Annotated in this window: 57 protein-coding genes and 1 tRNA gene (1 of these 58 only partly in view); 28 read left to right on the top strand and 30 right to left on the bottom strand. The window is 61.8% G+C overall.

Annotated features, from left to right (window positions below):
- The first annotated feature begins 203 nt into the window (after positions 1–203).
- Complete coding sequence (gene sap1 / locus NCR40_RS13865; RefSeq protein WP_244826701.1) at positions 204–557, top strand: surface attachment protein Sap1; 354 nt, start codon at positions 204–206, stop codon at positions 555–557.
- A gap of 4 nt (positions 558–561) precedes the next feature.
- Here the strand turns inward: sap1 and NCR40_RS13860 are convergent, their stop codons facing one another.
- Complete coding sequence (locus tag NCR40_RS13860) at positions 562–801, bottom strand: hypothetical protein (protein ID WP_244826700.1); 240 nt, start codon at positions 799–801, stop codon at positions 562–564.
- On the opposite strand from NCR40_RS13860, the gene NCR40_RS13855 reads away from it, so the two are divergent.
- Positions 800–1351 carry a YaeQ family protein gene (locus NCR40_RS13855; RefSeq protein ID WP_250462431.1) on the top strand — a complete coding sequence of 184 codons (552 nt, stop codon included), beginning with the start codon at positions 800–802 and terminating at the stop codon, positions 1349–1351. The two genes, NCR40_RS13860 and NCR40_RS13855, sit on opposite strands and share 2 nt — an antisense overlap.
- Before the next feature lie 96 nt (positions 1352–1447).
- Here NCR40_RS13855 and NCR40_RS13850 read toward each other — a convergent pair.
- From NCR40_RS13850 to NCR40_RS13830, 5 genes are all read right to left on the bottom strand, one after another.
- Positions 1448–1523, bottom strand: a tRNA-Ala gene (locus tag NCR40_RS13850).
- 60 nt (positions 1524–1583) lie between these two features.
- Positions 1584–1928 (bottom strand): c-type cytochrome, encoded by a 345-nt coding sequence (locus tag NCR40_RS13845; protein ID WP_250509729.1) that lies wholly within the window; start codon positions 1926–1928, stop codon positions 1584–1586.
- Between the two features lie 2 nt (positions 1929–1930).
- Positions 1931–2734, bottom strand: a complete 804-nt coding sequence (locus tag NCR40_RS13840; protein WP_250492884.1) for a BON domain-containing protein — start codon at positions 2732–2734, stop codon at positions 1931–1933.
- Positions 2735–2756: 22 nt separating this feature from the next.
- On the bottom strand, positions 2757–3344 hold the full coding sequence (locus NCR40_RS13835; RefSeq protein ID WP_244826697.1) for a phosphoheptose isomerase: 588 nt from the start codon (positions 3342–3344) through the stop codon (positions 2757–2759).
- Positions 3345–3433: 89 nt separating this feature from the next.
- Positions 3434–3793, bottom strand: a complete 360-nt coding sequence (locus NCR40_RS13830; protein ID WP_244826696.1) for a YraN family protein — start codon at positions 3791–3793, stop codon at positions 3434–3436.
- A gap of 74 nt (positions 3794–3867) precedes the next feature.
- On the opposite strand from NCR40_RS13830, the gene rsmI reads away from it, so the two are divergent.
- A complete protein-coding gene (gene rsmI, locus NCR40_RS13825; protein WP_250509728.1) occupies positions 3868–4749 on the top strand; it encodes a 16S rRNA (cytidine(1402)-2'-O)-methyltransferase in 882 nt (293 codons plus the stop codon).
- 46 nt (positions 4750–4795) lie between these two features.
- On the opposite strand, the gene NCR40_RS13820 is transcribed toward rsmI, so the two are convergent.
- A complete protein-coding gene (locus NCR40_RS13820) occupies positions 4796–5398 on the bottom strand; it encodes a septal ring lytic transglycosylase RlpA family protein (RefSeq protein ID WP_250509712.1) in 603 nt (200 codons plus the stop codon).
- Between the two features lie 666 nt (positions 5399–6064).
- Between NCR40_RS13820 and NCR40_RS13815 the strand changes: the two genes are divergently transcribed.
- The 3 genes from NCR40_RS13815 to NCR40_RS13805 all read left to right on the top strand — a co-directional run bounded on the left by NCR40_RS13815 (position 6065) and on the right by NCR40_RS13805 (position 7894).
- Positions 6065–6709, top strand: coding sequence for an MBL fold metallo-hydrolase (locus NCR40_RS13815; RefSeq protein WP_250509711.1), 645 nt, complete (start codon positions 6065–6067; stop codon positions 6707–6709).
- Positions 6706–7341, top strand: coding sequence for a 3'-5' exonuclease family protein (locus tag NCR40_RS13810; protein WP_250466277.1), 636 nt, complete (start codon positions 6706–6708; stop codon positions 7339–7341). The genes NCR40_RS13815 and NCR40_RS13810 overlap by 4 nt, the downstream gene beginning before the upstream one ends.
- An 82-nt stretch (positions 7342–7423) precedes the next feature.
- A complete protein-coding gene (locus NCR40_RS13805) occupies positions 7424–7894 on the top strand; it encodes an Lrp/AsnC family transcriptional regulator (RefSeq protein WP_244826692.1) in 471 nt (156 codons plus the stop codon).
- Positions 7895–7897: 3 nt separating this feature from the next.
- Here the strand turns inward: NCR40_RS13805 and NCR40_RS13800 are convergent, their stop codons facing one another.
- From NCR40_RS13800 to NCR40_RS13790, 3 genes are all read right to left on the bottom strand, one after another.
- The gene (locus tag NCR40_RS13800; RefSeq protein WP_250509710.1) at positions 7898–9079 is read right to left on the bottom strand and encodes a cation diffusion facilitator family transporter; all 1182 of its coding nucleotides are present in this window, start codon (positions 9077–9079) and stop codon (positions 7898–7900) included.
- 195 nt (positions 9080–9274) lie between these two features.
- Positions 9275–9577 carry an H-NS histone family protein gene (locus NCR40_RS13795; protein ID WP_244826690.1) on the bottom strand — a complete coding sequence of 101 codons (303 nt, stop codon included), beginning with the start codon at positions 9575–9577 and terminating at the stop codon, positions 9275–9277.
- A 352-nt stretch (positions 9578–9929) separates the two neighbouring features.
- Positions 9930–10595 (bottom strand): HugZ family pyridoxamine 5'-phosphate oxidase, encoded by a 666-nt coding sequence (locus NCR40_RS13790; protein ID WP_250466273.1) that lies wholly within the window; start codon positions 10593–10595, stop codon positions 9930–9932.
- A 203-nt stretch (positions 10596–10798) separates the two neighbouring features.
- Between NCR40_RS13790 and NCR40_RS13785 the strand changes: the two genes are divergently transcribed.
- Positions 10799–11971: an MFS transporter gene (locus NCR40_RS13785; protein ID WP_250509709.1), complete on the top strand. Its 1173-nt coding sequence runs from the start codon at positions 10799–10801 to the stop codon at positions 11969–11971.
- Between the two features lie 57 nt (positions 11972–12028).
- Here the strand turns inward: NCR40_RS13785 and NCR40_RS13780 are convergent, their stop codons facing one another.
- Positions 12029–13174: a branched-chain amino acid ABC transporter substrate-binding protein gene (locus tag NCR40_RS13780; RefSeq protein ID WP_244826687.1), complete on the bottom strand. Its 1146-nt coding sequence runs from the start codon at positions 13172–13174 to the stop codon at positions 12029–12031.
- Positions 13175–13768: 594 nt separating this feature from the next.
- Here NCR40_RS13780 and NCR40_RS13775 point away from each other — a divergent pair.
- Positions 13769–14470: a dienelactone hydrolase family protein gene (locus tag NCR40_RS13775; RefSeq protein ID WP_250509727.1), complete on the top strand. Its 702-nt coding sequence runs from the start codon at positions 13769–13771 to the stop codon at positions 14468–14470.
- Positions 14471–14598: 128 nt separating this feature from the next.
- On the opposite strand, the gene NCR40_RS13770 is transcribed toward NCR40_RS13775, so the two are convergent.
- Together NCR40_RS13770 and NCR40_RS13765 are read right to left on the bottom strand one after the other, a co-directional pair.
- A complete protein-coding gene (locus NCR40_RS13770) occupies positions 14599–14784 on the bottom strand; it encodes a hypothetical protein (protein ID WP_244826686.1) in 186 nt (61 codons plus the stop codon).
- Between the two features lie 253 nt (positions 14785–15037).
- Complete coding sequence (locus NCR40_RS13765) at positions 15038–16276, bottom strand: MFS transporter (RefSeq protein WP_250509708.1); 1239 nt, start codon at positions 16274–16276, stop codon at positions 15038–15040.
- A gap of 384 nt (positions 16277–16660) precedes the next feature.
- Here NCR40_RS13765 and NCR40_RS13760 point away from each other — a divergent pair, with 384 nt between their 5' ends.
- From NCR40_RS13760 to NCR40_RS13750, 3 genes are all read left to right on the top strand, one after another.
- Positions 16661–16873, top strand: coding sequence for a hypothetical protein (locus NCR40_RS13760; protein WP_244826684.1), 213 nt, complete (start codon positions 16661–16663; stop codon positions 16871–16873).
- Positions 16874–16935: 62 nt separating this feature from the next.
- Complete coding sequence (locus NCR40_RS13755; RefSeq protein WP_250509707.1) at positions 16936–17970, top strand: serine/threonine protein kinase; 1035 nt, start codon at positions 16936–16938, stop codon at positions 17968–17970.
- Between the two features lie 186 nt (positions 17971–18156).
- The gene (locus tag NCR40_RS13750; RefSeq protein ID WP_250492874.1) at positions 18157–18879 is read left to right on the top strand and encodes a PepSY-associated TM helix domain-containing protein; all 723 of its coding nucleotides are present in this window, start codon (positions 18157–18159) and stop codon (positions 18877–18879) included.
- 127 nt (positions 18880–19006) lie between these two features.
- On the opposite strand, the gene NCR40_RS13745 is transcribed toward NCR40_RS13750, so the two are convergent.
- The 13 genes from NCR40_RS13745 to mgrA form a co-directional block, all read right to left on the bottom strand.
- Positions 19007–20218 (bottom strand): PepSY-associated TM helix domain-containing protein, encoded by a 1212-nt coding sequence (locus tag NCR40_RS13745; protein ID WP_250509706.1) that lies wholly within the window; start codon positions 20216–20218, stop codon positions 19007–19009.
- Between the two features lie 135 nt (positions 20219–20353).
- Positions 20354–21373 (bottom strand): XdhC family protein, encoded by a 1020-nt coding sequence (locus NCR40_RS13740; protein ID WP_250509705.1) that lies wholly within the window; start codon positions 21371–21373, stop codon positions 20354–20356.
- Entirely contained in the window at positions 21346–21891 is a 546-nt protein-coding gene (locus NCR40_RS13735) for an SRPBCC family protein (protein ID WP_244826679.1), read from the bottom strand. Before NCR40_RS13735 ends, NCR40_RS13740 begins: the two co-directional genes overlap by 28 nt.
- Before the next feature lie 18 nt (positions 21892–21909).
- Positions 21910–23121, bottom strand: coding sequence for a vWA domain-containing protein (locus tag NCR40_RS13730; protein WP_244826678.1), 1212 nt, complete (start codon positions 23119–23121; stop codon positions 21910–21912).
- Positions 23097–23993, bottom strand: coding sequence for an AAA family ATPase (locus NCR40_RS13725; protein ID WP_250509726.1), 897 nt, complete (start codon positions 23991–23993; stop codon positions 23097–23099). Before NCR40_RS13725 ends, NCR40_RS13730 begins: the two co-directional genes overlap by 25 nt.
- Before the next feature lie 63 nt (positions 23994–24056).
- On the bottom strand, positions 24057–24857 hold the full coding sequence (locus NCR40_RS13720) for an FAD binding domain-containing protein (protein WP_250509704.1): 801 nt from the start codon (positions 24855–24857) through the stop codon (positions 24057–24059).
- Positions 24858–24870: 13 nt separating this feature from the next.
- Positions 24871–27252: a xanthine dehydrogenase family protein molybdopterin-binding subunit gene (locus tag NCR40_RS13715; protein WP_250509703.1), complete on the bottom strand. Its 2382-nt coding sequence runs from the start codon at positions 27250–27252 to the stop codon at positions 24871–24873.
- 58 nt (positions 27253–27310) lie between these two features.
- Entirely contained in the window at positions 27311–27787 is a 477-nt protein-coding gene (locus tag NCR40_RS13710; protein ID WP_244826675.1) for a (2Fe-2S)-binding protein, read from the bottom strand.
- A gap of 399 nt (positions 27788–28186) precedes the next feature.
- The gene (bcaP, locus tag NCR40_RS13705) at positions 28187–29599 is read right to left on the bottom strand and encodes a branched-chain amino acid transporter BcaP (RefSeq protein WP_250466256.1); all 1413 of its coding nucleotides are present in this window, start codon (positions 29597–29599) and stop codon (positions 28187–28189) included.
- Positions 29600–29767: 168 nt separating this feature from the next.
- Positions 29768–30424 carry a response regulator gene (locus NCR40_RS13700; protein WP_250509702.1) on the bottom strand — a complete coding sequence of 219 codons (657 nt, stop codon included), beginning with the start codon at positions 30422–30424 and terminating at the stop codon, positions 29768–29770.
- 8 nt (positions 30425–30432) lie between these two features.
- Positions 30433–31242, bottom strand: a complete 810-nt coding sequence (locus NCR40_RS13695; RefSeq protein ID WP_250509701.1) for a sensor histidine kinase — start codon at positions 31240–31242, stop codon at positions 30433–30435.
- Positions 31243–31578: 336 nt separating this feature from the next.
- Positions 31579–32349, bottom strand: coding sequence for a ferredoxin--NADP reductase (locus tag NCR40_RS13690; RefSeq protein WP_244826671.1), 771 nt, complete (start codon positions 32347–32349; stop codon positions 31579–31581).
- A gap of 489 nt (positions 32350–32838) precedes the next feature.
- Positions 32839–33882 (bottom strand): L-glyceraldehyde 3-phosphate reductase, encoded by a 1044-nt coding sequence (gene mgrA / locus NCR40_RS13685; protein WP_244826670.1) that lies wholly within the window; start codon positions 33880–33882, stop codon positions 32839–32841.
- A 211-nt stretch (positions 33883–34093) separates the two neighbouring features.
- Between mgrA and NCR40_RS13680 the strand changes: the two genes are divergently transcribed.
- Both NCR40_RS13680 and NCR40_RS13675 read left to right on the top strand, forming a co-directional pair.
- Positions 34094–34885, top strand: coding sequence for a mechanosensitive ion channel family protein (locus NCR40_RS13680; RefSeq protein WP_244826669.1), 792 nt, complete (start codon positions 34094–34096; stop codon positions 34883–34885).
- A 71-nt stretch (positions 34886–34956) separates the two neighbouring features.
- Positions 34957–35163 carry a DUF3185 family protein gene (locus NCR40_RS13675; RefSeq protein WP_244826668.1) on the top strand — a complete coding sequence of 69 codons (207 nt, stop codon included), beginning with the start codon at positions 34957–34959 and terminating at the stop codon, positions 35161–35163.
- Positions 35164–35177: 14 nt separating this feature from the next.
- Here NCR40_RS13675 and NCR40_RS13670 read toward each other — a convergent pair whose 3' ends face one another.
- Positions 35178–35954, bottom strand: a complete 777-nt coding sequence (locus tag NCR40_RS13670) for a phytanoyl-CoA dioxygenase family protein (RefSeq protein WP_250466251.1) — start codon at positions 35952–35954, stop codon at positions 35178–35180.
- A 309-nt stretch (positions 35955–36263) separates the two neighbouring features.
- On the opposite strand from NCR40_RS13670, the gene NCR40_RS13665 reads away from it, so the two are divergent.
- On the top strand, positions 36264–36617 hold the full coding sequence (locus NCR40_RS13665) for a hypothetical protein (protein ID WP_244826666.1): 354 nt from the start codon (positions 36264–36266) through the stop codon (positions 36615–36617).
- Positions 36618–36716: 99 nt separating this feature from the next.
- Here the strand turns inward: NCR40_RS13665 and metK are convergent, their stop codons facing one another.
- Positions 36717–37904: a methionine adenosyltransferase gene (metK, locus tag NCR40_RS13660; RefSeq protein WP_244826665.1), complete on the bottom strand. Its 1188-nt coding sequence runs from the start codon at positions 37902–37904 to the stop codon at positions 36717–36719.
- Between the two features lie 279 nt (positions 37905–38183).
- Here metK and NCR40_RS13655 point away from each other — a divergent pair, with 279 nt between their 5' ends.
- The 12 genes from NCR40_RS13655 (at position 38184) to NCR40_RS13600 (ending at position 51248) form a co-directional block, all read left to right on the top strand.
- The gene (locus tag NCR40_RS13655) at positions 38184–39068 is read left to right on the top strand and encodes a lipid A biosynthesis lauroyl acyltransferase (RefSeq protein WP_244826664.1); all 885 of its coding nucleotides are present in this window, start codon (positions 38184–38186) and stop codon (positions 39066–39068) included.
- A 79-nt stretch (positions 39069–39147) separates the two neighbouring features.
- Positions 39148–40032 carry a diaminopimelate epimerase gene (gene dapF / locus NCR40_RS13650; protein WP_250466247.1) on the top strand — a complete coding sequence of 295 codons (885 nt, stop codon included), beginning with the start codon at positions 39148–39150 and terminating at the stop codon, positions 40030–40032.
- A 36-nt stretch (positions 40033–40068) separates the two neighbouring features.
- Positions 40069–40782: a DUF484 family protein gene (locus tag NCR40_RS13645; RefSeq protein WP_250509700.1), complete on the top strand. Its 714-nt coding sequence runs from the start codon at positions 40069–40071 to the stop codon at positions 40780–40782.
- Between the two features lie 7 nt (positions 40783–40789).
- Positions 40790–41713: a tyrosine recombinase XerC gene (xerC, locus tag NCR40_RS13640; protein WP_250509699.1), complete on the top strand. Its 924-nt coding sequence runs from the start codon at positions 40790–40792 to the stop codon at positions 41711–41713.
- A gap of 40 nt (positions 41714–41753) precedes the next feature.
- The gene (locus tag NCR40_RS13635) at positions 41754–42953 is read left to right on the top strand and encodes a class I SAM-dependent rRNA methyltransferase (RefSeq protein ID WP_250509698.1); all 1200 of its coding nucleotides are present in this window, start codon (positions 41754–41756) and stop codon (positions 42951–42953) included.
- Positions 42954–43086: 133 nt separating this feature from the next.
- Entirely contained in the window at positions 43087–44166 is a 1080-nt protein-coding gene (locus NCR40_RS13630) for a CobW family GTP-binding protein (protein ID WP_250509697.1), read from the top strand.
- Positions 44167–44730: 564 nt separating this feature from the next.
- Positions 44731–45147, top strand: a complete 417-nt coding sequence (gene dksA / locus NCR40_RS13625) for an RNA polymerase-binding protein DksA (RefSeq protein ID WP_035962045.1) — start codon at positions 44731–44733, stop codon at positions 45145–45147.
- A 342-nt stretch (positions 45148–45489) separates the two neighbouring features.
- Complete coding sequence (gene hslV, locus NCR40_RS13620) at positions 45490–46026, top strand: ATP-dependent protease subunit HslV (protein WP_244826658.1); 537 nt, start codon at positions 45490–45492, stop codon at positions 46024–46026.
- Between the two features lie 24 nt (positions 46027–46050).
- Entirely contained in the window at positions 46051–47397 is a 1347-nt protein-coding gene (gene hslU / locus NCR40_RS13615) for an ATP-dependent protease ATPase subunit HslU (RefSeq protein WP_250509696.1), read from the top strand.
- 352 nt (positions 47398–47749) lie between these two features.
- Complete coding sequence (gene ada, locus NCR40_RS13610; RefSeq protein WP_250509695.1) at positions 47750–48838, top strand: bifunctional DNA-binding transcriptional regulator/O6-methylguanine-DNA methyltransferase Ada; 1089 nt, start codon at positions 47750–47752, stop codon at positions 48836–48838.
- Between the two features lie 145 nt (positions 48839–48983).
- Entirely contained in the window at positions 48984–50597 is a 1614-nt protein-coding gene (gene gshA, locus NCR40_RS13605; RefSeq protein ID WP_250509694.1) for a glutamate--cysteine ligase, read from the top strand.
- A gap of 141 nt (positions 50598–50738) precedes the next feature.
- Positions 50739–51248: a hypothetical protein gene (locus NCR40_RS13600; protein WP_244826654.1), complete on the top strand. Its 510-nt coding sequence runs from the start codon at positions 50739–50741 to the stop codon at positions 51246–51248.
- A 3-nt stretch (positions 51249–51251) separates the two neighbouring features.
- Here NCR40_RS13600 and NCR40_RS13595 read toward each other — a convergent pair whose 3' ends face one another.
- Positions 51252–52811, bottom strand: coding sequence for a DHA2 family efflux MFS transporter permease subunit (locus NCR40_RS13595; RefSeq protein ID WP_250466235.1), 1560 nt, complete (start codon positions 52809–52811; stop codon positions 51252–51254).
- A gap of 96 nt (positions 52812–52907) precedes the next feature.
- Positions 52908–53408 carry a MarR family winged helix-turn-helix transcriptional regulator gene (locus NCR40_RS13590; protein ID WP_250509693.1) on the bottom strand — a complete coding sequence of 167 codons (501 nt, stop codon included), beginning with the start codon at positions 53406–53408 and terminating at the stop codon, positions 52908–52910.
- A gap of 200 nt (positions 53409–53608) precedes the next feature.
- Between NCR40_RS13590 and NCR40_RS13585 the strand changes: the two genes are divergently transcribed.
- Together NCR40_RS13585 and NCR40_RS13580 are read left to right on the top strand one after the other, a co-directional pair.
- Entirely contained in the window at positions 53609–53890 is a 282-nt protein-coding gene (locus tag NCR40_RS13585; RefSeq protein ID WP_250492857.1) for a hypothetical protein, read from the top strand.
- A gap of 190 nt (positions 53891–54080) precedes the next feature.
- On the top strand, positions 54081–55407 hold the 5' portion of the coding sequence (locus NCR40_RS13580) for an efflux transporter outer membrane subunit (protein WP_250509692.1). 272 nt of this gene lie beyond the right edge of the window; only the first 1327 of its 1599 coding nucleotides appear in the window; its start codon is at positions 54081–54083; the stop codon falls past the right edge of the window.

Raw genomic sequence — 55407 nt, 5'->3', positions numbered from 1 at the left:
CCTCCAAATAGAGGTTTTTAATGCCTTTCATATCAATACGCTGCGTTCTGACGAACTAACGCAAGCGTGCGACATTCCGGCTTGTTGCAATCGCACACAACTTGTGCTTGCAAACTTTCAAACGTCAATTAGCATGGCTTTTGCATTTAGCGGCTTTTAAATACATAGCTAATTTCGAGACGAATTCGTTTGGAGGCTACTCAATGAAGAAGCGCGCCAGTTTTCTCGTTGCAATGGTAGGGACGTTCGCTATCGCTTGCGCTGCGCAGGCCCAGGACAGCGCGGTTCAAGCCCAACAGACATTCACGTTCCGGCCTAACTCATATGGTTGCCTGTCCAAGGACAAATTCGATTCGGCCGATGAGCATGCGAAAGCTGGCGAGCATCAAAAGATGCAGCAATATTTCGAAGGCTTCGAATGCGTTTCGACGCCGGTCGATTCGCATTTTCGCGTATTGCGCGTAGTCGGACACGACATCGAATTCGTCAATGCGTCGAATAGCGATACGCAGGGAATGTGGACTGCCGACCGGTTTATCGAGCAGAAAGGGCTTTGAGTAATTACGAATGACGGTAGCCGACGCGCATCGAATGAATGCGCGTAGGTAAATCATTGCCGTTGAAAATGGTGCCATCTTCCGTGGCGGCGAACGCTCGCTGCGCGCATCTTATTCTTCCAATTTGTTCCTGAATCACCGCACAATGTCGGTCGCGTGAGCGTCGGCGTGCGGTGTCTTGGTATTTGTTCGCCGCCTCTTCTACTTTCCTTGCCGGTTTTCGACCGGCCTTTTGGTGTTGCATGGCCCTCAAATCGACAATCTACAAGGCGGACCTTCAGATCGCCGACATGGACCGCCACTATTACGGCGACCATTCCCTGACCATCGCGCGTCATCCTTCCGAGACCGACGAACGGATGATGGTGCGCGTCGCCGCTTTTGGCCTATTCGCGAGCGAACGACTGGAGTTTTGCAAAGGACTATCCGACACCGATGAACCCGATCTCTGGCAAAAGGACCTTACTGGTCAGATCGAGACGTGGATCGAGATCGGCCAACCGGACGAGCGGCGTATCGCGAAAGCGAGCGGTCGCGCGGACCGCGTGGTGGTTATCGCGTATGCGGGCAGGACGAGCGATATCTGGTGGCAAGGTGTGAAGGGCAAGGTCGAGCGTCTACAGAACGTGACGGTGTGGTCGCTTGAGGAGGGCGTCGGCGAGGCGCTTGGCAAGCTGGCCGAACGGACGATGCGGCTGCAGATGACGGTGCAGGATGGTGAGGCGTCGTTGGGGAGCGCGACGGTGGATCCGGTGATGATTCGGAAGGGGGTGTTTAAGGGGGCGGCGGTTTAATGTCGATGCGGGCGGGTTGAACGACGCGCAGTTTACGTGTGGGATATCGTCAACGCAAAAAGGCTCAGCCGAATAGCTGAGCCTTTTGACTTTTCGTGGTGGAGAGGAGGAGGATCGAACTCCCGACCTTCGCATTGCGAACGCGACGCTCTCCCAGCTGAGCTACCCCCCCAACGAAGTAAAAGTGTATCACAAGCATCTCAACGAAACGCAAGCCCGAGCCGCCACCAGCTTACTTCTGCGGCGCTCCCGCCAGCACCCACGCGACCACGGTCTTGATGTCCGCATCGCTCATCGAAGGATGCGAAGGCATCGGTATCGATCCCCACACGCCCGCGCCGCCCTTCTTCACTTTCGCTTCAAGCTTCGCGCTCGCGGATGCATCGCCCTTGTATTTGTCCGCCACTTGTTGAAACGACGGCCCAACGAGTTTGCGATCCACCGCGTGACATCCCATGCACGCATTGCTGCGCGCAATCGCCATCGCATTGGCGGCGGATATAGGCTGATCCGCCGCATGAACCAACGCCGACACACTCAAAAGCAAACCAGCCAAGACACAAGCACGCAGTCGCATCATCACTTACCCACTGGCGCCGGAGCCGCACTTCCCGGATGAACATCTGAATTCTTGACGGGCGCGGGCGTCTGCTGATCCAGCGGACGCGATGTCACCGATGAATCCGGCACCGTCCCAACCGTGGCCTCAGGCGCCGGCGCACTCGCCGCCGACACGCCGCTCGCATCCGATGCCGCCGCCGCCTCCAGCGCCTTGGCTTCTTCCGGCTTGATGTACTGGAACACCTTCACCACTTGTTCGACGCCCGGCACGCGCGCGGCGACATCCGCGCCATGCGCGCCTTCATCCGGCGTGACGAGGCCCATCAAATACACAATGCTCCGCTCGCACACGACCTTGTAGTAATTCGCGCGCAAGTCCTTCTCACCGACCATCGCGGTCTTCACGCGGCCTTCGAGGTACGAGTCGTTGGCGCGCGAGGAAATAGAACTCGCGCCCTGCACCGACAGTTCATTGACGATGCTGCCCACGTTGTTGATGTCGTGCGCGACAGACTCGGCCTTCTGCTTCGAGGCATCGTCGGGTACTTCGCCTGTCAAGAGCACGCGCCGGTTGAACACGGTGACATTGACATGCGCCGTGTCGGGCACGCTCTCGTTAATCCGCGATAGCGCCTTCACCTGGATCTCGCGATCTTCGGTCTGCGCGCCGAGCGTGCGGCGATCGGTGGCGATCAAGGTGCCGCCGCCCATCGCACCGACCACCGCGAGCGCACAGCCCTGCAGTGTCAACGCAACACCCGACAACATGCTCACCACCAACGTGGCGTTAGCCAGCGTCGCCTTCACGCGTGTCTTGTTCATCAACTCGTTTTCCCCTTTGTGTTCAGTCGTCGCCCAGCAGCATCGCGTCGATGCCGTCGCTCAGGCAGTGAATGGTCAACAGATGGACTTCCTGAATACGCGCCGTCCGCTCGGAAGGCACGCAGATATGTATGTCGGTGTCGATGAGCACTTCGGATATCACGCCGCCGCCCTTGCCCGTCAGCGCAATCACGATCATCTCGCGTTCGTGCGCTTCCTGAATCGCCGCGAGCACGTTCACCGAGTTGCCCGACGTGCTGATGGCAAGCAGGACATCGCCCGCATGTCCCAACGCACGAACCTGCTGCGAGAAGATCTGTTCGAAGGCGTAGTCGTTGCCGACTGCCGTGAGTATCGATGTATCGGTCGTCAGCGCAATGGCCGGCAATGCGGGACGCTCGCGCTCGAAGCGGCCGATGAGTTGCGCGGCAAAGCGTTGCGCGTCGGCGGCCGAACCGCCGTTGCCGCACGTGAGAATCTTGGAGCCGTTGGCGAGCGCGCTGAACAGCGTGTCGACTGCCGCCGCGATCGGGACCGCCAGCACATCGAGTGCTTCGAGCGTGAGCGCCGCGCTGTCGCGGAATTGCTGTTGAATGCGTTCGACTGACATCGACTCTCGATTATCGGCCGCGGCGGCGGCGGTTGTTGCGTGTGAATGCTGCGCAGTTTACCGCATGCATGCCGCGGCACACCTCAACATCAAGTGCCGTCGGCACGAAATGCATCCGTCACCCAGCGAATGCGTCCCGCATCGAAGGCGATCACGTCGAAGCGGCACGCGGGCAACGCGCCGCGCCACTTCGTCAGATAAAACTGCGCGGCGCGCACGATCCTTTCGCGCTTTCTGGCATCGACGCTCGCGGCGGCATCCGCGAACCGGCGGCTCGCGCGCGCCCTGACTTCGACGAACACGAGCGCGCCGCGTTCATCGGACATGACGAGATCGATCTCGCCGCCACGGCAACGCACGTTGCGCGCGACGAGCTTCATGCGCTGCCTTTGCAGGTACTCGAGCGCGCGCGCTTCGAAAACATCGCCGAGCGATTTGGACACAGGCACTCCTCAAAAGTTGTCGAGCGTTGAGCGCTTGCACGCGTGGCAAAATGGCAGTCTTTCCTTCGACGCCCGCGCTCATGCTTCAGATCTCCGAATTAGCCGACGGGCAGCACTATCCGACGGGCGCGCTCTATGTGGTCGCCACGCCGATCGGCAATACGGCGGACATCACGGTGCGCGCGCTGCACGTGCTCGGTCTCGTCGATCGCATCGCCGCCGAAGACACGCGCAACACGTCGCAACTGCTCACGCGCTACGGCATCTCGAAGCCGTCGATCGCCGTGCACGAACATAACGAACGCAGCGCCGCCGAACGCGTGATCGAGCATCTGAAGAACGGCGAGCGCATCGCGTGCGTGTCGGACGCGGGCACGCCCGGCATTTCGGACCCAGGCGCACGTCTCGTCGATGCCGTGCGCGACGCGGGCTTTCCCGTCATCCCCTTGCCGGGCGCAAGCGCGCTCACCACTGCGTTGAGCGCGGCCGGCGCGTGGGTCAGCAGCTTCTCGTTCATCGGCTTCCTGCCGTCGAAACCCAAACAACGCGCCGCGCAACTGCGCACGTTGAGCAAGCATTCAATGGCGCTCGTGTTTTACGAGGCGCCGCATCGCATCGTGGAAACAGTACGCGCGCTCGGTGAAGCGCTCGGCGGCGGGCGGCAAATGCTGATTGCACGCGAATTGACGAAGTTACACGAGAGCCTTCATCGCTGCACCCTGGCCGAAGGGCCAACGTGGCTCGAAGCAGATGCCAACCGGCAACGCGGGGAATTCGTGCTCGTGGTGCAGGGCGCACCGGAGGAAGAAGCATCGGACGATGCCAACGACGAGCTGCTCACCACGCTGCTCGAAGAGTTGTCGGTGAAGAGCGCGGCGCGCATCGCGGCAACGCTCTCGGGCGCATCGCGCAACGTCTTGTACGAGCGCGCGTTGATACTCAGCAAACGCTCGGAAGAATGAAAAAAGGCCGTCGCGATGACGGCCTTTTCATGGATCAGACGGAGGTTCAGTTCACGCCGTCATCCGCCAGCGACTGCGACTGCTCGCGCGCCGCCCGCGCTTCCTGCTGCGTCAGTCCTTCGATCTTCACCTTTTGCGTGCCGCTGCTGCTCATGTCCAGCGCCGATGCAGCCGCATACGAAAGATCGATCACGCGGCCACGCACGTAAGGTCCGCGATCGTTGATCTTAACCACCACCGTCTTGTGATTCGCTTCGTTCGTCACGCGCACCCATGATGCCAGCGGCAGCGTGCGATGAGCGGCGGTCATCGCATTCATGTTGAATTTCTCGCCGCTCGCCGTCTTGCGGCCGTGGAACAGGCGACCGTACCAGGAAGCCTTGCCCTGTTGCTCGAATTCGCCGACGTTCGGACCGCTGGTAATCGCCTGCGCGTTGGCTAGCGACTCGCCCTGTGCTTGCTTCGGAGCAGGCACGGAGCTCAGGTTGTTGTCGAAAGCGAGCGGTGCGGTGGAGCGGGCACTCGTCGTGCTGACGGTGGCTGTTGTCTGAGGATTGGACGCGATGTCGCCCGAACCCGGCGCGGCGCAGCCAGCCAGTACTGCGACGGCTAGCAAGCTACCGACATGTCGAAGATATCGAGCATTCATAGGCGTGTGTTCATTGTTTGTAGAGCGGCCGCGCCGCGCTCAAAGCGCGCGCAAGACTGCTCGAGAGGCAAGCCGCGCAAAGCAGGACGCCGTTCGAACCAGCGAACGGCGAACTGATGCTCGGATGCGGCGTACTCTTGCCGCAAAGCCCGGTTATTGTTCACGTCTGGCGCAGCCTGTCCCCGGCAGCCTGACCAGACCCCACGTGCCGCCATCGAACATGACAACGGTTCGCGCGCTATGAGACGTTGTTTCAGCGCAGGAACGGCGGCGTAGGCCCCATCCGGTGCGACGGCAGCTAAGGCCGTCTGACAGACGCGCGGCGCCTGACCGGACAAGACGTGTGCACCAAATGACGGTGCTTGAGTTGCAGTTACGAGGCTTTCAGCCCCCAACAGCGTACTGATAACAATTGTAAAAACGCACTAGCGTTCAGACTTTTGTCCATTGACGGCATGGTCAAAGCCATGCACAAGTGTCGTCATTATACAAAAAAACGGGGGTCCGGCTCCTCCGACTGCATATTTCGTCATTGATTTTCGCTATGACCGTAAGAATTGCAGCTCTGGAAGCGGCCTCCGGGCCTTTATGGAGGCTGACGCGAGCGTGATCCGGCACCGGTACAATGCACCTTTTTACACGCGACTTCGTCCCGGTGAGAGTCTTATGAAAGTCATTCTTGTGCCCGTGACGCCGTTCCAGCAAAACTGCACCATCGTAATCTGCGAGACGACGCAGCGCGCCGCCGTGGTCGACCCCGGCGGCGACATCGAGCGCATCATTGCCGAGGTCGAGCGGCAAGGCGCGAAGGTCGAAAAAGTGCTGCTGACGCATGGTCATCTAGATCACTGCGGCGGCGCGAAGGCACTCGCGGAACACTACGGCGTCACCATAGAAGGACCGCATCGGGAAGACGCGTTCTGGATCGACCAGTTACCCGCGCAATCCAAGCGCTTCGGTTTTTCGGATGCCGAAGCCTTCACGCCCGAGCGATGGCTCGAAGACGGCGACACCGTGCGGTTCGGCGAGGAAAGCATGGAAGTCTATTTTTGCCCCGGTCATACGCCCGGACACGTAGTGTTCTTCAGCCGCGAGCATCGGCTGGCGCTCGTCGGCGATGTGCTGTTTGCCGGCTCCATCGGTCGCACCGATTTTCCGCGCGGCAATCACGCCGAACTGATCCGCTCCATCCGCGAGAAGCTCTGGCCGCTCGGCGACGACGTGACCTTCGTGCCGGGCCACGGACCTGCATCGACACTTGGCGAGGAACGCCGCTCCAATCCCTATGTGGGCGACGGAGTCAGCGCATGAACGCCATTCCCGAAATCTATGTCAGCACGGATGTCGAAGCCGACGGTCCCATTCCCGGTCCGCACTCGATGCTGAGTTTCGCGTCGGCCGCGTTCACCGCGGACAAACAGCTCGTCAGCACGTTCTCGGCGAATCTGGAAACACTCGAAGGCGCGGCGCCGCATCCTGTTCAAGCGGCATGGTGGAAGACGCAGCCTGAGGCTTGGGCCGCGTGCCGTATCGATCTGCAGAAGCCCGAAGTCGCGCTCGTCAAGTACGTCGAATGGGTCGAGGCCCTGCCCGGCAAACCGGTGTTCGTGGCGTATCCGGCAGGTTTCGACTTCACCTATATGTTCTGGTACATGATGCGCTTCGCCGAACGCTGTCCTTTTTCGTGGTCCGCGCTCGACATCAAGACACTGGCTTTTGCGATAACGGGCTTGCCGTATCGGAAGGCGATCAAACCGCGTCTGCCCAAGCACTGGTTCGACGACCTGCCGCATACGCACGTCGCGCTCGATGACGCTATCGAGCAGGGCGCGCTCTTTTGCAACATGCTGGCGGAGCTTCGTGCCTCGCAGGCCGCCACACAAGCCACTGCGGGCGAAACTGAAAGCATCGTCGAAGGTAAAAACGCGCCGACAGGCCGGTGAGTTAGGGAAACTACCTCAGTGCAGCCGCTTTGCATTGCGTTTCTTTTTCTGCGCCTCTAACATTAGGTCAGATCGCGACCGAATGGAGGCGCAGTTGACTCTAGATACATTCTCACAAAAAATCCTGCGTCTCCTGCAACTCGACGCGCGGCGGTCCGTTCAGGAAATTTCGGATCAAGTCGGGCTTTCGAGTACGCCCTGCTGGCGCCGTATCAAGGACATGGAGCAGTCCGGCGTCATCCAGCGTTACACCGCTCTCCTCGACCGGGAGAAGCTCGGTCTGCACGTCTGCGCGCTCGCGCATATTCATTTGACGCGGCACACCGAAGGCGGCGTCGAACAGTTCGAGCGCGAGATCGCCACCTGTCCGGAAGTGACCGAGTGCTACAGCACCACGGGCGAATCCGACTACATTCTCAAGATCGTGGCGCCCGACATCAAGTCATACGACGCGTTCCTGCACGAGCGCATCTTCAAGATTCCGGCCGTGGCGCAGGTTCGCACGAGCGTCGTGCTGCGCGAAATCAAGTTCGATACGCAACTGCCACTCTGAATATCAAGGTCGAGCGGGCGCGTCACGCGTCGTTCGAAGCGCATGGGTTACGCGTAACTCGTGCGCGCCAAGCTTTCGCTTGAGGGCATCGATATCGATTCGGGCAAGGCGCGCCGCCGCGTCTTCGCCTAATTGATCTGGCAAATGCGCTGGCAAAACAATATCGATATCGAAGCCGCTGCTCAGGTAATGCAGATTCAATTCCTCTATTGGCAAGCTCTCTGCGCCGAAAGCGGCGCGCACGGCGTCCATTGCAGTGGACCGCAACGGGAAATTGCCGGGCAGCGGGTTGAGCGCGTCGCTTTCCGGATCGACGTGAATGAGCGCATCGATCACGCGCGGATCGGTCATTACGTGCGCACGCGCCGATTCGGCAATGAAATGCCCCTCCGAAACCGAAATACGCGGATCGACGAGAATATGCGCGTCGACGATTGCCAGGTCGCCCATTTTCCGAGTACGTAATTCGTGGACTTCACGCACACCGGGCGTGCCGAGCAAAATGGCGCGTAAATCGGCGGCGGCGGTTTGATCGAGCGCCCGGTCCGACAAATCCTGGAGCGCATCCCACGCGAAACTCCAGCCCATTTTGCCGACCATGAAACCGACCAGTGCGGCGGCAATCGGATCGAAAAATTTAAGTCCAGCGAGACTACCAATAATTCCAAGCGCCACGACGAGTGACGAAGCGGCGTCCGAACGTGCATGCCAGGCGTTGGCCACGAGTAATGCCGAACGCACGCGTTCTGCCGCGCGCAGCATATATCTGAACAAGGCTTCTTTCGATACGAGGACGATTAACGCAACCACCAGCGCGCTGGCGTGAACGGGGGGAATATCGTCCAGGTTTAGAACTCGCGTGCCGGCGCGCCATAACATTCCCGCACCGACTGCAATCAACAATCCGCCGAGGAATAACGACGCTACCGTTTCATAACGGCTATGACCGTAGTTGTGATCGTGATCCGGCGCTGCCGCCGAACGATGGTTGGCAATCAGAACGATGAAATCGGAAACCAGATCGGATAGCGAATGGACGCCGTCCGCGAGCAGCGCTTGAGAATGGGCAATAAAACCCACCGTGAGTTGCGCCGTGCTTAAAACGCAGTTGAGCGCAATGCTGGTCCAGGTAGTCGTCCGCGCAACGTCCTGCTTTTCCTTGGCACGAGCCGTCGAAAGCGACATGTAATTTGCCTTGAGCCAAACATGTATGTCGATAAATCTTAACGCCGTGCCTGGCTTCGCGCTTTCAATGCGCTCTTCGCTCGGGTAAATAGGACAGACGGCGACATTAATACGTGCCGTTACGCGTGCGAACTCGCTAGTCGGAAAAAAAGCCGCGTTCTAAGCGCGGCTCTTTTCACTGAAATCTGGCCCGACTTATCTGCCAATCAGAAAGCTATCGCGGTCCTGTCCCGCAATCCACTTCGGCGGCTTACCGCGGCCCGACCACGTGCTACCGCTTTCCGGGTCACGGTATTTCGGTGCAACGCCGTTACGGGCACGGGATGCCTTCGGAGTCTTAGCGCCTCGACCACCGGCTAGTTCCTGAAGCGTGATGCCGTAATCCGCCATTTTCTGCTTGATCTCATTGAGCACTTCGGCGTATTCACGCGACTTCGCTTCTTCAATCTGACGTTCCAGAGACTCGCGCTGCGCGAGAAGTTCCTTGTATGAAGGCATGGCAATTTCCTGAGTAGTTTGCTGAATTACGAGTCTGTCGCCCGCTTTACGTTTTCGATAAAGCCTCGGATGGCACGCAGATTAACACATATCGGATTAAGGCGGCATGTGCGCATTGCCACTTAAATTGAGTTTCAGCGGCTTTCCTCGTAACAATGGGCCGTCTGTTCGCTTCTTGCCCGAAGCACCTCTCGGGAAAGTAGTAAGGAATAGACGTCGTTAATCGTGAAAAATTGGCGCGCAATGAAATGCCGTCGACGCTCTTTGGGCAAATATTTCACCGGATGACAGTTTAGATGCAGCCGTTCCTCATAGTAAGCTGTCTTTTTGCCATCCGGTTAATGAATGCTGCCTAGCTTTGCCGCTCGATGCAATCGATTAGCGCGGTCCTCAATTCGTCCCCGTTAAGTTTCGGCTTATCGAAGGTAAAACGATTGCGTGTGCCGTCGCGCAGCAAATCGCATCCGTATCGGTCTATCCCTAATAATGCAAGATTCGCCGGCCGAGCGTTATAAGCATCGAAAATCTTGCAGAGCGCGACTTCATCGGCGGAAGAAACCGGCTCCAGATCATCCAAATCTTCTGCGCGCAGCCATCCCATTGCACCAAAACCGCCAATAAATCGCATTCGTTCCAGCGACATCAGCCAGAATGAGAAATCACCCAACTCCAGATAACGCCCCGCGTCCGGGTGATATCGCAAATAACGACGCGACAGTTCTTCATATTGCGCAAGCGGCGCGGGCGCGAATGTACCGAGCATGGTCAATCGCTGTCCTTCGAGAACGCGCCCTTCCGCCGCGTGAGTAATCAGAAAACCGGCCCGTCCGTCTGCCTGAAGATTGCGTGTATGTTCGGCGAGCTGGCTGATCAACAACATTGGCGTATGGTGAGCGGTCGGCGCGAAAGGCAACGCGGTTGGATAAGGAAAACCGCGTGGGTCTCGCGACTGCGTGGCGAGCGTGCCTTCTGGCATGCGATGCAGCAAATGCAAAGGCGCTTGCGACGGGATATGCATGAATCTCCTTTTTGATTATTCGAGTTTGATGCGACCGATGGTAAAGCACGGGCATCGAGCGTGTCTGCTAGCCGTTCGATAGAATCGAAAGCTCCCGCGAAATGAGGCAATCTGCAAGGTTGTCCTGCGTTCGCATCACTCTTTCAAACTCTTCGTTCGTGTCCGACTCGACCTCTCTTTCCGCCTCCCGCGAGTCAAATCCGATGCAAGCCTTGCATCGCAGCCTCCCGGCCGCCGCCCGCAAGCGCGCCCGCTATTCGACGATGGCCGTGTTCTTCATCGCCGGCATGATGTACGCCTCGTGGGGCGTGCATGTGCCGACCGTGCGCGACAAGTTCGCGCTCAGTCCCGGCATGCTGTCGTTCGCACTCTTCGCCGTCGCTGGCGGCTCGATCTTCGCCATGCTCACAGCCGGTCCGTGGATCGCGCGAGCCGGCACGCGCATGGCCTGCATGGCGGGCGGCCTCACCATGATGTGCTGCGGCGCGCTGATTCTAGTCGTCCCGGCTTTCTGGATGCTGCTCATCGTGCTGGCGTTTTTCGGCTTCGGCATGGCCACACTCGATGTCGCCATGAACGCCGAGGCCAGCGCCGTCGAAGAAGCGCTCGAGCGCCCGATCATGTCGTCGCTGCATGGCATGTTCAGCGTGGGCGGCATGGCGGGCGCGGCGGTCGGCGGCGCGTTGCTCGCGCACGGCCTTGCGCCTGCCGCGCACCTTGCTCTTGTCTCGGGCGTCAGTCTGATCGTCTTGCTCGTGTCGATGCCCTACGTGCTGCCGCACGTGGCGCATCACGATGAACACGCGAAATCGTCGTCGTCGAATCGCTGGCGCTCGGGCGCGCTCTGGGCGTTGGGCGGCATGGCGCTCGTTGCGTTGATCGCGGAGGGCGCCATGTACGACTGGGCCACCGTGTACATGCGCGACGTCGTGCTCGCCACGCCCTCGGTCGCAAGCGCCGCTTATGCCGCGTTCTCGGGCGGCATGGCGGCCGGTCGCTTTGGCGGCGATGCCGTGCGCGCTCGCTTCGGCGCGCCGCAATTGATCTTCGGCAGCGCGGGACTCGCGTTTCTCGGCATGGTGATGGCGCTCGTCGTGCCGAACGCGGTCGTGACCCTGGGCGGCTTCACGCTGATGGGCCTCGGCCTCGCCAACATGATGCCGGTGCTCTTCGCGGCCGCGGCGCGCGTGGAGGGCGTGACGGAAGGGCTCGCGCAGGTCGCGGGCCTCGCGTATTTCGGCTTGCTGCTCGGACCGGTGCTGATTGGCGGCGTCGCGCAAATCAGCACATTGCCCATCGGATTGTGCGTGGTCGCGGCTTGCTGCGCCTTGATCGCGCTGTTCGGACCGAAGATCCTCAAACGCCTCAAGATATAAAAAAACGCGCGGACCTTTGAAGTCCGCGCGTTTCCTGGAGCCGAAGGCCCGCCGTCATTACATCTTGACGACGTCCAGCAAGCTCTTCTTGCCCTTCTTGTAGTCGTACAGCGAGATCACGCCGTGCTTCAGGTCGCCCTTCGAATCGAAGGTCGTCTCGCCGATCACGCCCTTGTAGTCCGTGTTCGGCATGGCGGCAACGATCTTCGCCGGATCGGTCGAGTTCGCGCGCTTCATCGCGTCGACGATGATATACACCGCGTCATACGTGAACGGCGCGTAGATCTGGATAGGCTGACCGAAGCGCTTCTGGAACTTCGCCGCGAACGCCTGACCGCCTTCCATCTTTTCGAGCGCCATGCCGGCTTCCGAGCACACGATGTTGTCGGTTGCGTCGCCAGCCAGGTCGGCCAGCTTTTCCGTGCAGACGCCGTCGCCTGCGAGAACCTTCGCGCGCAGGCCGAGCTGCTTGGCTTGCTTCGCGAACGGGCCGCCGGTTGCGTCCATGCCGCCGTACATCACCGCGTCGGGGTTCTCACCCTTGATCTTCGTCAGAATCGCGCGGAAGTCGACTGCCTTGTCGTTGGTCGCATCGTGCGAAATGACCTTCAGGCCAAGTGCCTTCGCGGTCTTTTCGAACTCGTTGGCGAGACCCTGACCGTAGGCGGTCGAGTCGTCCACCACGGCGACGCTCTTCACCTTCAATTGCTTCGCGGCGTAGTTGGCGAGCGCCGGGCCTTGTTGAGCATCGGTCGCGACGACGCGATACGTCGTCTTGAAGCCTTGCTGCGTGTAGGTCGGGTTCGTGGCCGACGGCGAAATCTGAACGATGCTCGCGTCGCTGTAAATTTTCGATGCCGGGATGGACGTACCGGAGTTCAAGTGACCGACGACGCCGACAACCTTGTCGTCGACCAGCTTCTGTGCAACCTGCGTGGCGGTACGCGGGTCGGCCGCGTCATCCTGCGCGTCGAGTTCCAGCGTGACCTTCTGGCCGCCGATGGTGAGACCCTTCGCGTTGATTTCCTCGACTGCGAGCCGCGCGCCGTTTTCGTTATCCTTGCCCAGGTGAGCAATGCCGCCGGTCAGCGGAGCGACGTGACCGATCTTGACGACCTGGTCGGCTGCTGCGGATGTTGCCAACGTAGCGAACAGCACGGCTGCAGCGCTGATCGGCAACAGTTTGTGAAGCTTGGTGTTCATGTAAGTCTCCAGTTTCGGTCCCAAAAACAACGTAATCGCCCTGTGCCCCGTCTTTCATCACGATCGCTCAGTCCCGTGGACGACCACGCCGGATGCATCGTCATGCACTTGGCAAGTCCTTCTGGCTGGCCATTTTTGGCGGCCGCCATCCGCACTGCGCGCAAGTGTAGGGGTGTCAAATTAAATTAGGGAAGTTTTTTAAGATACTGGTGTGACTACCGATTAAAGGCCAGTTGAGAAGCGCGGGCGTTTGTGGTGGCGTTCCGTGAAGACGCCCTGTTCATGCGGGTTTCCAAGGGGCGGACGTGTGCCGGTTTAGCGCGCTTCAAGAGCGGCGGCCGTTTGCCGATAATCCCGCGCGCTCGCTTCATTAGCCTGTTTTTAAAGCCGCTAAGTCGCCAAGTGTTTAGACCAGCCGCTCTAAAAATCCTTTTCCCGTCAAAGGTCATGCCAGCGCGGCCCGGGCGCGCTCAGGCGTCTGAAAGGGAAAGCTGGCACACTCACTCGCCAACGCGGTCCGAGGCTGGCGAATCAACGCACACAGCCGCCTCAAACGCGCATGTTCAATCGAGCTAAAGGAGCAACGACATGACCATTTCCACCACTTCCCGCTGGATCGACATTCCCGCCGATGGCGGCAGCTTCCAGGGCTATCTCGCCCTGCCAAAGACGGGCACCGGACCCGCTGTGATCATCCTGCAGGAAATCTTCGGCGTGAACGCGCATATTCGCAGCGTCGCCGATCAATATGCGGCAGATGGCTACGTGGCGCTCGCACCGGACGTTTTCTGGCGCACGCAACCACGCGTGGAGTTGGGTTACGACGGCGCGGATCGCGAAAAGGCGATGGAGCTGCTGCAAAAGACCAATCTCGATGCAGCCGTCGGCGACGTCGGCGCGGCCGCCCAGGCATTGCGCGCGTTGCCCGAAGTGACGGGCAAGGTGGCGGCCATCGGCTTCTGCTTCGGCGGACGCCTCGCTTATCTGGCGGCGGCGCAAGAGTCGGTCGATCTCGCCGTGGCCTATTACGGTGGCGGCATTCAGAATCAGCTCGATCAGGCCGACAAAATCAAATCACCGATTCAATTCCATTACGGCGAACTAGACGCGCATATTCCTTCCGATGCAGTCGCCAGCGTGCGCGACCGTTTTGCGGGCCGTTCGGATTCGGAACTCAATCTTTATCAGGGCGCCGATCATGGCTTCAATTGCGGTGATCGCGCTTCATATAACGCGAAGGCATCGGCGCTGGCGCACGGCCGGACCTTGACGTTCCTCGGCGAATATCTGGTCTGAATATATTTCGTTCGACGGCGCGTAATGTTCGCGCCTGAAAAGACAAAACCCGGCTTGACGGCATTAAAGCCGTACCGGGTTTTGATCAGCGGCGGACGTGCTGATTAAAGCGCATCCGCCCGCCGCGCCTAAACCAGCGCCGGCAGTCCTTCCACGAGCAGGAACGCAACCAGCACGCCCAAGAGCGCGCCGAATACGCGCAAGGCGTTGTTCTTGAAATGCGTTGCGCAGGGAATGGCGCCGAGGAACAAGGCGCCAGCGAGCGCCATCGGGATAATTAGAATGAAATCGCCGATTGTGAAGTAAGTCGTCATGGTGCGTCTCCCTTCTTCCAGCTTCAAGCTCTTGTCGCGGCGCGCTCGAGATAATTCGTCGCGTCGACGCTTCGAGTATAGGCCGGTCGAATCGCCGTGTCGGCCTATATTCGTGCGCCTGAAAACTATTGCATTGCACCAAGCTAATTGAAACAAGGCTTTGCGAACGGAATTATTAAGTAGACGCGGAAAAACCCTTACTTCCCTCATATTTCAACGGGCTTTCAAAATCGCCTCAGCGGAATAATGACGATTAAGCACTCCGCTCGCGCACATTCAGATAAACCGCGCCCGCCATTCCGACCAGCAGCAAAGCGCCGATCAGCGAAGCCACGCCAAGCCATCCGAACGCCGTCCAGAAATGGCCGCCGTACGAGCCGATCAAGCTCGATCCAAGGTAATAAGCAAGCAGATAGAGCGCCGCCGCTTGTCCTTTTGCCTGCGCGGCGAGTCGTCCGACCCAGCCGCTCGCCACTGAATGCCCGGCAAAGAAGCCGAACGTCAGGCAGGCAATTCCGCCGATGATCACCGGCAAGGAACCCGAAAGCGTCATCGCGATGCCGAGCATCATCAAAAGCAAACTCGCGATCAGCACGCGCCCGCGCCCGAATACATCCGCGAGTTTGCCCGACCACGGCGATGCGACCACGCCGGTGAGATAAACCGTGAAAATCGCGCCGATTTGCGTCTGATTGAGCGAGAACGGCGCGCCGAGCAGCCGATAACCCACGTAGTTGTAGAGCGTGACGAAACTGCCCATCAGCACGAAGCCGATGAGAAACAGAAACGGCAATCCGCCGTGGCGCAAATGTCCGGCAAGCGAGCGTCGATGATGGTGGAACCCAACGCCGCGTCGCGGCTTGAAGCGCCGCGATGGCGGCAGCAACGAACGGAATGCCAGCGTCGCGACAAGCCCGAGCAGCCCGATTCCTCCAATCGCAATACGCCAGCCGAACAGATCGGCGAGGATGCCGCTGATCACGCGACCCGCCATGCCGCCTATCGCGGTGCCGCCGACGTAGAGCCCCATCGCAAGGCCCAGGCCTTCGGGGTGCACCTCTTCCGCGAGATATGCCATTGCCACCGCCGGCACACCGCCGAGCGCGAAGCCTTCCAGCGCGCGCACGATCAATAGAGCGTGCCAGTTCGGCAGCGCGGCGACGATCATGGTGAGAACGGACGATGCGAGCAGCGACATCGTCATCAAGCGGTGGCGGCTCCAACTCTCCGAAACGAATCCGGCGATGAAAATCGCCACTGCCAGCGCCGCCGTGCTCACCGAGACCGAAAGCGCACTCACCGCCGGGCTTACGCCGAACGCCTTGGTGAACTCCGGCAGCAGCGGCTGCACGCAATAGAGCAGCGAGAACGTGGCATAGCCCGCGAACAACAAGGCCAGCGCCGCGCGCCAGTAAGCGCGCGAGCCGCGCTCGAGATAGGGAATGGAATCAGCTTCAGTTTCGGTGCGCTGCGGCGCCGGCGATGCATTCACAACCAGGGTCTCCGTGTCGACCAGAGAGGATTATTCTGATCTGGTTCAAAGTTGTCGGCCCACGTTCGGCGGCCCAAAACCGCTAAAGATACGCCGATCCTTAGGGTTTTGCCCGATACAGAAATCGGTCACATGTGCCGCAGGACACAACTTAATGCCGAAAAACGTCATCCAATGGCAACAAATGATATCGGCAGGCATCGCGCTCACGCGCCGCGATGCGCTAAAGTAAGGACACAATCGTTCATGGAAGCCGTGTGTGCTGCGCGTCGCGCAACAATGACGCGGCAGGTTGTCTAGTGCACGAGCCGTGAAAAGCCTGTGCTTGGTGAAAATATTTGACCGGCGTTTTATCCTCAGCCGGCACGGAAACGGGGATTCATCATGCAAATCGGTTCGATTGTCCGCTCCGTCCATATTGCCGTGCCTCAGGGCGCACGCGGCATCGTGATGCGAATTTTGGGCGACATGGCTATGGTCGCGTGGTACGCGGGCGAGCCCGGCGTCACTCAACTGCTCAACACGGAGCCGTTCTTTCTCGAAGATCTGATCGATACGGGCGAGATCGTGCGCCCAGCGAACACGGTCGTCCACTGAAGGAACGCTGACCGGCGCGCGGCCGGCGAGCCAGTTGTCCGCGCGCGGGGCACAATGCCGGAATGAACTCAACTCATTCCGATACCCCCGGCGCGCCCGCGCCGAGCGAAGCCCCGCCTTTTGCCGGCCTCGCGCCCGAGCGTGTGCTCGACGCGCTCGACAGCGTGCTGATCCCCGCTGGCAAGCGCACTGACGGCCGCCTGCTGGCGCTCAACAGCTACGAAAACCGCGTCTATCAGGCGGGGCTCGAAGACGGGCCGCCGATCGTCGCGAAGTTTTATCGTCCCGGGCGATGGTCGGATGCCGCGATTCTCGAAGAGCACGCCTTCGTCGCCACGTTGACGGAGCGCGAGATTCCAGCGGTTCCGGCACTTTCGCTCGAAGGCGCGACGCTCCATGAATTCGAAGGCTTTCGCTTCTCCGTGTTCGAACGGCGCGGCGGCCGCGCGCCGGATCTCGACGGCCGCGACACGCTCGAATGGCTCGGGCGCTTCATCGGGCGCATTCATGCGGTGGGCGGCATCGAACCGTATCGCGAACGGCCCACACTCGATATCCAAACCTTTGGGTACGAGCCGCGCGAGTTTCTGCTCACGCATCGCTTCGTGCCCGACGATGTCCGCGAGGCCTACGAGCGCGTCGTGGACATGGCGCTCGAAGGCGTCGCGCAATGTTTCGAGCGCGCGGGCGGCGTGCGCCATCTGCGACTGCACGGCGATTGCCATCCGAGCAACGTGCTCTGGACCGATGCCGGTCCGCATTTCGTCGATTTCGACGACAGCCGCATGGGCCCGGCCGTTCAGGACCTCTGGCTGCTGCTGCCGGGCGACCGCGCGGAGGCATCGCGCGCGCTTGCCGATCTGCTCGCCGGATACGAAGACTTCTGCGATTTCGACTCGCGCGAGCTGCATCTGATCGAAGCGCTGCGCACCTTGCGGCTGATTCACTACGCGGCCTGGCTCGCGCGCCGCTGGAACGATCCCGCGTTCCCCGCCGCCTTCCCGTGGTTCAACACGCAGCGTTATTGGGAAGAACGCATCCTCGAATTGCGGGAGCAAGTCGGCGCGATGCAGGAAGGACCGCTCTGGCCGGTCTGAAATATTTCGTTAGAAATGATCGTGTTAGTTAGTCGAAAAACGTTGAGTTAGGTTTTTCGACATGTAATGATAACGATTCTCATCTGATTGCCTCTTCGTTGCCTCTCGCCGACGCCGCATTTGAACGCGTGTCTAGCCGACTACGGCGAGGCTTTGCCCGAACCAGACCCACTTCCGGAGAGACGCGTGAACGCGCCCGATACACTGAATCCGCAGCCATCCGCGACGAGCGGCGCTTCCTACCGGCCGCATCGGCTTATTGACGATGCCGAGCAGTTCGTTCGCAAAAATCGGTCGCGCCGATCGGTTTTTCTCAAATGGCTGCGAAAGGTGCACGGCTGGATCGGCTTGTGGGGCGCGTTACTCGGCTTGCTGTTCGGCACGACCGGTTTCCTGTTGAATCACCGCGCGCCGCCGCTGCGTATCTCGACAGGCGAACCGCAGGTTACGCAGATGCAGATGCCTTTGCCCGCCGAGGGATTCAAGTCGCCGCGCGACATGGGGACGTGGCTCAAGAAGGAATTAAAGATCGACGGTCAGCTTGGCCGTACGCGTCGCGAGCCCGCGCATCCGGTCGGCTGGGGCGACAAGAGCACGATGCAGCCGGAGCAGTGGTCGGTGGCACTGGCCACACCAGGCGGCAACGTGCAGGCGGAATACTGGGTGGGCAATAACTTCGTGTCGGTGAAGCGCACCGAAAACACCTTCCTCGCAATGATGACGAACCTGCACAAGGGCGTGGGTCTGAGCGTGGGCTGGGTGCTGCTCATCGATACGTTCGCGGGCAGCATCATATTGCTGTCGCTGACTGGCGTGCTGTTGTGGACGGAGCTCAACAAGCGGCGCACGGCGGGTGTGGTGATCGTCACCGTCTCGCTGATCGCGGCAATTGTTTGTGGGTTGATGTAAGGCGCTCCCTAGCGCGCTTGGCGCGTGGCGAAGCGGTTTGGATGCGCGGTGTCGCCGTTTTGCCGCGTTGTTCCGCTTTTCCCCTATGGCCGGCCTCGCCATGCCGGCGCGAACCACGCGCGCCGCTCTATGCCTTCCTCTTCCGCGGATTATGCCGCGTGAGCCAAAGATACAAACCGCTTCCCAGCACGACGATGGTCAGCAAATCGAACGCTGCCCAGAAAATCTTGAGCGGCATCCCGCCGAAATCGCCGAAATGCAATGGCTGCGAGCCAAGCAGCACTTTCAGATACCACGGCAATTCGCGTGAATCGGTGAGCGCGCCGGTCGATGCATCCACGAGAACCGGCCGCAGGATTCGCGTCGTGAGAATGCCGTCACCGCGCATCCACACGGCATAGTGATGCGGACTGCTGAAGCGCGTCCCCGGAAACGCCACGAACGACGGAATCATGCCGGGTGCGACGCCCTGCGCGGTCTTCACGACATCGTCGACGGTTGCGCGCACCGTCACCGGCGGCTGGCCATGATAAGGCGCGAGCATCTGCGCGAGCTGATCGTTACGCCAGGCATCGAGCATGAGATCGGCGAGCGTGTTGATGGAACCGGTCGCGCCGACCAATAGCGCCCACGCGAAGGTCAACATGCCGATGGCGTTATGCCAGTCGAGCCAGACGATGCGCCGCTTCTTCGCAAGCCGCACGCGCCCGAGCCCCACCTTGCGCCAGAACGGCAAATACACGACGACACCCGAGACAATCGCCGCGAGAAACATCACGCCTATCGCGCCGAGGAACAGTTTGCCGAACAGTCCGGCGAACATATCGACGTGCAGTTTCAGCAGCACGAACTTGAGCGATCCCTTTCCCGGCGGCATGCCGAGCGGCCTCGCGGTGCGTGCATCGACGGTGGTGCTTAGCGTGTCGTCGGGCGGTGTATCGGCGCGAGGCGCGGTGACGATGACAGGCAAAAGCGGTTCGTCCGGCTCCCAAATCATGTACTGCGCAACGTGGCCGGAATGCTCCCTCAGCGCGGCGTGCAAGACCGCGTCGTAACTCGCGCGCGCATTCGCCTGCGATGCGGGCAGCGCACGCGCTTCGATGGCATCGCCCGTCAGCAGGTCGAGTTGGTGACCGAAGACGAGCGGCAGGCCCGTCAGACAGAGCAGCAACATGAACGCGGTGCAGATGAGACTCGTCCAGCGATGCACCACGGACCACCCGCGTAACGCACGGTGGCTCATGTGACGCTGCCCGGTTTTGGCGGACGCGGGTTGTGGCGGCGCATCCGCTTGCGCGATTGCGCGGCGGGCATCGCCGGTCAAGGGTTTGCCGGGCATTCGGTGCGGATTGGAAATAGTTCGATGGCCTGTCCGCGCAGGCTTGGCGCATCAAAATAGGCCGCGCGGATGAGAACGACGATTATAGGCCGCACGCAATGCGGGCCTGAGCTTGCGAATTCGGGGTCGCCAAACTCAAACGCCACACACCTCGCCACTTCCCGCGACTTCCCGCGCGGCCTTTGCGCCTTCCACCTTCAGCAACTCCGGCAAGGACACGCCGTTCTTCGCCGCCGTGACTTCCGCGAGAATCGACACCGCGATCTCGGGCGGCGTGCGGCTGCCGATATAAATGCCCACCGGCCCGTGCAGTCGCGCGAGTTCGGCTTCGTTGAGATCGAACTCCTTCAGGCGCTCGCGCCGCGCGGCGTTGTTGCGCCGCGATCCCAGCGCGCCGACATAGAAGGCAGGCGTTTTCAGCGCTTCCATCAGCGCGAGATCGTCGAGCTTCGGATCGTGCGTCAGCGCGATGACCGCGCAGCGTTCGTCGAGTTTCATGTCCATCACGGTATCGTCGGGCATGGTCCGCACGATGGTCGTGCCCGGCACGTTCCACTCGTCCGTGTATTCCACGCGCGGATCGCAGACGGTGACCTGATAATCCAGCCCCACCGCGATGCTGCACAGATAGCGCGACAACTGCCCCGCGCCGATCACCAGCATGCGATAGCGCGGCCCGTGGATGGTGAGCAGCGTGGCGTCGTCGAAGAGCACGCCATCGGTAGCTTGCGCCGGTTCGAGACGCGCGCGGCCGGTCGCCATGTCGAGCGTGCGCGCGATGAGCCGCCCGCTTTCCACCGCCGCGCACAGTTCCGCGATGCCGCTGTCCTTCGTCAACGGCTCCAGCACGAGCTGAATCGTGCCGCCGCACGGCAAGCCGAAGCGATGCGCTTCTTCCGCGCTGATGCCGTACTTCACCGCTTCCGGCTTCGTCTGCTCGATACCGCGTTGCCGCACGCGCTCGATCAGATCGTCTTCAATACACCCGCCCGACACCGATCCGACCACGTGGCCGTCGGCGCGCACGGCGAGCATGGCGCCTTCCGGGCGCGGCGACGAGCCCCACGTCTTCACCACCGTGACGAGCAATGCGCGATGACCTTCTTCGAGCCATCGCGCGCTGTTTTTCAAGACTTCGAGATCCACGCTGTCCATGATTTCTTTCCCTGTTCCTGCCCTGCGTCGCCGCCGTTTTCAGCGTCCGCCGATTCATTCGCCGGTCCACTTGCGCCCTGCAATTGCGCGCTGAAGCGCTTGAAGAACTCGCCCGCGATTTTGCGCGCCGCGCCATCCACGAGCCGCGAGCCGATCTGCGCCAGCTTGCCACCCACCTGCGCATTCGCGCTGTAAGTGAGCCTGGTGGTGTCGGCGGTCTCGCCCGGTTCCAGGTTGACCGTCGCGCTGCCCTTGCTGAAACCAGCCGCGCCGCCCTGCCCTTCGAACACGATGGTGTACGTCTTCGGCGCGTCGATATTCGTCAATTCCATGCGGCCCTTGAAGCGCGCCTTGACCGGGCCGACCGCCGCCGTCATCGCGACCGCATACGCATTCTCGCCTTCCGCGTCGATGCTGTCGCAGCCGGGGATACAAAGTTTCAGAATCTCCGTGTCGTTGAGCGCTTCCCACGCCCGCGCCTGGGGCACCGGCAAGACATGCGTTTCGGACAGTTCCATTTTTCATCTCCCTGATACTCACGGGACGCGACGCGCGCCTGAATCGTGCCGGCCGTGCGCCGCCGCCAGTTCCCGTCCGACAGCGGTGAGACTGTCGAGATTGTGGGCCGCGAGCATCGCATCGACGTGCGGCAGGATCGCGCGCACGCCTCGGGCGCGCGGCGTGAAATCGGCGAATCTAAGAAGCGGATTGAGCCACACCAGCCGATGCGCGAAACGATGCAGCCGCGCAATTTCGGTTTCGAGCACGTCGATGGCCTCGTGATCCAGGCCGTCGGTGACGAGAAGAACGGTCGCGCGACCTGCAAGCACGCGGCGCGCCCAGCGTCGATTGAACTCGGCGAGCGCCCCGCCAATGCGCGTTCCGCCCGACCAGTCGGCGACCTGAAGCCCGAGCGCGGCAATCGCGACGTCCGGATCGCGCTCACGCAACGCGCGCGTGGCGTTGGTCAGACGCGTGCCGAACAGAAACACCTGCAAGCGCTCGCGCGATTGCAAAAGCGCGTGGCAGAAGTACAGCACGGCGCGCGAATATGCGCTCATCGAGCCGGATATGTCGAGCAACAAGACGAGCGGCGGCCGGCGTTCCACGACGGCGCGGTACTTCCACACGGTCCAGTCGCCGCCTGAACGAACCGCGTGACGCGCGCTCGCCTTCAGGTCGGCATGCGTGCCGCGCGAAGCCGCCTTGAGCCTGCGCGTCGGTTCGCTAGCAAGCGGCAGCCGATGCGCGCGAATCTGATGCCGCAGCGTGCGCCACTCGTCGGCGCTCAGGGTATCGAAATCGCGCTGGCTCAGGCGTTCCCGCGCGCTGAACGAGAGGCGCGCGTGCGCTTCCTCGGTCGCGCCTTCCCGCTTCGTTTCAGCCGATGACACCGCGCGCGTGGCGAGCGCATCGGCGAGACGGTTGTTGCGTTTGGGCGGCGGCATGCCGTTCGTCACTTTCGGCAGCAACAGCATGCGCAGCTTGCCTTCCCAGTCGGGATCGCGCCAAAAGAGATCGAAGGCCGCGTCGAAGATGCCGCGCTCGTCGCTCGCGTGAACCAGCAGACACGCGAGCGTCGCGTGCACGTCGTCGCGACGGCGCAGATCGATGAAGCGCAGCGCGTCGATGGCATCGACGGCATGCGCGGGCGACATGCCGAGGCCCGCGCCGCGCAGCAGCCTGACGAAGTGCACGACGTTGCGCGCGATGGTTTCCATCGCTATGACCGCGCAGCCGAAAGACATTGCGCGAGCGTGTCGGCGTCCATGCGCGCGAGGTCGTCCTGATACTTCAGCAGCACGCCGAGCGTGTCGCGCACCGACTGCGGGTCCAGTTCCGACACCGACAACGCCGCGAGCGCGCGGCACCAGTCGATGGTTTCCGCGACGCCCGGCGCCTTGAACAGATCCAGCGTGCGCAACTCGTGCACGAAGCCGACCGCTCGCGCCTGCAAGTCGCGGCTCGCTTCCGGCGCGCGGGCCGCGACGATCTCGAGCTCGACATCGCGCGCGGGATAGCCGATCCACTGATAAAGACAGCGGCGCTTGAGCGCATCGTGTACTTCGCGCGTGCGGTTCGAGGTCATCACGACGAGAGGCGGATGCGTGGCGCGCACCGTGCCGTACTCGGGAATCGACACCTGAAAGTCCGACAGCAGTTCGAGCAGGAACGCTTCGAACGGCTCGTCGGCGCGATCGATTTCATCGATGAGCAACACGCGCCGCGCGTTCGCGTTCGAAGGATCGGGCAGCAGCGCCTGAAGCAACGGACGCTTCAACAGAAACTCGCCGCGATACAGCGAATCGTTCGAGGGTGTTTCACCCGATGCTTCCGCGAGCCGCAGCGCCATGATCTGACGCGGATAGTCCCATTCGTAGAGCGCGCTCGCCGTATCGAGACCTTCGTAGCATTGCAGGCGCAAGAGCGTCGTGCCGCACAGACCCGCCGCCGCTTTCGCGAGTTCGGTCTTGCCGACGCCCGGCTCGCCTTCGAGAAAGAGCGGCCGCTGCATTTTCAGCGCGAGAAAAAGCGCCGTCGCGAGCTCGCGGTTCGCGAAGTATTGATGCTCGCGCAGTCGCGCGAGCGTGTCGTCGATGGAATCCAGCTCGTTCGGCATCATGGGAAGGCGCGGCGGACTCGAAATCCGCCGCTTGGTTGCTGAATGACTTCGACGTGCTGCCTAGAACGAGTTGGCGCGTTCGATCGCCCGGCCCGCCAGCACCGGAATCAGATGCGCGCGATATTCCGCGCTCGCGTGCATGTCGTCGTTGAGTTCGCCGGGCAGGATCTTCACGCCTCGCGCCGCGCTGACGGAAAAGTCTTTCGACAACGCCGCCTCCAGCTCGGCCGCACGAAACACGGAAGACGCCGCGCCCGTCACGCCAACGCGCACGCCGTCTTCATGCTTTGCAACGAACACGCCGACGAGCGCGAAGTGCGAAGCAGGGTTGCGAAACTTTTCGTATGCGGCGCGCTCGGCGAGCGGAAATTCCACCGCGACGATCAACTCGTCCGGCTCCAGCGCGGTCTGATACATGTCGATGAAAAACTCATCCGCGCCAATGCGCCTGCGATCCGTCACCACCGTCGCGTTCAGCGCAAGCACGGCGGCCGGATAGCACGCGGCGGGGTCGTCGTTGGCAAGCGAGCCGCCAATCGTGCCGCGCTCGCGCACCTGTCTGTCGCCGATTCGGCCAGCCAGATCGGCGAGACCGGGCAGCGCCTTTCGAACCTGTTCGTCCGATGCAACCTGCGCGTGGCACATGGCGCCGCCGATGATCAGCTTGCCGCCATCGAGCGCGATGCTTTTCATCGACGCGATGCGCGTTACATCCACGAGCGCCGATGGCTGCGCGAGCCGCAAGCGCATGGTCGGCAAGAGACTCTGGCCGCCCGCGAGGAATTTGGCATCGTTGTTGGCGGCAAGCGCGGCAACCGCAGCCTGAGTTTCGCCGGGACGTTGATAGTCGAATGCGTACATGTTCGTTCTCCCTTCAGGCGCGTTGGGCGGCGTGCATTGCGGACCACACGCGATGGGGCGTCGCGGGCATCTGCAAATCCTTCACGCCGAGCGGCGCGAGGGCATCGAGAATCGCGTTGATGACGGCGGGCGGCGAGCCGATTGCGCCCGCTTCGCCGCAGCCCTTCACGCCGAGCGGATTGTGCGAGCACGGCGTGCCCTTCGCGGTTTCGACGGTGAAGTTCGGCAAGTCGATGGCATGCGGCATCGCGTAATCCATATACGAGCCTGAGAGCAACTGGCCGGTGGTGTCGTCGTAGACGCAGCGCTCGAGCATCGCCTGGCCGATTCCCTGGCCGAGCCCGCCATGCACTTGCCCTTCGACGATCATCGGGTTGATCACGTTGCCGAAGTCATCGACCGCCGTGAACTTCTGAATACGCGTTTCACCCGTGTCCTGATCGACTTCCACTTCGCAGACATACGCGCCCGACGGATAAGTGAAGTTGGTCGGATCGTAGAACGCGTTTTCGTTCAGCCCCGGCTCCATGGTTTCCAGCGGGAAGTTGTGCGGCACGTAGGCGGCAAGCGAGACATCGACGAAACTCTTCGTGCGGTCCGTGCCCGCCACGCGGAACGTGCCGTTCTTGAACTCGATGTCCTCCACCGCTGCTTCGAGCAGATGCGCGGCAATCTTCTTGGCCTTCGCTTCCACCTTGTCGAGCGCCTTCATGATCGCCGAGCCGCCGACCGAAATGGAGCGCGAGCCATACGTGCCCATGCCGAACGGAATGCGGCCCGTGTCGCCGTGAATAATCTCGACGTTGTCGATATCCACGCCAAGCCGGTCCGCGACCACTTGCGCGAAGGTCGTCTCGTGCCCTTGTCCGTGACTGTGCGAGCCGGTGAAAACCGTGACCGAGCCGGTAGGATGCACGCGCACTTCGCCCGCCTCGAACAAGCCCGCCCGCGCGCCGAGCGCCCCCGCGACATTCGAAGGCGCGAGCCCGCACGCCTCGATATAGCACGAATAGCCGATGCCGCGTAGCTTGCCCGCTTTCTCCGATTCCGCCTTGCGCATGGCAAAGCCTTGCAGGTCCGCGAGTTCGAGCGCGCGGTTCAGACACGCGTCGTAATCGCCGACGTCGTAGGTCAGGCCGACCGGCGTCGCGTACGGAAACTCACGAATGAAGTTGCGGCGGCGCAGTTCGACCGGATCGATATTCAACTCGCGCGCCGCCGTTTCAACGAGCCGTTCGACGACATAGGTCGCTTCCGGACGGCCCGCGCCGCGATAGGCATCGACGGGAACGGTGTTGGTGAAGACCGCTTTGACTTCGGCGTAGATCGCGGGCGTGGTGTATTGGCCGGCGAGCAAGGTCGCGTAGAGCACGGTCGGAATCGACGAGGCGAACGTCGATAGATACGCGCCCATGTTCGCCGTCGTGTGCACGCGCATCGCGAGAAACTTGCCGTCGTTGTCGATGGCGAGTTCTGCTTTGGTGACGTGATCGCGGCCATGCGCGTCGGAGAGAAACGCTTCGGAGCGCTCGGCCGTCCACTTGATCGGACGCCCGACTTTCTTCGACGCCCACGTCAGCGCCACGTCTTCCGGGTACAGGAAAATCTTCGAGCCGAAGCCGCCGCCCACATCCGGCGCGATGATCCGCAGTTTCGATTCCGGCAGCGACAGTACGAACGCCGCCATCAGCAGCCGCTCGACGTGCGGGTTCTGATTCGCGACGTAGACCGTGTAGCTTTCGTCGTGCTTCGAATAGCTCGCGTTGACGGCGCGCGGTTCGATCGCGTTCGGCACGAGGCGCTGGTTCACGATATCGAGCGTCGTCACGTGCGCGGCCTGCGCGAAGGCGGCGTCGGTCTTGGCCTTGTCGCCGTGGCCCCAGTTGTAGCAGACGTTGTTCGGCACGCTGTCGTGCACTTGCGGCTGGCCGTCGCCGGCGGCGCTGCCGGTATCGACCGCGGCGGGCAGCACGTCGTAATCGACCTCGATGAGTTCGAGCGCGTCCTTCGCTTCCTTGATGGATTCGGCGACCACGAGCGCGACCTGATCGCCCACGTGCAGCACCTTTTCGTTCGCGATGACGGGATGCGGCGGCTCTTTCATCGGCGAGCCATCGGTGCTGTGGATCAGCCAGCCGCACGGCAAGCCACCGACATTTTCGCCGGCAAGATCCTTGCCCGTGAAAATGGCAATCACGCCCGGCGAAGCCTTGGCCGCTTCCATGTCGATACCGCGAATCTTCGCGTGCGCGTGAGGCGAGCGCAGGAACGCGGCGTAGCTTTGCTGTGGAAGGACGACATCGTCGGTGTACTGGCCGGCACCCGTCAGGAAGCGATAGTCTTCCTTGCGCTTGATGCCAGCGCCAATCAGTTTCTGTTGCTCAGGGGCATTCATCGCGGTCTCCTTGATAGGCGCGAAATCCGGATCGATCGATAGAGCGCAGCTAGTGTTTCTAGCCGCCCGACCTCATGGATTGCGCGCCCTGCAGGACCGCCTTGACGATGTTGTGATAGCCCGTACAGCGGCACAGATTGCCGTCGAGCTGCTCGCGCACTTCCTCTTCGGAGAGATCCGGAGATTGCGCGGCGAGTGCGCTCGCGCTCATCACCATGCCCGGCGTACAGAAACCGCATTGCAGACCGTGGCATTCCTTGAACGCCGCCTGCATGGGATGAAGCTCGCCGTCTTTCGCCATGCCTTCGATAGTCGTCACCGCCATGCCGTCGGCCTGCGCGGCGAGGATGTTGCACGACTTGATCGCGCGCCCTTCGAGATGCACGGTGCACGCGCCGCACTGCGCGGTATCGCAGCCAATGTGCGTGCCGGTGAGCCTGAGTTGTTCGCGTAGAAACTGGACGAGCAGAAGATGCGGTTCGACGTTGGCGGTCACGGGTTTGCCGTTGACCGTCAGGCTGATGCTGAGCGTCATTACTGTCTCCTTTGCGACCCGGCCGGAGCTTTTTTGCTCCATACGCGGGCCTCGTGCAGTTTCTCTGCGACGACTCGAAGCGAAGCTATCCGCTTCTATTCCGGTCACGGCAGACCGACTGCTGTGGGGATGGACCAGCCTTACGCCACTCGCTTGCTTCGCCACTCACGTCAACCACGTCCTGAACCTGCCGACCTGCTGCTGTGAGCGTTTGGCTGGGAAATCGTGTGATGCGCGTTCATGTTTGCAGAGCCGAGTAAAGCACAAATCGGCGAGCGTAGCTATTGGGCTTACTTGCCGGTGGATGCGTTTGCCTGTCTGCGCTCGTTTTCGCTTGCGGCTCTGAAAAGAAAAACGCCGCCCGAAGGCGGCGTTCATGCAACCGGCGCGCAAGACGCCTTACAGCACGTTTTTCGAAGCCTGCGCGCGACCGAGCACCGAATGCCGGCGCGAGTAGACGAAATAAATCGCGAGGCCGATCACGAGCCAAACGACGAACGCGACCCACGTCATCGCCTTGAGATTGAGCATGAGAAACAGGCACGACGCCACCGCGAGAATGGGCACCACCGGCACGCCAGGACAGCGGAACGCGCGCGGCAAGTCCGGATGCGTGCGGCGCAGGATCAGCACGGCGATGGATACCATCGAGAACGCCGCGAGCGTGCCTATGTTGATGAGTTCCGCCAGCACGTTGAGCGGCACGAGCGCGCCGATCAGCCCGAAGAAAATGCCGACGAGCCAAGTGGTAAAGAAAGGCGTCGAATAACGCGGATGAACTTTCGAGAGCCGCGCGGGCAAGAGCCCGTCACGCGACATCGCGTAGATGATGCGCGTCTGGCCGTAGCTCATGACGAGGATCACGGTGAGCATGCCGAGCACCGCGCCTAAGTCGATGAAACCCGCGACCCAGTTTTGTCCGACCACTTGCAGCGCATACGAAACCGGATGCGAAACGCCCGCGAACTGCGCCGACGGCACGATGCCCGTCACGACCGCCGCGACGGCGACATACAGCACCGCGCACACGGCCAGCGACGAAATGATGCCGATCGGCAGATCGCGCTTCGGGTTCTTCACCTCCTCGGCGGCGGACGACACCGAATCGAAACCGATGAACGCGAAGAACATCACCGCCGCCGCGCCGAACACGCCCGACCAGCCATTCGGCATGAACGGATGCCAATTGGCAGGCGTCACATGAAACACGCCCACGGCGATCACCAGCAACACGACGGTCACCTTGATCGCGACCATGATGTTGTTCACGCGCGTGGATTCCTTCACGCCGACCGACAAGAGCGCGGTGATCGCCATCATCACCAGAAATGCAGGCAGGTTGAAATAGGTGACGTGGTCGGGCAACGCGCCGGGCGCGGCGGTCAGTACGGTCGGCAGCGAGATGCCGAAGCCCGACAGTAGCGATTGCAGATAACCCGACCATCCGACTGACACGGCGGAAGTGGCAAGCCCGTATTCGAGCATCAGATCCCAGCCGATGATCCACGCAGCCAGTTCGCCAAGCGTGGCGTACGAATAGGTATAGATGGAACCGGCAACCGGTATAGTCGATGAGAACTCGGCGTAGGCAAGCGCCGCGAAACAGCACGCAATCGCCGCGACAATGAACGAAACCATGAGCGCCGGGCCGGCTTGCACGGCGCCGGTTCCCGTCAGCACGAAAATGCCGGTGCCGATGATGGCGCCAATACCAAGGAAGGTGAGATCGAGCGCGCCCAGAGTCTTCTTGAGCGACGTGCTGTGGGTGGCAGCCAGCATGTGCTCGATGTTTTTCTTGCGGAACAACGACATTGCGGTGAGTCTCCTAAAGGCGCTCAAAGGCACCGTACCTCGGGAAAACCCGATAGTTTAGCGGAGACTGGAAGCATGCCCAAAGAACGAGCATTGGACGCCCTTTCCTTGCGCATTTTTTACAGATCGTTCGTTTTTTATCTTGTTTAAGATAAATTCCGGGACTATTCAGCCCGCTATTGCCGGGTTCATGTCGATGAGGCGATGGCTCATCACATAGAAGGTCAGTTCGGCGTTGTTCGCAAGCTGCATCTTGTCGAGTAAGCGCGCCCGATAAACGCTCACTGTTTTCACCGACAGCGAAAGCGCGTGTGCGATGTCCGTGAGCCGCTTGCCCGAAGCCAGCATGCACAGCGTCTGGAATTCGCGGTCAGAGAGTTGCTCGTGCGGCATGCATTCCGAACCAAGCGAAACGTAGTTCGCAAGCGCTTCCGCCATTTCCGGGCTCACGTACTTTCGGCCCGCCGCGACTTGCTGGATCGCGCCGATCATGAGCGCCGGGTCCGCCGTCTTCGAGAGATAACCCGCCGCGCCGGCCTTGAGCGCGCGCACGGCATATTGATCTTCGCGATGCATCGAAAACATCAGCACTGGCAGACGCGGCATGTCGCGCTTCAGGCGCTTGAGCACGTCGAGACCGTTCACATCGGGAAGCGAAATGTCGAGCATCGCCACGTCGGGCGCGTGGCGCGCGGCGAGTGCGAGCGCCTGCACGCCGGTTCCGGCTTCGATCACCTCCGAGGCCAGCTCGCGCTCGATCAGCAATTGCGCGACGCCACGGCGCACGATGGCGTGGTCGTCGGCGAGCAGGATGCGCAGCGCCATGCGCGGCCTCAGGCGTTGGCCGCGCGCCGAACCGGACGCGGCGGGCATGCCAGCGGAATGCGCGCGTGCACCGCGACGCCGCCCATCTCCGATGCAGCGACGCGCACGCTGCCGCCAAACGCCTCGCATCGCGCACGCATGCCGGGCAGGCCGAAGCGGCCGGTCTTGCGGCGCGCGGCGGGCGTCATGCCGATTCCGTCATCGTCGATGACGAGCGTCACGCCTTGCGCGTCACGCTCGACGCTAACCCGCGCGCGCGTCGCCCGGGCGTGGCGCGCGACATTGGTCAACGCTTCCTGCATCACGCGTAAAAGCGCGACGGCGAGACCGGGCGGGAGATCGTCGAAGCGGGAATCGTCGGGGCAGACGAAATCGACATGAATGGCGGCACGCGCGCCGAAGGTGGCGATCCAGTCGGCAAGTCCGGTGGTGAAACCGGTGTCGAAGGGCGGCGCTTGCAAATCCTCGACGATTCGATGACTCGCTTCGCCCGCTTCCGCGATACAGTCGCGCGCCTGGCGAAGCGCATCGGCGCAAGCGGCGGGGGCATTGGCGGGAAGCCAGTATTGCGCGCGGGATATCGCCAGGTTGGCGGCGGTCAGCACGGCGCCCATCTCGTCGTGCAAGTCCTGCGCGAGTGTGCCGCGCGTGTGCGCTTCGATGGCGGCCAGTTGCGTGGTGAGTTCGTCGATGCGCGCCGCGAGACTGCGCACTCGGTGATCGCTCTTGAGGCGTGCGTCGATCGGCACGGAGACTAGCGAAGCGGACGCGCGCGGCGCCTTGCGTGTTTCAGGCGGAATTCTGGCCGACGAGTTCATTCAATGTCTCCCAAGTGAGCGCAACTAGAGCTACGTCGCCAGAAGACGCATGCGGCGTAACTAAATTTACACTCCGTAACATCGACGACGGACGATATCGTTGCGTCATCCGTCTGAGCGTTGCGGAATCATATCTCAAAATTATCATAAAGCCATATCGGACAAGGCCTTCAGAGGTGAACCTCATGCCGTTTGGCAAACATTGTCACTATTCGCTGACGACCCGGGGTCGTGGCCACAGGCCGCCAATTTGTAACAATACCCCGGCGAATCCGGGCAAAAAAAAACCGGCGCCCGAAAGCACCGGTTTTCTCGACAGGACAAACAGCAGTCGAATCAGCCGACGAAAGCCTTTTCCACCACGTAATGTCCCGGATGATTGTTGCTGCCTTCCTTGAAGCCAAGGCTGTCGAGCAACTCGCGCGTGTCGCGCAGCATGTGCGGGCTGCCGCAAAGCATCACGCGGTCGTTTTCGACCGAGAACGGATCGACCGACAAATCCGCGAACAGCTTCTTCGTTTCGATGAGGTCGGTGATCCGGCCGCGATTCGCGAACTCTTCACGCGTGACGGTCGGGTAGTACACGAGCTTCTCCGACACGATCTCGCCGATATGCTCGTGCGCCGGCAAGTGCTCGGTGATGAAGTCCTTGTACGCGAGTTCATCGACGAAACGGCACGTGTGCGTCAGCACGATCTTGTCGAAGCGGTCGTAGACGTCCGGGTCCTTGATGATCGACATGAAAGGCGCGAGGCCCGTGCCCGTCGAAAGCAGCCACAGCGTTTTGCCCGGCAACAAGTTGTCGGCGACGAGCGTGCCCGTCGGCTTCTTGCCGATCAACACGGGATCGCCCACTTTCAAATGCTGAAGGCGCGACGTCAGGGGGCCGTCCGGCACCTTGATGCTCAAGAATTCGAGATGCTCTTCGTAGTTCGCGCTCGCGAGGCTATAGGCGCGCAAGAGCGGCTTGCCTTCGACTTCGAGGCCCACCATCGTGAACTGACCGTTCTCGAAGCGGAACGACGAATCGCGAGTGCAGGTGAAACTGAAGAGCGTGTCGGTCCAGTGGTGGACGCTCAGAACGGTTTGAGAATTAAGGTTGCTCATGGCTTCTTGGACTGTGCGAGAACGATGATGCGATGACGCGGTGCCGCTCGCCGCCAGCCGAATGCTCTGGCGGGAACGGGCATCGAAAAGACTTTGCCGCGCTTTACTACGCAAAAGGACGATCGTATGGGCCGATGTCGGCGCTTCGGTATCACGCGGCCTGCTAAAGACTTGAGCCGAAGCACGCGCGCAAACCAGACAACCCAGCCGGACAACCCGGCGCAATCGAGCATTTTAACCCGATCGACATTTGCCGTCGTGTCGCGGCCGTGCGGCATAGAGACTGGCTGGACGCGCGTGGACTTTGCGGGACGGCGCGCACCTGGCTGCCCGGCCTGGCGAATGATTGCGAAGAACGGGAGACGCGCGTCGAACACGCCGCAAATCACAGCCAGAAAGCCGCCGAGCCCGCATGATAGCAACGGATTCCGCAATTATCCCAAAATACCCTTCTGACGGTCGGGCCGGGACAACGGCGGGACGACGCGATCAGATGCGTTGATCCGTCGACGGCTTCTCCCACAGATTCACGCCGCCTTCCTGCGCATGCTTGTCGATCTCGGCGAGTTCCTCTGCGCTGAACTCCAGATTCTTCAGCGCGGCGACGTTCTCGACGACCTGTTCCGCGCGGCTCGCGCCGATCAGCACCGAAGTCACACGGCCACCGCGCAACGCCCATGCAAGCGCCATCTGCGCGAGGCTTTGACCGCGACGTTCCGCGAGTTCGTTGAGCTTGCGCACATGCGCCAGATTCTCGTCGCTCAAATGCTCCTGCTTGAGCGATCCGCCGCCCGCCTTGTTCACGCGCGCATCCTGCGGCACGCCGTTCAAATACTTGCTCGTAAGCAAGCCCTGCGCGAGCGGCGTGAACGCGATGCTGCCGGTGCCGAGATCGTCGAGCGTATCGAGCAGTTCGTGTTCGATCCAGCGATTCAGCATGTTGTACGACGGCTGATGGATCAAGAGCGGCACCTTGTGCTCGGCCAGCAAGCGCGCCATTTCGCGCGTCTTCGACGCCGAATACGACGAAATGCCGACATACAGCGCCTTGCCCGAATGAACGGCGGTGGCGAGCGCGCCAGCGGTTTCTTCGAGCGGCGTGTCCGCATCGAAACGATGCGAGTAGAAAATATCGACGTAATCGAGGCCCATGCGCTTCAGGCTTTGATCCAGACTCGCGAGCACATACTTGCGCGAACCGCCGCCGTTGCCGTAAGGTCCCGGCCACATGTCCCAGCCGGCCTTCGACGAAATCAGCAGCTCATCGCGATACGGCCGGAAGTCGTCCTTGAAGATCCGGCCGAAGTTCGTTTCCGCGCTGCCATACGGCGGGCCGTAGTTGTTGGCGAGATCGAAGTGCGTGACGCCGAGATCGAATGCCGTGCGCAGAATTTCGCGTTGCGTCGAGATGGGCGTGGTATCGCCGAAGTTGTGCCACAGACCAAGAGACAACGCAGGAAGTTTCAATCCGCTCTTGCCGCACGTGCGGTATTGCATCTGCGTATAACGCTCGGAAGCTGCTTCGTATGCCATATCGAATTCCCTTTGCGTGCTGGTTGACTGAATCGGTTTCGGGGACTGCGTTCGGGCGTTGTGCGGCACGTGCTCGCCGCTCCGCCGGTCGAGGCCGACAATGTTAAGCCAATCCGCCGCAAGCCGTACGACCCTCGTCCGGACGGCCTACGCGGGAACGTTCTGGTCCGACGCCAGACCAATGCAAATCCCAAATGAAGGAATCTGACCGATGAACTCTATCGATAAGCTGCGCCCTGCCTACGATTCCCTATTAGCCCTTGCCGTGACGTATGGCATCGACTTCCTCATGGCGATCCTGATTCTCGCTGTCGGATGGTGGATTTCGAACTTCGTCGCCAACGCGCTGCGGCGCACGCTCGGGCGCACGCATATCGACGCCACGCTCACGCCGGTGCTCGCCAGCGTGGCGATGTGGGCCATTCGCGTAGTCGCCATCGTGGCCGCGCTCGGCAAGTTCGGCATCGCGGCGGCGAGTATCCTGACCGTGCTCGGCGCGGCCGGACTGGCAATTGGCCTGGCGTTGCAGGGCACGCTGCAGAACATCGCGGCGGGACTGATGCTGTTGTTGCTGCGCCCGTTCCGCGTGGGCGATTACATCGAGGGCGTCGGCACCACGGCGGGAACCGTGAACGAGATCGGTCTCTTCACCACGCGCCTCACCAAGGCCGACGGCATCGTCATGTTCGTGCCGAACAGCACGATCTGGGCGAATCCCATCACCAACTACAGCGCGAACGAACGCCGCCGCGTGGTGCTCAACTTTCAGGTGGCGCACGGTCAGAAGGTCGAACATGTGCTTGAGGAATTGCGCCGGCTCGTGAGCGAAGATCCGCGTATCGTGCAGGAAGCGCCGTCCGCGCCGTGGATCGCGGTAACGGATTACACCGACACCGGCGTCAAGTTCAACGTGGGCGCATGGACGCGCGCAAGCGATCACGCGAGCGTGCAGGCCGAATTGCTGCGCAAGATTCAGCCGCTGACGCGCGAGCAGATCACCTGAAACCGGGACGACTGGACGCGAGCGGGAAGATTGAATAACCTGTCGCGCCTTACCTTCCGCGAGACTGGCCCATGACCCGAGCGATTTCCGTTGCGTTGATTGTCGGCGGCATCGTGCTGCTTTATTTCGGCGGCCAGTCGTTTCATTCGTTGAGTAACGACGTATCGCGCTTTTTCACCGGTTCGCCCACGAACAAGACTATCTGGCTGCTCGCGGGCGGCGTCGTGGCCACGCTCGCGGGAATGATCGGCCTTGCGCTGCCGTCATCCCGCCGATAAAACGCAAAACGCGCTCAGACGAGCGGCACTTCCGGTTTCGCGGCCGACCGCGTGCCTGGCAACGGCACGTTGCTCGCACCGTGATACGTGTAGACGAGCGAGAACTTCACCTTATCGCTGAGGTTTTTGCCCGCCGAGTGCAGCGTATTGCAGTGGAAGAACACGACATCGCCGGGTTCGAGCGCGGGCGAAACCGCCGTGCGGATCAGCGCGGCGTTTTCGGGCAGGTCGGAGCGGAAAAATTTCGCTTCATCGAAGCGGTCGGACGTGAACGGCAGCTTGTGCGAGCCCGGCACGAACCAGAGCGCGCCGTTGTCGACGGTTTCATCGCCGATTGCGAGCCATGTCGAAACCAGATCGTCGCGCTCGAAGCCCCAGTAACGCACGTCGCGATGCCAGCCGGTGAGGCTGCCGTAAGCGGGATGCTTCGTCATTACGCAGTTGTGATGCGCGCGCGAAAGGTACGGCGTTTCGCCGAAGTACAACTCCATCCAGCCGCGAATCTCGGGCGATGTCGCGAACTCGGCAAAGAGCGGATCACGCACGTAGGCGTCAAGCAGACGGCGCACGGTGTGTCCGCCGGGCGCGTCCCGGGAATCGGGCGCGCCGGGGTATTTCAGATCGGCTTCGAATTCGAGCGGCGTCGCCGCCTCCGCCAACTGGCGGCGCGCAACTTCGCGTAACGCTTGGCAGCGCGCATCAGGCACCAGCCCCTTGACGACGACGAAGCCCGTCTCGCGCAATTCGCGCACTTGTTCTGATTTCGATTGAAGCGGATTGTGTTCGGACATTTCAGTTCTTACCTCGACGGCTTCACGTGACTTCATTCAACCATCGCAATACCCGGCATCCGGGCGAATAGCACGATTGTAAATCTCACGCGCGGCTAAAGCCCGTTCGGCCTGCGCTTTAACGGCGCGACCGGCGCTTCGTCCGGCATTCAGCAGGGAAAACGCGGACTTACCGGAGTAATAATGGTCCTGTACATTGCCTGCATCAATTCGGTGCAACTTCCGCAGGCTCGTTGGATCGAATCCGTTGATCGCTATTTTTGAGACGACTATCGTCGAGTTGCCTCCATGCAACCGACTCTTCCCGATATGAACCACCGAATCGCTTCCGGCCTGACCCGAGTTGCCTCACACGCCGCGCGCCCGGCCCGACGCGGCGTGGTTCGCGCACTGCGGCACCATTCCGCGCGCACTCAAGCGCTCGCGGAACAGCTCATGCACGTGCATCCGGTCGTTGGCATTCGCTCGTGGTTTCGCGGCTTCTTCTTCAATCTTCGCGCGCGCACGGCATCGCGCAAGGTGTCGTTGAGAGCGCTGCTGCGCCGTCCGATGCAAGCCCGCGCGCCCGCACTGCCGAAGCCTCAGGCGGCGGCCCACACGAGCCGCCGTCCGCGACGCATTTCCGCTAGCAGCGCGGGTTGGTATGCATTCGCGGCACGCTGAAGGCCCGCACGGCGGGCTTCGATAAAAGCGACGCACAAAAAAACCGGCAAGCGCGATGCTTGCCGGTTTTCGTTTTGCCTGCCGAACCAATACGACGCTTTATGCGACGCTCGCGACCGGTTCCGTGCCCGCGGCTTCCGCGAGCGTGAGAGCCTTGTCGGTGGCTTCCCACGTGAATTCCGGCTCTTCGCGGCCGAAGTGGCCATAAGCTGCCGACTTCTCGTAGATCGGACGCAGCAGATCCAGCATCTGAATGATGCCCTTCGGACGCAGGTCGAAGTGTTCGAGCACGAGCTTCGTGATCTCGGCATCCGACACGCGGCCCGTGCCGAACGTGTTGACCATGACCGAAGTCGGGCGCGCCACGCCAATAGCGTACGACACCTGAATCAGGCAACGCGAGGCCAGGCCCGCTGCCACGATGTTCTTCGCGACATAGCGGCCGGCGTAGGCAGCCGAGCGGTCGACCTTGGACGGGTCCTTACCCGAAAACGCGCCGCCGCCGTGAGGGGCCGCGCCGCCGTAGGTATCCACGATGATCTTGCGGCCCGTCAGACCGCAGTCGCCTTGCGGACCGCCGATGACGAAGCGGCCCGTGGGATTCACCAGGAACTTGATGTCGCCCTTGATGAGATCCGCCGGCAACGTCGGCTTGATGACTTCCTCGATCACGGCTTCGCGCAGGTCCGAAAGATCGATGTCCGGTGCGTGCTGCGTGGAAAGCACGACGGTGTCGATGGAATGCGGACGGCCATCGACATAACGCACGGTGACTTGCGACTTCGCGTCCGGACGCAGCCACGGCAGACGGCCGTCGCGACGCAGGTTCGCCTGACGCTCGACCAGACGATGCGAAAGGTGGATAGGCAGCGGCATGAGTTCGGGCGTTTCGTCGCATGCGTAGCCGAACATCAGGCCCTGGTCGCCCGCGCCTTGATCGAGGTTGTTGTCGTGCGCCTTGTTCACGCCTTGCGCGATATCCGGCGACTGCTTGTCGTAAGCGACGAGCACCGCGCAGCCGCGATAGTCGATACCGTAGTCGGTGTTGTCGTAGCCAATGCGTTTGATGGTGTCGCGCGCAACCTGGATGTAGTCGACATTGGCCGTCGTGGTGATTTCGCCCGCGAGGACGACGAGGCCGGTGTTACAGAGCGTTTCCGCTGCGACGCGCGAGTATTTGTCCTGACTCAGGATTGCGTCGAGGATGGCGTCGGAGATTTGATCGGCGACCTTGTCCGGGTGGCCTTCGGAAACGGATTCGGATGTAAACAGATAGTCGTTCGACACGCTTCAGACTCCAATTAAAGTACGTTGTGGTTTGCTCACGTAGCCGACTTCGTTCGGAGTCTGAAGCGGCGACGCTTTAGCGGATGTCATTAAACTCCAGCCCTTCTCCACAGATTGCATGAAGGCCGGCCGGCTTCGCCCCGCAAGTTGTCCATTAACTCGGCGAAGGTCTTATTATACCGGTTTCCCGTGTTTTTACTGAGCCGAACGCTTGTCCCCATTCGTCCCGAAACAATCTTCTGTCCATAGTTCACCTCCGTCTGTTCGCTGGAGCACCTCATGTTAGGGCGCATTGGCGTGGCGCTCGCCTTCGGCTTCCTCAAGTTTCTGGCGCTCATCCCTTACGGCATCACGGCACGTTTCGGCGACGGACTCGGCTGGCTGCTCTATCAGATCCCGAGCAGACGCAAGCGCATCGTACATACGAACCTCGCGCTCTGCTTTCCGGACTGGTCGCCCGAGCGCCGCGAGGAAGTCGCGCAGCAGCATTTCCGCCACGCCATCCGCAGCTATGTGGAGCGCAGCGTGCAGTGGTTCGGCTCGGCCAAGAAACTCGAAAAACTGATCGAGGTGGACAGCGCCGTCGATCTCTCCGACCCGAACCTGCCGCCCACGCTCTTTCTCGGCCTGCATTTCGTCGGCATCGAGGCGGGATCGATCTTTCTGAACTACTCGCTGCATCGGCAATGCGGGTCGCTGTATCAACCGTTCTCGAATCCGCAGGTCGAGGAAATCGCGAAAGCGCAGCGCGCTCGCTTCGGCGCGGACATGGCGAGCCGTGCGGACAGCGCGCGTATCGTGCTGCGCTGGCTGCGCGACCGCAAACCGGTGATGCTCGGCGCGGACATGGACTACGGCATGCGCAATTCCACCTTCGTGCCGTTCTTCGGCATTCAGGCGTGTACGTTGACGGCCGTCGGCCGGCTGGCGAAAGCGGGCAAGGCGCAAGTGGTGCCGTTCATCGGCGAGGTGCTGCCGAACTACAAGGGATATCGGCTGAAGATTTTCGAGCCGTGGCAGAACTACCCAACTGGCGACGACGAAGCCGACGCGCGCCGCATGAACGAGTTCCTCGAAGAGCAGATTCCGCACATACCGGAGCAGTATTACTGGGTGCACAAGCGTTTCAAAACGCGTCCGCCGGGCGAGCCGGGCTTCTATTGAGCGCGCATGGCGCCGTGGTGGCGCAGATCGTCGCGAAACGTCATGAAACGTGACGGTGAGGCTCACATACAATAGCGCCATGAAACTCAAATTCACCAAGATGCAAGGCGCGGGCAACGACTTCGTCGTGCTCGACGGCTACACGCAGGCGCTCGATCTGAGCGCGCAGCAAGTGCGTGCGCTCGCTGACCGTCATTTCGGCGTGGGCGCGGACCAGTTGCTGCTGGTGGAAAAGCCGACCATCGAGGGCGTCGATTTCAAATACCGCATCTTCAATTGCGACGGCGGCGAGGTCGAACATTGCGGCAACGGCGCGCGCTGCTTCGTGAAGTTCGTGCGCGACCGCAAGCTGACCGACGCCGCCACCGTGCGCGTGCAGGTGCAAAACGGCGTCATCACGCTGACCATGCAAGCCAATGGCGAAGTGACGGTCGACATGAGTACGCCGGTGTTTCATGCGCCCGAAGTGCCTTTCGACGCGCACGGTCTCGAAGGCCGCAACGAAGGCAACGACACGCTCTGGCCGCTCGATCTGAACGGCTACGCGAATGAACCGCGCTGGATTTCCGTCGTCTCGATGGGCAATCCGCACGCCGTGCAGATCGTGGATGACGTAGAAGCGTATCCCGTGCTCGTCGAAGGTCCGCTGATCGAGCGTCACGCGCGCTTTCCGAAGCGCGTCAACGCGGGCTTCATGCAGATCGTCGATCGTCATTCGGTCAAGCTGCGCGTCTACGAACGCGGCGCGGGCGAAACGCTCGCGTGCGGCACGGGTGCGTGCGCGGCGGTGGCGGCAGGCATCCGGCGCGGCGTGCTCGACACGCCGGTGCGCGTCGAGACGCACGGCGGCACGCTCACCATCGGCTGGGACGGCGCACGCGACGAATCCGCGCCGCTTTTCATGGCCGGACCCGCCGCGACGGTTTTCGAAGGCGAGATCGACCTCGACCGCATCGCCGGCTGAGTTTGCATACGCATCGCATCATTACGACCATCGACCATGAATCCACGCGAAGTCGCCGATTATCTGCTCGACAACCCCGATTTCTTCACCGAGCACGCTGAACTGCTCGGCACGATCCGGTTGTCCAATCCGCATGGCAAGTCCGCCGTGTCGCTGCAGGAACGCCAGATGGAAATGCTGCGCGACAAGAACAAGCAACTCGAACGGCGCCTCGCCGAACTGCTGCGCTACGGCCACGAAAACGACAGCATCTCGACGAAGTTCAACCGCTGGACCGTGCGCGTGATCGCGCAGCGCGATCCATACGCGTTGCCCTCGACCATCAGTCGCGGCCTGTGCGAAGTCTTCGACGTTCCGCACGCCGCGCTGCGCGTCTGGGATGTCGACGAAGGGTATCGCCAGGCCGACTTCGCACGTCAGGTCGGCGAGGAAGTGCGCATTTTCGCGAACAGTCTGGAAGTGCCGTATTGCGGCGCGAACAGCGGCTTCGCGGCGGCGCAGTGGCTTGGCGCGCCGAACTCGGCGTCGGCCACGACCGTTGCCGGAGAAGGCGCCGCGCAGCGCAAGATCGAATCGATCTCGCTGATCGCCCTGCGCGATCCGCAAGCCGGTCCGGATGCGCCCACCTTCGGCCTGCTCGTCATGGGCTCGCCCGATCCGCGCCGCTTTCACGACGGCATGGCGACCGACTTCCTCACGCAGATCGGCGCATTGGCCAGCGCGGCTTTGAGCCGTCTGATGCCTTACTGAGATCGCCATGGACGCCGCCGAAGCCATCGCCACGTATCTTTCGATGCTCGAACACGAGCGGCGTCTGTCCGAACACACTTTGCGTGGCTACACGTACGAACTGAGCGAACTGCGCGCGCTCGCCAAAGACCGTCCGCTCGAATCGCTGACCGCGCTCGATATGCGCGGCGCGGTGGTCAGGGCGCATTCGGCGGGGCTGTCGTCGCGCTCCATCGCGCATCGGCTGTCGGCGTGGCGGGCGTTTTATCGATGGTTCGCGCAGCAAGTCGACATGCCCGCGAATCCGGTGGCGACCATTCGCGCGCCCAAGCGCGAGAAGAGCTTGCCGAAGGCGCTTTCCGTCGATGACGCCATGGCGCTCATGGACGCGCCCCAGGCCGGCACAACCGAAGCCGCGCGCGATCACGCGATTCTCGAACTCTTCTACTCGTCCGGCTTGCGACTCGCCGAACTAGTCGGGCTGGACGTGCATTTCGTCGAGACCGCCGAATACCGCTCGCAAGGCTGGCTCAATCTCGCGCACGAGGAAGTGACGGTGCTCGGCAAGGGCAACCGGCGGCGCTCGGTTCCGGTCGGCCGCAAGGCAGTCGATGCCTTGCGCGCGTGGATCGCGGTACGCGGCGAATTCGTCAAGCACGACCCGCACGCGCTCTTCATTTCGGTGCGCGGCAACCGCATGGCGCCCGGCGTGGTGCGCGAGCGCGTGAAGCGCATGGCGCTCCTCGCGGGCATTCCGTCGAACGTACATCCGCACGTGTTGCGGCATTCGTTCGCCACGCATGTTCTGCAATCGAGCGGCGACCTGCGCGCCGTGCAGGAGTTGCTCGGTCACGCGAGCATCACGGCCACGCAGGTCTATACATCGCTGGATTTTCAGCATCTCGCTCGCGTCTACGATTCAGCGCACCCGCGCGCGAAGAAGCGCGATTAACCTGCGGGCGCTTGCATGAGCGCCCGCGCCTGACATTCTCATGCATACCATCACGCTCAAACCGGCGAAGGACAGGTCGCTCGTTCGCCGCCATCCGTGGATCTACGCCAACGCCGTCGCGCGGATCGACGGCAATCCCGCGCCTGGCGCGACCGTCGCCGTGCGCGCGGCCGACGGCCGCTTTCTGGCGCGCGCGTCGTATAGCCCGCATTCGCAGATTCGCGCGCGCGTCTGGTCTTTCGACGAAGCCGAACCGGTCGATCACGCGTTCTTCAAGCGTCGCGTGCAGCGCGCGGTCGCGCATCGGCAGACGATGGTGCGCGATACCGGCGCCACGCGTCTCATTTTCGGTGAAGCGGACGGCTTGCCCGGCTTGATCGTCGATTACTACGTCGCCGACGAAGGCGCGCGCGCGCAACTCGTTTGCCAGTTCATGGCGACGGGCGTCGAAGCTTGGAAAGAGGCGATCGTGCAGGCGCTCATCGACGCCACCGGCTGTCCAAATGTCTACGAACGCTCGGATGTGTCGATTCGCCAGAAGGAAGGGCTCGAGCAAACCACCGGCGTGCTCGCCGGCGACGCGCCGCCCGAGACGCTCATCACGAACGAATGCGGCGTGCGCTATCACGTCGATGTCATGCACGGCCACAAGACAGGCTTCTATGTCGATCAGCGCGACAACCGCGTGCTGGTTCAGCAAAACGCGGAAGGCCGCGAAGTGCTCAACTGCTTTTGCTACACGGGCGGCTTTTCGCTCGCGGCGCTCAAGGGCGGCGCCACGCGCGTGGTGTCCGTCGATTCATCCGGCGACGCGCTCGCCCTGGCGCGCGCCAACGTCACGGCAAACGGCTTCGACGCCGAACGCGCCGAATGGCTCGACGCCGACGCGTTCAAGACCTTGCGCCGTCTTTACGACGAAGGCCGGCGCTTCGACCTGATCGTGCTCGATCCGCCGAAGTTCGCGCCGTCGAAGGAGAGCGTCGAGCGCGCCGCGCGCGCTTACAAGGACATCAACCTCAGCGGTTTCAAGCTGCTACGTCCGGGCGGGCTGCTCTTCACGTATTCGTGTTCCGGCGCGATCGATTCGGACCTCTTCCAGAAGATCGTCGCGGGCGCGGCGTCGGACGCGCGTGTCGATGCGCGCATCCTCAAGCGGCTCGGCGCGGGCGTCGATCACCCTTTGCTGACGGCTTTTCCCGAAGGCGAATACCTGAAAGGGCTGCTGTTGCAAATCGCGTGAGCGCCCTTATCTAGCGGCCACGTAACCGGGTCGCACGGAGCACCGGTTCGGCAAATATGTTTCAATATTCGACTCATTGCGCCTGCCGCGGCCCGCGCAATCCCCGAACACAGACAAGGACACAGGCGACACCATGATTCCCGTAACCATCCTGACCGGCTTTCTGGGTAGCGGCAAAACCACGCTGCTCAAGCGCATTTTGAACGAGCAGCACGGCATGAAGATCGCCGTGATCGAGAACGAGTTCGGCGAAGAGAACATCGACAACGAAATCCTCGTGCAGGAAACGAACGAGCAGATCATCCAGATGAGCAACGGCTGCATCTGCTGCACGATTCGCGGCGATCTGGCGCGTGCGCTGGAAGACCTCGCTAACCGCAAGAAGGCGGGGACGCTCGATTTCGACCGCGTGGTGATCGAAACGACGGGTCTCGCGAATCCGGGCCCCGTGGCGCAGACGTTTTTCATGGACAACACGGTCGCCGACGAATTCCTGCTCGACGCGATCATCACCCTCGTCGATGCAAAGCACGCGAACGCGCAGCTCGACCAGCACGAAGTGGTGCAGCGGCAGGTCGGTTTCGCAGACCGCCTGTTCATCACCAAGTCCGATCTCGTCGATGCCGCCGCGCTCGAAGCGCTCAAGCATCGCCTGCTGCACATGAACCCGCGCGCGGCCATTCGCGTCGTCAATTTCGGCGATGCGGACATCAAGGAAATCTTCGACCTGCGCGGCTTCAATCTGAATTCGAAGCTCGAGATCGACCCGGATTTCCTCGCGGAAGACGACCACGAACACGATCACGGCCATGACCACGCGCACGATCACGGCGACGACCACGATCACGCCACGTGCGGTCACGATCATAGCCACGACCATGAGCATCATCATCACCATCACGCGCATCACGACGACAAGATCAAGTCGTTCGTGTATCGCAGCGACAAGCCGTTCGATCCGAACCGCCTCGAAGACTTCCTGGGCGGCATCCTGCAGATCTACGGCGAGCGTCTGTTGCGCTACAAGGGCGTGCTCTATATGAAGGGCGTGGATCGCAAGGTCGTGTTCCAGGGCGTGCATCAGATGATGGGCAGCGACCTCGCCAGCAAGTGGATGCCGATCGAGAAGAAGAACAGCAAGATGGTGTTCATCGGTATCGAGTTGCCGAAGGATCTGATTTTCGACGGCCTCGACGCCTGCCTCGTCAAATAGATTGGCATGCATATCGCTTAATAGGCGCGGTTCCCGTCTTCCGGAAGCGTGCGCGAAAAGCTGGAAACGCCGCCGCGGCCTATCGCGCGCGGCGTTTTTCGTAGCGTGACTTTCGTGCGGCGTGTGTAGTCGCGACCACGAAGCAGCATCGCTTTTTGTACGTCCACGCGTTATATTTTTGAAATTCCGACATAAATTGACAGGGTTTTCTCGTTGTCGTCGGAAATTGCGGTTCAGTTACAATACAGCCCCACTGGAGAAGGGCAAATCCGTTTGGCGCATGGCTTGAAGTCACATCTGAGCCTTACGCTGTCGGATGTCAGGAGAAGGGATGGCCTGTTTTGCGTTATCTCGATTTAGCGGGGGAAGGCGAATCGAAACAACGCAGGAAGGCCCGGAACGCGGACATGCGAAAAAATGCCCCGCGTACCGGATACATCCGTAATCGGTTTCCAGAGGAGTTCGGCCCCGCATCGACGTGTCGCGTGATGCCATGACGCTGCATGCGGGTAATGTAGTCGGGGCGTTGCGGAAGACTTCGCCTTACATTGAAGAAGCAAGCAGATGACAACGAAACTCTTGACCGAAGCCGAAATCCTGAAGATGAGCGAGAAGGACTACATGAACGAGGAACAGCTCGCCTTCTTCAAGAACCGGCTCGAACAGTTGCAAGCCGACATTCTCAAGAATGCCGGACAGACGACCGAGAACCTGCGGGAAACGGTGATCGTGCCGGACCCGGCGGATCGCGCGACCATCGAGGAAGAGCATGCACTGGAACTGCGCACGCGTGACCGCGAACGCAAGCTCCTGAAGAAAGTGCAGCAGTCGCTCGCGCGCATCGAGTCCGGCGATTACGGCTGGTGCGAGGAAACCGGCGAGCCGATCGGCATTCCGCGTCTCATCGCGCGCCCGACCGCCACGCTCTCGCTCGAGGCACAGGAACGCCGCGAACTGCGTCAGAAGCTGTTCGGCGACTGAAGCGCGTCTCTCTCGGCGAACGTCGCGGGGCCGCCCGCCACGGGGAAGACGCCGCCGCGAAATTCGCGTGTTCGAACGCTCCGGTACACGCAAGGCACACGCATCCGCGTGTGCCTTTTTGTTTGCGCGGCGCGTCCTGCGCATCGCGTGTCTTGATAAATTCCCCATCGCCCTAAAATGAATCCGACGCGCCCGTTCACGACGACGGCGCGTGCGCGGCGCCGGACGCTCGTCTTTTCGAGTCGGGCGGAACCCCGCGCCGTGCACTCCATCGAATTCTCGACTGCGTGGCGGTTCTTTAGATCGAGCCGCCCGCGTCCTTCGTTTTCTCAAGGAACGCACATGGAACAATTTCACGGCACGACCATCGTCTCCGTGCGAAGCGGCGGCAAAGTCGCGTTGGGCGGCGATGGTCAGGTGACGCTCGGCAATATCGTCATGAAAGGCGGCGCGAAGAAAGTGCGCCGTATCTATGGCGGCAAGGTGCTGGTCGGCTTCGCCGGCGGCACGGCCGACGCGTTCTCGCTGCTCGACCGCTTCGAAGCGAAGCTGGAAAAGCATCAGGGCAATCTCACGCGCGCAGCCGTCGAACTCGCCAAGGACTGGCGCACCGACCGCATGCTGCGACGTCTCGAAGCCATGCTGATTGCCGCCGACGCGCAAGCCACGCTCGTCATCACCGGCAACGGCGACGTGCTCGATCCCGAAAACGGCATCTGCGCCATTGGCTCGGGCGGCGCGTACGCACAAGCCGCGGCACAGGCGCTCGCCGAAAACACCGAACTCTCTCCGCGCGAAATCGTCGAGAAGGCGCTGACCATCGCCGGCGACATGTGCATCTACACCAATCACAATCGCGTCATCGAGACGATCGAGTAAGCGCACGCGCGCAAAGGACCAACGATGACCACCATGACTCCCGCCGAAATCGTCTCGGAACTCGACAAACACATCATCGGCCAGGGCCGCGCGAAGAAAGCGGTCGCGGTCGCGCTGCGCAATCGCTGGCGCCGTCAGCAAGTCGCCGAGCCGCTGCGTCAGGAAATCACGCCGAAGAACATTTTGATGATCGGGCCGACGGGCGTCGGCAAGACCGAGATCGCGCGACGTCTCGCGAAGCTCGCGGACGCGCCGTTCATCAAGATCGAAGCGACCAAGTTCACCGAAGTGGGCTACGTCGGCCGCGACGTGGACAGCATCGTGCGCGATCTGATCGAGATTTCGGTGAAGCAGACGCGCGAATCCGAGATGAAGAAAGTCCGCACGAAGGCCGAGGATCGCGCCGAAGACCGCATCCTCGATATTCTGCTGCCGAGCGCGCGGCCGGTTGGCTTCGGCGCGTCGAGCGCGGCGGAATCGGCCGAGGACAGCAACAACGTCACGCGTCAGACCTTCCGCAAACGGCTGCGTGAAGGCGCGCTCGACGACAAGGAAATCGAACTCGATGTCGAACAGCCGCAAGTCGGCATGGACATCATGGGTCCGCCGGGCATGGAAGACATGACCGAGCAAATTCGTTCGATGTTCGCGAACATCGGCGGCGGCAAGAAGACGCGCCGCAAGGTGAAGGTGAAGGAAGCGCTCAAGCTGCTCACCGACGAGGAAGCCGGCAAGATGCTCAACGACGAAGAGGTCAAGAGCCGCGCGGTGCAGAACGTCGAGCAAAACGGCATCGTGTTTCTGGACGAGATCGACAAGATCGCGTCGCGCAGCGAAACCGGCGGCGCGGAAGTGTCGCGCGCAGGCGTGCAGCGCGATCTGCTGCCGCTCGTCGAAGGCACGACCATCAACACGAAATACGGGATGATCAAGACAGATCACATTCTGTTTATCGCGAGTGGCGCGTTCCATCTGGCCAAGCCGAGCGATCTGATTCCCGAGCTGCAAGGGCGTTTTCCCATTCGCGTCGAGCTGGATTCGTTGTCCGTGCAGGACTTCGAGTCGATCCTGAATTCCACCGATGCAAGTCTCGTCAAGCAATACAAGGCGCTGCTCGCGACCGAAGGCGTGGAACTCGATTTCGCCGATGACGGCATCCGGCGTCTCGCCGAAGTCGCGTTCTCGGTGAACGAGAAGACGGAGAACATCGGCGCGCGGCGGCTTTACACGGTGATCGAAAAGTTGCTGGAGGAAGTGTCGTTCGCGGCGGGGAACCACGCGGGCACGCCGGTGCAAATCGACGCGGCGTATGTGGATCGCGCACTGAACGACGTGGCGCAGGATGAGGATCTTTCTCGCTACGTGCTGTGATGTAACTCGGTGAAAACGAACCGGGCTAGCTTCAGACGCCCGGTTTTTTTACGCCCGAAAGCCACGCGGCGCGCGGCATCGCCAAAAACGACAGACGAAAAAAAGCCCGCCTAGTTGGCGGGCTGAATCCATATCAGGAGGAGACATGGAGGAGACAGTTCCAATACTACACAGCCACTTGATGCGACGCAATAGTTTTTTTAGTAAAAACCCCTATGGCGCCGAAGTGTGGCATCTGTGCGTCACAATTCTGAAATTGCTGGACGCGGCGCGCGATGACAGCGCAAGAAACGGCGCGTAACCTTTCTCACAGGGCCTTACAGTGGATTCACGCCCTTCCACTGGAGCAGCCATGAACATCGCGGAAACCTTTCATATCGTCCCTGATTTCGATACCGACGCCGGCCGCTGGCAAGCCGTGGTCGATCGCGACGCGCGCGCTGACGGCGCATTTTTCTTCGCTGTGCGCACCACGGGCGTGTTCTGCCGTCCGTCGTGCGCGTCGCGGGCGCCGCGACGCGAAAACGTCGAATTCTTCCAGACGACGGATGCCGCCGCCGAAGCGGGTTATCGGCCATGCAAGCGTTGCCAGCCGACCGGCCTGCCGCGCGAACTCGCGATTGTCGAGCGCGCGTGCAAGGTACTCGACGCCGATCCGCAGCGGCGCCTGACGCTCGCGCAACTGAGCGACGCCGTGCACGTCAGCCCGTTTCATTTGCAGCGCTTGTTTTCGCGCATCGTCGGCGTATCGCCGCGGCAGTATCAGGCGGCGAGGCGCGCAGGCGTGCTGCGTGAAGCCTTGCAGCACGGCCGGGATGTCACCCGCGCGACCAACGACGCCGGTTTCGGCTCGCCTTCGCGTCTGTACGACGCCGTTCCCGCCGAACTCGGCATGACGCCATCGGCCTACAAGCGCCGTGGCGCGGGCTCGACCGTGCGCTATACGACGGCCGACACGCCGCTCGGCGTCGTGTTGGTCGCGGCAACCGACAAGGGCATCTGCAAGATCGCTTTCGGCGACGATGGCCGCGCACTCATCGATCAATTGGCGGTGGAATTCGCCATGGCCGAGCGGATCGAGGATGCCACGCGACTGGAGCCGTTCGTCGCGCAAGTTCTGGCCTACGTGCAGGGCACGCGCGAACGTTTCGATTTGCCGCTCGACATCGGCGCCACGGCGTTTCAAGGGCGCGTCTGGGAAGCGTTGCGCAACATTCCCTACGGGCAGACGCGCACCTATTCCGAGATCGCCGAAGCGCTCGGCGCCCCGCGCGCGGTGCGGGCGGTGGCGAACGCGTGCGCGTCGAATCCGGTGGCGCTCGCGATTCCCTGCCATCGCGTGATTGGCAAGGACGGCGCGATCACGGGGTATCGCTGGGGCGTGACGCGCAAGGAGGCCCTGCTCAATACCGAACGCGCGCAAAGGGACGCGAAGTCCTGAGCGCAGCCCTCGCAAACCCCGGAAATCCCCGCAAACGCCCGCCGCCATTGGGCCCAAGCACGTCGAACACCGAGATGTTAAAGTGCCCGCTACCCGAAAATAAGACCGGGCGCGAAACACCTGCGCTCCTCGCTCAACGGCTTCAATGGCAAACCAGCAATCCGCTCACCCCAAGGCCGGCGCCTATCAGCGCCGGCTCGCCGCGCTCGCGTCCGGACCGCACGCCAACGCGTTGCGTCAAGGCTTGCGCGGCATCGAGAAAGAAAGCCTGCGCGTGACGCCCGAAGGCAAGCTCGCGACGACGCCGCATCCGCGTTCGTTCGGCTCGGCGCTGACGCATCCGCTCATCACGACCGACTATTCGGAAGCGCTCGTCGAACTCATCACGCCAGCGGAAACGGATATCACGCTGACGCTCGATCGTCTCGATCTGCTGCATCGTTTCGCCTACGCGCATCTCGGCGACGAGTTGCTGTGGAACGATTCGATGCCCTGTTCGCTGCCGCCGGAAGACGACATTCCGCTCGGGTTTTACGGCACGTCGAACATCGGTACGCTCAAGCACGTGTACCGGCGCGGGCTGGCGCTGCGCTACGGCCGCACGATGCAATGTATCGCGGGCATCCACTACAACTATTCGCTCGACGAAAACGTCTGGCGCGCGTGGCAAGCGCTCGATCCGTCGAGCACGCTCTCGGCGAAAGACTTCCAGTCGGAGCGTTATTTCGCGCTCATCCGCAATTTCAGGCGCACGAACTGGCTGCTGATGTATTTGTTCGGCGCATCGCCCGTGCTGAACCGGCGCTTTATCGAAGGCAAGGCACATAGCCTGGAAGCGCTCGACGCGGACACGTTCTATCTGCCGCACGCCACCAGTCTGCGCATGAGCGATCTCGGCTACACGAACAATCCCGCGCAGGCGGATTTGCTGCCGAGTTACGACAATCTCGCCGCGTATGTCGACGTGCTCGCGAACGCCGTGAGCCAGCCATATGCGCTTTATCAGGCCATCGGCACGCAGCGTAACGGCGAGTGGGTGCAGATCAACACCAACGTATTGCAGATCGAAAACGAGTTCTACTCGACCATTCGGCCTAAGCGCGTCACGCGTTCGGGCGAGCGTCCGCTGCATGCGCTGGCCGATCGAGGCGTGCAGTACATCGAAGTGCGATGTCTGGATATCGATCCGTTCGAGCCGACCGGCATTTCCCTCGTCACTTCGCGCTTTCTCGACGCCTATCTGCTTTACTGCGCGCTCGAAGACAGCCCGTTGCTCTCGCGCGAAGCGAATCTCGAAGCGAACGGCAACTTCACCAAGGTATCGAAGGAAGGACGCAGGCCAGGACTGACGCTCACGCGCGACGGCGCGTCCGTGTCGATGCAGCAATGGGCCGAGGAATTGTTCGACGCCATTGCGCCGGTTGCGAAGATTCTCGATCAACTCGACGGCACGAACGACACCACACGCGTGCTCGAAGCACTGCGGCCGCGCATTCGCGATGCATCGCTGACGCCTTCGGCACGCGTGCTTCAGACGATGCGCGACAAGCAGCAATCGTTCGATGCCTTCGCGCTCGAATTGAGCCGCCAGCATGCGGAGTTCTTCCGCGAGCGTCCGCTTTCGCCCGAAGAAGCAGGCGAGATGGCCGCGCTTGCCGCGAAGTCGCTGGAAGAGCAAGCCGAGATCGAACGCAATCAAACCGAAACGTTCGACGAATTCGTCACCGCGTATCGCGACTACAAGGCGGGCGCGCGCTGAACCGGCGCGTAGTTTTACCTTGCCCGCGCCGCGTGCGCGCGGCAAGCGTTACGCGTGTTTGAAACAACCCGAAACGCGCAGACACGCCGCCCGGCGGGATCAGTCAAAATGATCAAGGACTTATCGACTAGCGGGGATGCAATGAGCACCAAATTACTGAAGGCCGCATCGGCGACGGCAGCGCTGGTTCTGCTCGCGAGCTGCACGAGCGAAGGCCAGGTCAGCAGTCAGACGATGGAGCAGGCCACCGCGCCGCTCACCTGCATGAGCAAGCTGGAATGCGACGCCTGGTGGGCGCGCGCGCAAGTCTGGGTGACGAATCATTCGGAGTACAAGCTTCAGGCGATCACGGATTCGATCATCCAGACGGCAGGACCGTCGAGCGGCAAGCGCGCGCTTGCTTATCAGATCACCAAGACGCCGAGCAACGAAGGCACGGCCACGATCGGTTTCGCCGCGCATTGCGACAGTCCGCTCGGCTGCCAACCGGGTCCGTGGCAGGCGGGCGCCGATTTCAAGCAGTTCGTGCGCAATGGCGCGACGCGCCCCGTTAGCGCAACGCCGCAAGCCGTGCAGACGAATCCGCAGCCTGTGCCGCTCAACCTCGACAGCCAGCCGGGCCAGTCGGGCGAACCGCTCACGCCGCAATAGGCGTCAGTGTCCCGTCGTCGCCGACGCGCCTTTCCTCGGGCGCGTCAGCCAGACCATCGCGGCGAGCACGAGAAACGCATAGAAGGAAATGCGGAAGAAGTCGTTGGTCGACATCATGTACGCCTGCGCCGACACCACGCGGTCCAGTTGCGCCGTCAGTGCCTGCCCTGAAAGCCCCAGTCCCGAGAGAAGGTCCGAATAAGCGGTCGTGCCCTGGGAATAGGCGCTCACCGACTCCGTGAGCACGGAATGATGGCGGATCATGTCGTTCTCCCAGAAGGTCGTGCTGACCGCCGTGCCTATCGCGCCCGACAAGGTCCGCAGAAAATTTGAGAGCCCCGCCGCGCCCGCGAGCCGTTCGTCGGAGACGCTCGATAGCGTGATGGTCGTCATCGGTACGAAGAAGCACGCGACGCCAATGCCCTGAATCAGACGAGGAAAGATGATGTGGCTAAAGGGCGTATCGAGCGTGAAGGTCGAGTTCCAGTACGACACGAACGCAAACACGATAAACGCGAAGCTCGCGACCACGCGCAGATTCATGCGATGCATGTTTTGCCCGATCATCGGCGAGAGCACGAGCGCGAGTATGCCGACCGGCGCGGTTGCAAGACCCGCGAGCCACGGCGTATAGCCGAGCACGGTTTGCAGCCACAGCGGCAACACCACGACCGAGCCGAAGAACGCGAGAAAGCCCAGCGAAGTGATCATCACGCCCATTGCGAAATTGCGGTCGCGGAACAGCGACAGGTCGATCACCGGTTCTTTTTCCGTCACTTCCCACGCGAACATGAACGCGAGCGATACCGCCGCGACGATTGCCAGCGTGACGATGAACGTCGAGTTGAACCAGTCGCGGTCCTTGCCGAGATCGAGCATCATCTGCAGGCTCGCGACGCCGATCACGAGCAAACTGAGCCCGACGGCGTCGATGCGCTGTCGCGTCGTCTTGGTCTCATGTCCGCGCAGGAGAAAGTACGCAATCGCCGCCGAAAAGATGCCGATCGGCACATTGATATAGAAGATCCACGGCCACGTGTAGTTGTCGGTGATGTAGCCGCCCATCACGGGACCGAAGATTGGCGCGACGATGACAGTCATTGCCCACAAACCGAGCGCGAGTCCGCGTTTTTCCGGCGGATAGCTGCGCATGAGAATGGTTTGCGACAGCGGCACCATGGGGCCGGATACGAGGCCTTGCAGCAGCCGGAAACCGATGAGCGATTCGAAGTTATGCGCGAAGCCGCAAAGCGCCGACGCCACGGAAAACAACAGCACGGAGATAGTGAACAGTTTCACTTCGCCGACGCGGCGCGCGAGCCAGCCGGTGAGCGGCACGGCGATCGCGGATGCAACCGAGTACGAGGAAATTACCCACGTGCCTTCGCTCGTCGCGACGCCCAGACTTCCTGAAATGGTCGGCACGGCGACATTGGCGATGGATGTGTCGAGCACTTCCATGAAGGTGCCGAGCGCCAAGCCCATTGTCAGCAAGGCGAGGATGCCGCCCGTGAGCGGACGCGGCGCGGGCGTGGCGGGTTCGGCAGTCGCGGTCGTCGACATATCTTTTCTCTTATGCGTTCGAAAGTCCGTGCCGCGGCATTCTCTGCCCAGACAGCGAAATGCGCGGCTTTTGGCGGCTACGTTGCCGCTGCTTGGTCACTCCTCGGCGTCTTCCGCACATCCGACACAACCTGCGCGGCCAGCACCAGGCGAATTGCCGATGATGCGCGCTAGCATCGACGTCAGAAGATCGAGTTCGGCCCGGCTGAAGCCTTCCAACTGCTCGTTCAGCACCGCAGCGCCGAGCGCGGGCAGTTGCGCGGCGGCGGCGCGGCCACGGTCCGTCAGATTCAGTTCGACGATGCGCCGGTCCGCGTCGCTACGCGTGCGGCCGATGAAACCCTTCTTCTCCAGCCGGTCCAGCATGCGCGTCATGGAACCGCTGTCGTAAGACATCTCGCGCGACAGTTCCAGCGGCGTGCGCGCTCGACCCGCTGCCAGGAAAAGCAGCACGCCGATTTGTTGCGACGTCAGATCGAGCGGCCGCAGCGCTTCGTCAGTTCGCGCGATCAACACGTTGCGAGCCTTCGCAAGGTAGTAGCCGAGGCTGGTGTCGAGTTGAATCGTGGCCGGATCGTAAAGCGGTTCGCTGGTCATTCGACAGTCCGTGGGACGACGCGCAAAGCCATGCAACGTCCCGGAAAAGCAACATTCCGAAAAAAGCAATCGGTAGTATCTTGAAAACTACTTGCATAGTCAATATTATTTAAGGCACCGAGTTACGCGCGACATGCGCCACCCGAGACCATGTTCTGATCGCCCGATGCGTCGTTCGCGACGCCCCAAGGGACCCTTCGATGACCCGCTTTGCCCGCACCGCCGGCCGACGTTTCGGCCAAGTCAGCAGCTCGATCGCCAACGCATCCCGTCAGTTCGTTCCGCCGAATCTGAACTCGTGGAAATTCGCGTTGTATCTGATCGTGTTCCTGATGCCGGGCGGTTCGTTCATCGTGCTGGCCATGGGATGGTTCGAGAATCGGCAGCGGCGCAAGACTGAAAAGCCCGCGCGTGCATCAAGCCGCACCTTGCTTCCCGCGCCGTGCGCTTGCTCCAGTAGCGGCGGAGCAGGCGGCGCCTGAAGCGCGTAACGCGTCGTAACCGATTCCCGCTGCCGCGTAACACCCACCTTACGCCGAAGCCGTTACCCTAACGTCTGCCTGACGCTCGCACGCAAGTCCCACGACCTGCTTCGCGAGCGTTCCGTTACCATCTCGGCAGTCGCATTCGTCGTATCGGACGAAGCGCCGCCGACAGGAATTTCGAAAGCAGATGCCGTCTCGCCTCGCTGTTTCATCCTCGCTGCGCCTTTCCGCCACTGCGCTTGCGGCCACGCTGGCGTTGTCCTTCGCCGGTTGCGCGGTCGGTCCCGACTATCAGCGCCCGTCCACGGCAATGCCCGCGTCCTATAAGGAAGCGCCCGATGGCTGGAAAGTCGCGCAGCCCGCCGATCAGACCGATCGCGGAACGTGGTGGACCATTTACGACGACGCAACGCTCAACGACCTCGAAGCGCGGCTGAATCAGTCGAACCAGACGGTTGCGCAATATGCGGCGGCTTATCGGCAGGCGCGGGCGCTCGTCGGCGAGGCGCGCGCGGCATATTTCCCGACCATCGGTGCGTCGGCTTCGGGATCGCGCTCTGGGCAAGGTGCGGGCACGCGTTCCACGAGCACCTCTACGTTCGGCAACAGTTCCAGCACCGTCGGCAACAGCTTCAGCGCATCGCTCGATGCCACTTGGGAGCCTGATCTCTGGGGCAGCGTGAGCCGCACGGTATCGGCGCAGAAGGCCGGCCAGCAGGGCGCGGCAGCCGATCTTGCGAACGCGCGTCTGTCCGCGCAAGGCACGCTCGCGCAGACCTACTTCCAGTTGCGCTCGCTCGACGCGCAACAACGGCTTCTGGACGATACCGTCGCCGCTTATCAGCAGTCGCTGAAGCTCACGCAGAATCAGTATGGGCAGGGAATCGTCGCGCGCTCGGACGTGATTCAGGCGCAGACGCAGTTGCAGTCGGCGCAGGCATCGGCAATCGATAACGGCGTCGCGCGCGCGCAGTACGAGCATGCCATCGCGGTGCTTATCGGCGAGGCGGCTTCGACCTTCTCGCTGGCGCAGATGCCGCTCGATGCCACGCCGCCGACCGTGCCCGCGCAGATGCCATCCGCGATTCTCGAACGGCGGCCGGATATCGCATCGGCCGAACGGAAGGCTGCGGCGGCGAACGAACAGATCGGCGTGGAAATCGCGGCGTACTTTCCCACGCTCACGCTCTCCGCGCAGGGCGGCTTCGAAAGCTCGGTGTTGTCGCAATTGCTGCGCGCGCCGTCGCGTTTGTGGACGCTCGGCCCGGACATCGCCGCAACCATTTTCGATGGCGGTTTGCGCGCCGCCCGCACGGACGCCGCGCGTGCCGCTTACGACCAGAATGTCGCGACGTATCGGCAGACGGTGCTGACGGCGTTTCAGGATGTCGAAGACAATCTCGCTTCGCTGCGCATTCTCGAGAAGGAAGTCGTCGTGCAGCAGCAGGCGGTGGAGTCGGCGCAGCAGGCGCTCGCAATTATCAACAATCAGTACAAGGCGGGGACGGTCGCGT

This window comes from Caballeronia sp. GACF4, from assembly GCF_023631025.1.
Taxonomy (GTDB): domain Bacteria; phylum Pseudomonadota; class Gammaproteobacteria; order Burkholderiales; family Burkholderiaceae; genus Caballeronia.
Note: the sequence above shows the minus strand (reverse complement) of the source record. Positions and strands in the feature narration are given on the sequence as shown.

What these genes read in the sequence shown, in the direction of transcription:
- sap1 (WP_244826701.1), top strand. Translation starts at nt 204, where the DNA reads ATGAAGAAGCGCGCCAGTTTTCTCGTTGCAATGGTAGGGACGTTCGCT.
- NCR40_RS13855 (WP_250462431.1), top strand. Translation starts at nt 800, where the DNA reads ATGGCCCTCAAATCGACAATCTACAAGGCGGACCTTCAGATCGCCGAC.
- NCR40_RS13860 (WP_244826700.1), bottom strand. Translation starts at nt 801, where the DNA reads ATGCAACACCAAAAGGCCGGTCGAAAACCGGCAAGGAAAGTAGAAGAG.
- NCR40_RS13845 (WP_250509729.1), bottom strand. Translation starts at nt 1,928, where the DNA reads ATGCGACTGCGTGCTTGTGTCTTGGCTGGTTTGCTTTTGAGTGTGTCG.
- NCR40_RS13840 (WP_250492884.1), bottom strand. Translation starts at nt 2,734, where the DNA reads ATGAACAAGACACGCGTGAAGGCGACGCTGGCTAACGCCACGTTGGTG.
- NCR40_RS13835 (WP_244826697.1), bottom strand. Translation starts at nt 3,344, where the DNA reads ATGTCAGTCGAACGCATTCAACAGCAATTCCGCGACAGCGCGGCGCTC.
- rsmI (WP_250509728.1), top strand. Translation starts at nt 3,868, where the DNA reads ATGCTTCAGATCTCCGAATTAGCCGACGGGCAGCACTATCCGACGGGC.
- NCR40_RS13820 (WP_250509712.1), bottom strand. Translation starts at nt 5,398, where the DNA reads ATGAATGCTCGATATCTTCGACATGTCGGTAGCTTGCTAGCCGTCGCA.
- NCR40_RS13815 (WP_250509711.1), top strand. Translation starts at nt 6,065, where the DNA reads ATGAAAGTCATTCTTGTGCCCGTGACGCCGTTCCAGCAAAACTGCACC.
- NCR40_RS13810 (WP_250466277.1), top strand. Translation starts at nt 6,706, where the DNA reads ATGAACGCCATTCCCGAAATCTATGTCAGCACGGATGTCGAAGCCGAC.
- NCR40_RS13805 (WP_244826692.1), top strand. Translation starts at nt 7,424, where the DNA reads ATGGAGGCGCAGTTGACTCTAGATACATTCTCACAAAAAATCCTGCGT.
- NCR40_RS13800 (WP_250509710.1), bottom strand. Translation starts at nt 9,079, where the DNA reads ATGTCGCTTTCGACGGCTCGTGCCAAGGAAAAGCAGGACGTTGCGCGG.
- NCR40_RS13795 (WP_244826690.1), bottom strand. Translation starts at nt 9,577, where the DNA reads ATGCCTTCATACAAGGAACTTCTCGCGCAGCGCGAGTCTCTGGAACGT.
- NCR40_RS13790 (WP_250466273.1), bottom strand. Translation starts at nt 10,595, where the DNA reads ATGCATATCCCGTCGCAAGCGCCTTTGCATTTGCTGCATCGCATGCCA.
- NCR40_RS13785 (WP_250509709.1), top strand. Translation starts at nt 10,799, where the DNA reads ATGCAAGCCTTGCATCGCAGCCTCCCGGCCGCCGCCCGCAAGCGCGCC.
- NCR40_RS13780 (WP_244826687.1), bottom strand. Translation starts at nt 13,174, where the DNA reads ATGAACACCAAGCTTCACAAACTGTTGCCGATCAGCGCTGCAGCCGTG.
- NCR40_RS13770 (WP_244826686.1), bottom strand. Translation starts at nt 14,784, where the DNA reads ATGACGACTTACTTCACAATCGGCGATTTCATTCTAATTATCCCGATG.
- NCR40_RS13760 (WP_244826684.1), top strand. Translation starts at nt 16,661, where the DNA reads ATGCAAATCGGTTCGATTGTCCGCTCCGTCCATATTGCCGTGCCTCAG.
- NCR40_RS13755 (WP_250509707.1), top strand. Translation starts at nt 16,936, where the DNA reads ATGAACTCAACTCATTCCGATACCCCCGGCGCGCCCGCGCCGAGCGAA.
- NCR40_RS13745 (WP_250509706.1), bottom strand. Translation starts at nt 20,218, where the DNA reads ATGCCCGGCAAACCCTTGACCGGCGATGCCCGCCGCGCAATCGCGCAA.
- NCR40_RS13740 (WP_250509705.1), bottom strand. Translation starts at nt 21,373, where the DNA reads ATGGACAGCGTGGATCTCGAAGTCTTGAAAAACAGCGCGCGATGGCTC.
- NCR40_RS13735 (WP_244826679.1), bottom strand. Translation starts at nt 21,891, where the DNA reads ATGGAACTGTCCGAAACGCATGTCTTGCCGGTGCCCCAGGCGCGGGCG.
- NCR40_RS13730 (WP_244826678.1), bottom strand. Translation starts at nt 23,121, where the DNA reads ATGTCTTTCGGCTGCGCGGTCATAGCGATGGAAACCATCGCGCGCAAC.
- NCR40_RS13725 (WP_250509726.1), bottom strand. Translation starts at nt 23,993, where the DNA reads ATGCCGAACGAGCTGGATTCCATCGACGACACGCTCGCGCGACTGCGC.
- NCR40_RS13720 (WP_250509704.1), bottom strand. Translation starts at nt 24,857, where the DNA reads ATGTACGCATTCGACTATCAACGTCCCGGCGAAACTCAGGCTGCGGTT.
- NCR40_RS13715 (WP_250509703.1), bottom strand. Translation starts at nt 27,252, where the DNA reads ATGAATGCCCCTGAGCAACAGAAACTGATTGGCGCTGGCATCAAGCGC.
- NCR40_RS13710 (WP_244826675.1), bottom strand. Translation starts at nt 27,787, where the DNA reads ATGACGCTCAGCATCAGCCTGACGGTCAACGGCAAACCCGTGACCGCC.
- bcaP (WP_250466256.1), bottom strand. Translation starts at nt 29,599, where the DNA reads ATGTCGTTGTTCCGCAAGAAAAACATCGAGCACATGCTGGCTGCCACC.
- NCR40_RS13700 (WP_250509702.1), bottom strand. Translation starts at nt 30,424, where the DNA reads ATGGCGCTGCGCATCCTGCTCGCCGACGACCACGCCATCGTGCGCCGT.
- NCR40_RS13695 (WP_250509701.1), bottom strand. Translation starts at nt 31,242, where the DNA reads ATGAACTCGTCGGCCAGAATTCCGCCTGAAACACGCAAGGCGCCGCGC.
- NCR40_RS13690 (WP_244826671.1), bottom strand. Translation starts at nt 32,349, where the DNA reads ATGAGCAACCTTAATTCTCAAACCGTTCTGAGCGTCCACCACTGGACC.
- mgrA (WP_244826670.1), bottom strand. Translation starts at nt 33,882, where the DNA reads ATGGCATACGAAGCAGCTTCCGAGCGTTATACGCAGATGCAATACCGC.
- NCR40_RS13680 (WP_244826669.1), top strand. Translation starts at nt 34,094, where the DNA reads ATGAACTCTATCGATAAGCTGCGCCCTGCCTACGATTCCCTATTAGCC.
- NCR40_RS13675 (WP_244826668.1), top strand. Translation starts at nt 34,957, where the DNA reads ATGACCCGAGCGATTTCCGTTGCGTTGATTGTCGGCGGCATCGTGCTG.
- NCR40_RS13670 (WP_250466251.1), bottom strand. Translation starts at nt 35,954, where the DNA reads ATGTCCGAACACAATCCGCTTCAATCGAAATCAGAACAAGTGCGCGAA.
- NCR40_RS13665 (WP_244826666.1), top strand. Translation starts at nt 36,264, where the DNA reads ATGAACCACCGAATCGCTTCCGGCCTGACCCGAGTTGCCTCACACGCC.
- NCR40_RS13655 (WP_244826664.1), top strand. Translation starts at nt 38,184, where the DNA reads ATGTTAGGGCGCATTGGCGTGGCGCTCGCCTTCGGCTTCCTCAAGTTT.
- dapF (WP_250466247.1), top strand. Translation starts at nt 39,148, where the DNA reads ATGAAACTCAAATTCACCAAGATGCAAGGCGCGGGCAACGACTTCGTC.
- NCR40_RS13645 (WP_250509700.1), top strand. Translation starts at nt 40,069, where the DNA reads ATGAATCCACGCGAAGTCGCCGATTATCTGCTCGACAACCCCGATTTC.
- xerC (WP_250509699.1), top strand. Translation starts at nt 40,790, where the DNA reads ATGGACGCCGCCGAAGCCATCGCCACGTATCTTTCGATGCTCGAACAC.
- NCR40_RS13635 (WP_250509698.1), top strand. Translation starts at nt 41,754, where the DNA reads ATGCATACCATCACGCTCAAACCGGCGAAGGACAGGTCGCTCGTTCGC.
- NCR40_RS13630 (WP_250509697.1), top strand. Translation starts at nt 43,087, where the DNA reads ATGATTCCCGTAACCATCCTGACCGGCTTTCTGGGTAGCGGCAAAACC.
- dksA (WP_035962045.1), top strand. Translation starts at nt 44,731, where the DNA reads ATGACAACGAAACTCTTGACCGAAGCCGAAATCCTGAAGATGAGCGAG.
- hslV (WP_244826658.1), top strand. Translation starts at nt 45,490, where the DNA reads ATGGAACAATTTCACGGCACGACCATCGTCTCCGTGCGAAGCGGCGGC.
- hslU (WP_250509696.1), top strand. Translation starts at nt 46,051, where the DNA reads ATGACCACCATGACTCCCGCCGAAATCGTCTCGGAACTCGACAAACAC.
- ada (WP_250509695.1), top strand. Translation starts at nt 47,750, where the DNA reads ATGAACATCGCGGAAACCTTTCATATCGTCCCTGATTTCGATACCGAC.
- gshA (WP_250509694.1), top strand. Translation starts at nt 48,984, where the DNA reads ATGGCAAACCAGCAATCCGCTCACCCCAAGGCCGGCGCCTATCAGCGC.
- NCR40_RS13600 (WP_244826654.1), top strand. Translation starts at nt 50,739, where the DNA reads ATGAGCACCAAATTACTGAAGGCCGCATCGGCGACGGCAGCGCTGGTT.
- NCR40_RS13595 (WP_250466235.1), bottom strand. Translation starts at nt 52,811, where the DNA reads ATGTCGACGACCGCGACTGCCGAACCCGCCACGCCCGCGCCGCGTCCG.
- NCR40_RS13590 (WP_250509693.1), bottom strand. Translation starts at nt 53,408, where the DNA reads ATGACCAGCGAACCGCTTTACGATCCGGCCACGATTCAACTCGACACC.
- NCR40_RS13585 (WP_250492857.1), top strand. Translation starts at nt 53,609, where the DNA reads ATGACCCGCTTTGCCCGCACCGCCGGCCGACGTTTCGGCCAAGTCAGC.